Here is a 57,671-nt window from a genome sequence, read left to right as displayed (position 1 = left end):
GACTTTCTCCCCATTATATAGAGAGATAATCTTTTAAAGTCTTCAACGCAATCGTTGATAATATTGGATTATAGAATTATAATAGAAAAGACAATTCTTTTAAAAACTTGAACAAAAAATAAATTTCCACGAACACCTACTAAAACCAAATAGATGAATCTTATCTGTATCAAAAATACCGAAGTACCATAATAAAAGTGTGGTATAATTTCAAATCTTCAGTTAAAGCTCTTTATACAAAATGTATCCCTTCAACTTATCTTTATACGATTAACAACCTTTTGTAATTGATCCTTAAAGTTTCTAAAAATATCCTATTGTAGGGGCCAAACCCACATAAGCATTGGAACAGCAATAATAACGATCAACACCGCCAATGGAGCACCCAAACGTGGATAATCACTAAAACGATATCCTCCTGGTGCCATCACGAGCATATTACTTTGATGTCCAATAGGTGTAAGAAACTCACAGCCCGCACCAATTGCAACAGCCATCAAAAAAGCTTCAGGCTTATAATGTAGGGAATGAGCAAAACTTGACGCAATTGGTGCTACCATCATCACTGTTGCTGCATTATTCAAAAATGGCGTGACCAACATAGCTGTCACCAACATAAGTGCTAAGGCACCAGATGGCGGGAAAAATACTGCCAATTGGCTCAGCCATTGTCCAATGAGATCCGTACATCCTGTTTTCTCTAACGCTTCACTCACTGGAATAAGAGCCGCTAATAGTACTAATATTTGGCCATCTAATGCCTGATACAGATCACGCGCGGGCAAAACGCGAAAGATAACCATTGCAGCAGCAGCAGAAAAAAAAGAAAACGCAACGGGAACAATATGAAAAGCTGTAAAAATAATTGCTATAAATAAAACAGCTAAAGAGATGAAACCATGTCGTAAATTTCCAAACACAATATTTCGTTTTGCTAGGGGCAGGCATTTCAATTCTCTTAATAAATTTGGAATAACTGCATCCTGTCCTTGCAAAACAATCACATCGCCAAGATGGAAAATAATATCATCAAGTCTTCCCCGCACCCTTTCATGTTGACGACTTAATGCAAGCAAATTTACATTATAGTGATCAAATAGGGAAAACTCTTTCGCACTAATACCAATAAGAGGTGAATTATGGGTGATGACTGCTTCAATAATATCGATGTCACTGTCCTTATCACCTGCAGCAATAGTTCGCCCCTTAGAAAACTCTAAACGAGCAGAGTTCATCACGCTATCTAACCCTGTATGCGACCCTTCCAGCAAAATAATATCATTTTCAGACAAAACAAAATCTGGTAACGGTGAAATAGATACTTTGTTTCTGATGATTTGAATCACCATAACGTCACCACTTGATGGCTTAACCAAATCAACAATATTTTTCCCTATAATCGGTGAATTTATTGGAATACGCACTTCTGCAACATAATTACGAATATCAATGGCATCATCAAATGATACACCTGAACGCACACGTACAGGCAAAAGCCAATAAAAAAAGACTAAATATACAACACCAGCCGCCGCAATAACCGCACCAACTGGTGTAAAATCAAACATAGTAAAAGGTGTTCCTGCTAAACGTTCTTGCATCGCTGAAATAACAACATTGGGAGATGTTCCTATCTGTGTCATAAGCCCCCCCAACAAAGAACCAAAGGCCATGGGCATCAAAAAGACAGAAGGAGAAACCTGAGAACGACGTGCAAACTGAAAAGCTATCGGAAGCATAATAGCCAAAGCACCAATATTTTTAACAAACATTGATAATACAACAACAGAAAGAACTAAAAAGGCTAATTGAAGACGCACAGATTTCACGTCTGGCCATATCCGTTGAATAATAAATTCCATTATACCAGAGCGCGATACAGCCGTACTGACAACAAACACACTCCCCACGATAATAACAATATCATTACTAAAACCGCTAAAAGCTTCCTTCGGACTGACAAGACCAAGAGCACAAGCTATTAATAACGTACAAATAGCAACAAGATCATAACGAAATCGATCCCAAATAAAAACAACCATCATGAGACCAATGATCGAAAAAGCCATTATTTGATTTTCTGTCATAACACTCACCTCTCCCCATTAAATTATAATGCACAAAAACATATTTTTTATGTTTTAAATATTCCTATAAACAGCAGCAAGATAAAAACAGACATCGGAATATTTTAGGGTAATTTTAAAATGATAAAAAATATGATGCGCATAAACTTACCTCTCCTTATTATGCGTTATTATGCGTTATTTTCTATAAAGAGCTGAACTCAAAGAAAATTGATAAAAGTTGATAAAGCTATATTGCAAAAAAGATGAGAATAACTCTAATATAGAGAGTAGATAATTGTTGAAACTGGTACACGCTATATTTAAACCTTTGTCGTTGCTTAAAAGAATTTATCTTCACTCTCAATTCAAAGAGTGATAAAAAGGAAAGAAGAAAGAATGGTCAATCTTAATAGTGGGTATCAAAGTAACCTCAGATATTGGCTCACTTGCATTATTGGATTTGTTGCTATCTTGGCAATTATAATTGTTGGTGGATTTTATATCGCAAAACCCTATCTTGACAGTTTTGTAAAACAAGAAATAGCCCGTCGTGGCATAAAAGCCCGAACATCTGAAGTAAGCATTCTAGGTAGAGTCAATTTGAAGAATGTGACATTACCTGTTCCAGCTGGTACATCACTTAGAATTGGTGCCATTTCTGCCCGTCCTCCCCTTTCCTTTATTCCCGGAACTTTTACATTTTATAATGTTGATTTAAAGCATAATAATATTCATGTGCAAATTCCCCAAATTTCTCTTCGGAATGTATCCTTAAAAGAAAAAGATAGAACGATAACATCACGGCTTTTACAATCAATGATGCGTATTGAGCTTTCCTCAATTATTGCTCCCAATATACAACTTTCTATAGAAAATAAAAACAACCGAATAGAAACGGTTGAAGTCAAGAATTTCCAGCTTTCTGATTTTAAAAATGGCCATATCCGTTCAGTTAGTATTAAAAATATGGATCTTAAAACAGTTGCAGTAAATGGTGCCAAACAGATGCAGCTTATGGCTAAAAGTGATACAATAAAAGCCCATGATATCGACATCAACTATGCCTATTCTATCATTTTTGGAAAAAACAATGCTCTCAACCAAGGTAAAACCGTCACTGGCCCCATTTCTCTGAATAATGTAAGTGTCGATGTTTTAGAAGAAGCGGAAAAAAGCAGTTCTTTCTTCCTCGGACAGTTTAAAACATCTGGTTTAAAAATGAAGCCGCTTGAACAAGCTCCTGAAAAATTGATCAAAGCTTATCTTAATGCAAGAAAAGAGAATAATAAAATCGCTGAAAAAATAGCACAAAATGGTCTTCTTCTAAACATACTGCTCGCCATTACCTCAGCGGATGCCAAAATTGATAATATCACCGTTGATATACCGCAGTTGAAAGCAACACTCGAATCACTCCAATTTAAACCAACCTTGTGGAAACAACCTATCCCCAAAAAGCTTTTTCTTTCTCTCAATAACCTTTCTGTTTTACCTAAAAAAATGAATGAAAAAGACTTAGAGTTCTTCAAAAATCTGAACTTTGAGCGCTTTGACATTTCAGGAAAAATTGATATTTCTTACGATGAAAAAAAACGTATGCTCCTTCTTGATGCAATGTCTTTCAATATGAGAGACGTTGGATCTGGGAACATATCAGCTAAGGTTATTGATGTTGATGAAAAGCTTTTTTCTGGTCAGCAAAATGTAATGATTGCTGCTTCTCAAGACTTTGGCATCAATGAAATTGATGTGCAATATAGGGATGCAGGTTTCATTGAGAAGCTTTTTTCTTATCTTGCGCAAAATCTTAATGACAGCCAACATGATCTTAAAAAGGAACTCTATGACGATTTCTATCTAATGATGACGCAAACCCCAAAAATGCTGCTAAAAAATCATGACGAAGCAGAAAAAATTTCAAAATCCTTAGGGGAATTTGCTAAAAATCCACAAACATTGATTATTAAAATTAAAGCAAAAGACAATAAAGGTCTCGCAATAGTTGATCTCGAATCTGCTCTACAAAATGATCTATCTAAGGCTTTAAGCAAAGTACATCTCACTATTAAAAATGAAGCGTCGCGTTAAACATTTTGTGCTTTAAATATGATGATTTTGTCTATAAATTAAGAACTTTATTCCTCTTTTTGCTTTTATATGATACAGAAGCTATCATACAAAGTCATTTACACAGAGAATATAGAATCTAAAATTGTCGATGCTTGGAGTTGTTCATGTCTGATTTATCTTCAAATCGCCTGCCTAATCGCGCTTCTCGTGTCACCAATCAAGCGCTTTCTGCGATCGAGCGTTTTCTCCATATTGAAGCTCTTAGTGGTATTGTTCTTTTATTAGCTGCTGCTGCTGCACTTATTTTTGCCAATTCTAAATATGCTGCTTTCTATGAATCTTTTTGGCATACACCTCTTGGCTTTAATTTGGGTCATTTCACTCTTTCATGGGATTTACATTTCTGGGTTAATGATGCTCTTATGACTATTTTCTTTCTCGTCGCAGGAATGGAAATTCGACGCGAAATTCATGAAGGTGCTCTTGCCGATTTTAGACAAGCAATCTTACCAATTGTTGCCGCAATAGGAGGCGTTTGTGTTCCCGCAATTATTTACTTTATCTTCAACTTTAACGAGGGGCATATACGCGGTTGGGCTGTGCCAACAGCAACAGATATTGCCTTTGCTCTAGGTATTCTTGCTCTTCTTGGAAAAAAAATTCCTTCTAATCTTCATATTATTCTTCTATCATTAGCGATTATTGACGATATTATCGCTGTTCTTATTATTGCTTTTTTCTACTCAACAAACATTGATCCTAGCGGTTTAATGATTGCAGGAGCAGGTATTGCTTTGGTGCTATTTTTTCAGTGGATCGGACTTGCATCAGCATGGCTTTACATTTTACCTGGTGCAATCATCTGGTGGGGTTTAATGGTAACAGGTGTTCACCCATCACTTGCTGGTGTAATCTTAGGAATGATGACTCCCGTTCTTCCTACCCGTACTCTTGTGGCGCCACTCACCATGCTCAGTAACGCTATGCAAATTCTTCAAGAAAAAAATACAAAAACAGATCTGCATCATATTTCAACCGCATTGAAAAAAATGCGCAAAGGACAACGGGCCATGATTGCTCCAGTAACACGCGTTCAAAAAGCGTTGCATCCATGGGTTGCATATGGTATCATGCCGGTCTTTGCCTTCGCAAATGCAGGAGTAAGTTTTGCAAACTTTGATCTTTCTTCTGACAAATCATTCTTGATTGTTTTGGGTGTTGTCATTGGTCTTTTCGTTGGTAAGCCTCTTGGTATTATCACAGCCAGTTATATAGCTGTAAAATCAGGGCTATGCCGCCTACCCCCTCATATGACATGGACAGGTGTTTTACTCATTGGTTTTTTAGCAGGAATTGGCTTTACAATGTCTATCTTTGTTTCAATGCTCGCTTTTAAAGATATTATTCTGCTTGATGCTGCAAAAATTGGGGTCCTTTGTGGCTCTGGTTTATCTGCTCTTATCGGTCTGGGATATGGATTTATTTATATTAAGCGCAATAAAGGAATTTCTCATAGTTCCTAACAAACTAACTGAAAATACATTTTTATGCAAAACTCTTAAAAAGTGATTTTGCTCATTTGTTGGATTCGGACAATATTTAATGTGAAATCCGTTGTCTCACCTTATCTTTACACTTATGAAGGAGAAAACTAATATCATCATACTATTTACTAGCTTCTAATGTCGCAATACCTTTGACACTTAAGAAGATTCATAAGGAATATTTTTATTCCTTTCTTCAATAATCTTTTATTCATACACCAACTCCACTCGTGATATACACAGGAATGATTTAATTGTTTCAATATAAAAGGCTTCATGGTTTCAGAGAAGCTGCCTTTCGTCGGGGAAATTATTCACTATAAAGAAAAAATCAATTATTATAAATCAATATCTTATGTTTAATTATAAGAAACAGATAAGAATAAGCAAAATTTCGTAATCAGTTAAGTAATTCCATGGCTTATTTTTTCCCAATAAACCACCCTCCTCGTTACTGATTTTATTGCCGGTATTCTAAAAATTTTAATTTTTATCTTCTTAAAAGGCACATTATTTTTGGGTAAAATATTCGATTTATAATGATACTTTATCATTATAAATCTTGAATGGACTCCAAATATCGTAAGATTTGCTCATTTCAAATCTGTACATGATCAATCAATCAAGACTATTCCCTTACACATCACCAGCCAAGGAGGAATATGGAGTCACATTATTTGAAGAAAGAAATAAGAATGCTTCATATCAACACAAGAGCTGTTCAACACGAAAACTAAAAATAAAATGATGACGACCAACTGACACCTTTGATCTAAGTCAAGGAGATGGTCCCCAATAAATTTTACGTTACGCCATCCACAAGCGCCGTAATGGGCTTGGGGAGAAATATTTCTTTAAAACAAGCACGTAAATTGGCAATATAATAGCGTTTTGTTTTACGTGAAAGGCATATACGATTTAAATAACCCAATAAACAAAAACGTGAACCAATATGTAATATCCATTATTTAAAAGATATTGCTGTCAATGCCTTTGAAAGTTGTAAAGCAGAATTAAAAGGAAGTTGTAAAATGGAAGCTGGTTTTCATTTTTATGGCTTTATATTCTCCCTCAATTAGGTTTTATCTCCATTTCAGAGATTACCCCAACAAATATACGCAACATCCTTTTTCCTATCTGGCATACAAAAACAGGAGTTCCTTGTAGTCCCCTTATCGGTCTCAATATATATCATCAAACGTGCATCTGCGCTGACATTAGATATTGATACAGGGAACAAAAAACAAAAGATTTATTGGGAATAACAACGTCATAAAATCACTACTCGATTGACAATGGAGAGAAAAAATATCCTCGTTTTTTATCATAGACACATCGCTTGTCTCCCTCCATGAAAGAATTAAACTTGAAGCATGCTTCCATAGGGAGCGCTCTAGTTTGCGTAATTAAATCACGAGAAAAAAGAAAACCCTAATCATTTAGACTATTCTAAAACATATGATCAGTGGAAAAATAGAGCATATATATCGCTGCTCTCCCCTTTTCCCGCTCTTAGTTGATATTTATTTTCTTTTTGTTTACAGAGTTAGCTCTATATTTCTTGATACCATAAAATACTCTTTACAGATAATTTAAAAAACAATATTTCCAAGACTTTCAAATTATACAACGCCACATTAAATACAATAAGAGTAAAATAATATTGTCATTAAAATTTTTATATATTAATCAAGTAAAATTAACACACATTGTATAAAAGATTATAGAGAAAATTTAGTAAGCTACCTCATATTTAAAAATCTTATTCTACCAGCTGTAATCTCCAGTAGAATATTTGTTGCTGGTTGTTAACATAATACCGCATAAGTACAGATACCAAAAGTTGTAAAATCAAAGACATATGCATATCAAAAAAGCTCTTTACAAATAAAAAAATCGTAAACTATCTAAAAACTATAGACTATACTACCTAATATACTTTTTTATATGGAAAAGAACTTTTAAACCATCCCTATGTACTGGTTACTCAAATGTATTATCTTATCCCTAGTGGGGAAGTATATAATGAAATGGTATAGTGGAAGATTGATAGAAGAACCAATTATTCTGCCTGGATGCACAAAAGAAACAAGTTGAAGGAGTCACTCTACCTGCAAAACACTGCAAAACTGAGATATGTAGAAAAAATTTAAGTAATGAAATCATGAAAGCAACACGCTATAACATTATCATTTAATTTTGATCTATCGTTACATGATTTTATGAAAAGTGCTTCTGAAGAGCTATAAGCCGTAAACGCATAAGATACAGTAATTTTATAACTTATAGCGCAACATAAATATTGTCTATAGAGATATATTTTTTATCGCCTCATAATACGGAAAAAATTAAATTTACAAGATATACATAAAGCCATAAGCAATCATTTGAGACAAGCTAAATATCTCTAGAAAATACATCATCAATTCCATTTTTAGTAATTCCGTTACTAATCCAATGAGCTCTAATTTCTCTAAGATTTATAATACTAAATCTGTATTCACAAGGCTGTCCCTCATGTCACATGCATCCTTTGAATAAACGCAGTGCATTTATTCCTTATTCTATTAAAGCTTATTGTGAAGTCTTCTCTATCCCTCTCTATAAGCTTTAAAACGTTTATAGACGGCATATTTTATATCCCTTCTTAAACATTTTTTACACAAGCATCTTTCTCTTGTCATATATAAGCAACCATTTTTAAATTCATCATGAACAAGTTTAAAATGAGAGAGTTTTGCTGTATTAAATATTCTATTTAAGTTAAAAATATAAATTATCCTTAACAAAAATTATTAATATATATTAAAGCTTTATGTTATTGAAACTTTGTTGAAACTAAAAAATGCTTATCCCTTATCAAGTGCATAAACAGCATGTAATGTTCTAACCGCAAGTTCAGTGTAAGCACTATCGATCAAAATAGAAATTTTAATTTCTGAGGTCGTAATTGCTTGAATGTTAATACCCTTTTCAGCCAAAGCCTTAAATGCTGTAGCGGCAACACCTGCATGGCTACGCATTCCAATACCAATCACAGATACCTTGGCAAGATCACTTTCAAATTGGAGAACATCAAATCCAATTTCTTTGCGATTCTTCTCAAGTAGTGCAACGGCTTTTTCTACATCTGATGATGGTACAGTAAAAGTCATATCAGTTTTTGAGCCATCTTCAGAAATATTTTGCACAATCATATCAACATTAATGCGCTCTTCAGCCAAGGGACCAAAAATTGCTGCCGAAATCCCTGGACGATCGGCAAGCCGACGAAGGGAAATTTGCGCTTCATCCTTAGCAAAAGCAATACCAGTAACATTTTGTTGTTCCACGATTTCATCCTCATCGCAAATAAGTGTTCCAGAAGAACTCATTGGATCCTCCATGCCTAACGCATCAGGATCCTCAAAACTTGAACGCACAAAGGTACGAACCTTATGAACCATTGCCAATTCAACAGAACGAACCTGTAAAACCTTTGCACCAAGAGAAGCCATTTCCAGCATTTCTTCAAAAGCTACTTTTGGTAAACGACGCGCTTTCGGTTCTATACGTGGATCCGTTGTATAAACACCATCTACATCCGTATAAATATCACAGCGATCAGCTTGTACAGCCGCGGCTATAGCAACAGCACTTGTATCTGATCCCCCACGCCCTAAGGTAGAAATCCGGTTATCTGGAGCTAACCCTTGAAAACCAGCAATAACGGCAACCTGACCTTCCTGAAAACACTCGATTAAAAAAGATCCATCAATATCAGTAATACGTGCACGTCCATGCGCATTGTCTGTATGAATAGGAATTTGCCAACCAAGCCATGAACGTGCATTCACACCCATTTCTTGAAGTGTCAAAGCCAACAAACCTGAAGTAATCTGTTCACCAGAAGCAACCACAACATCATATTCACGAGCATCTCTATGCTTGGAGGAAGCATCACACGTCCACTGAACAAGCTCATTGGTTTTACCAGCCATCGCAGATACGACAACTGCAACCTCATTGCCTGCATCAATCTCTCTTTTGACATGCCGTGCAACATTATGAATACATTCAATATTTGCTACAGATGTTCCACCGAATTTCATGACAATGCGCGCCATTAATAACACTCTTACCTTTACATCTCTTATCTCAAACGGTAATGAGAATTAGATGCTGTATCAACTAACCATTTTCTCGACATAGCGAATATCTATCATTTGTGCAAGTTTCATTATGATTATATTAATTTCTCTTGACTTTGTATAAAATCTACAGGACTTGATCATTAAAAATAAAAGGCAGGCAACATGATAGATGAAACACAAACAACTATTGATCAAAGTGAAATTGATCATTTTTCACGTATTGCTACAGAATGGTGGAATCCACAAGGAAAATTTCGACCTCTTCACCAATTTAACCCAACGCGCCTTGCTTACATCAGAGAAAAAATCTGTTTAGAGTTTAATCGTGACCCTTGTTCATTTACGCCCTTTGATAATTTGAAAATTCTTGATATTGGCTGTGGAGGAGGCTTGTTATGTGAACCAATGGCACGTCTTGGCGCTATGGTCGTAGGCGTTGATGCTGCACAAACAAATATTGAAGTCGCAAAAACCCATGCAGCTCAAAATGATCTTTCCATTGATTACCGCACGATGACAGCAGAAGCTCTTGCCAATGAAGGAGAAAAGTTTGATATCATCCTTAATATGGAAGTTGTTGAACATGTCGCTGATGTTAATCTCTTCATAGAAGCTACAGCAAAAATGTTGAAACCACAAGGGTTAATGTTTGTCTCAACACTCAACCGCACGTGGAAATCATGGGGGCTTGCTATTGTAGGCGCTGAATATATTCTACGTTGGCTTCCTAAAGGAACACATGATTATAAAAAATTCCTAAAACCTCTAGAACTTAAAAATTTCTTATCAAAAAACGCCCTAACTATCATTGATGAGATAGGGATTACTTATAACCCATTAAACGACAGCTGGAATCGCTCAAAAGACATGAGCGTTAACTATCTCCTTCTCGCAAAACGGTCTTAAGGATATGTAATTTACAAATATTATACGCCTTGTAATAAAGAATTGAGCTTTCCCTCAGCCTCTAAAGCATAAAGATCATCACAACCGCCAACGTGATAATCACCTATAAAAATTTGTGGAAATGTATTACGTCCATTTGCACGCTGTACCATTTCTTGGCGAAGGGATGTGGAAGCATCAATATCTGTATACTTTACGCCTTTTTTATTAAGCAAATCACGTGCTTTTGTGCAATAAGGGCAGTTAGGGCGTGTATAAATTATTATCTCTTTCATAGTATTATCCTCCAATATTTTTTAATAATATTCACTTTAAATTCCTCTTACGAGGAGGGAAAAATAGAATCTTCTTTGAGAACACGCGAAAATGTTAGCACATCAACCTGTCGTGCACCTGCATATTTTAATGCAGCAGCTGCTGCTGTAACTGTTGCACCTGTTGTAAATACATCATCAATCAGCAAAACAGAACATCCTTTGAGATATTTTTTAACCTTATGCGAAACCTTAAAAGCATTTTTTACATTAAGTTTTCTCTCTCTCGAAGAAAGACTAACCTGCGGACGGGTATGCCGACAACGAACAAGCCAACTCGGTTTTAAAAGCTTTTTTTGTGATGCTGCAATATAACGCGCAAGCTCAGCAGATTGATTATAACGTCTCTCCCAAAAACGACGAAAATGCAATGGAATGGGAATAATAACATCACAATCATCAATAACCTCGCGTCCAGCAAACATCATCCAGTTGGCCATAAATGATGCCAATTCTATATGATCACCATATTTTAAGCGCGTTACTAAAGCTCGTGCAAGCCCTTTATGAACAATAGCAGAACGGACACGTGAAAAAGGATGAGAATTACGAAGCGCTTCACCACTGAGAAAACCATCCCCCATATCACAAACAAAGGGAGTCCCCATAACAGGACAATAAGGTTTAGTGATAAATTGAAGGTCTTTCCAACATTCGGAGCAAATCGTGCCATAAGTAGAAACATTTTGCTTACATCCAGGACAAATTGGTGGATAAAGCACCGTTTTCAAGCGTTCAATGAACTTACTTAGTATATCCCCACTACTTAACGCCGCTTCTCGAAAATACAACATTATAAATTTAGGCTTTTACAAGTTTCCCTCAGAACAAAAGTTCCTTTGTATTTCCTCAATTTATAATTTTAATTCCTTTAAAAATTCTTACCTTCTATAAATTTATTTTTCTTTTATATTATAAACTTGACAGAGCTTGCACAAATAATGAACCTTTTCAAAATATATTCTTTCATAGATCGAAAGTGTTCCACAATATGTCGCATCCTTTAATTTTTGATCATAACCGCATTGAACAATTCCGAAAACGTGCCTTTCAAAAAGCAAAAAAAGGATACGACTTTTTACTCTCTCACATGGCAGAAGATCTCTATAAACGTCTTAGCACTGTTGATCGCCTCTTTACATTAGCTCTCGATTTACACAGCCATACAGACCTTGCTGCGCAAGCTTTAATGAAATCTGGAAAAGTTTGTTCCATAGAACGTATTGAGACCAATACGCTTTATCAAAGCCATGATAAAAAATTTCATTTACGTCATCGGGAATTTCTTGATTTACCTCAAAGTTACTGTGACCTTATTGTTTCACTTCTTTCATTACAATTGACCAATGATACCCCTGGTGTTCTAAGCCAGATAAAAAACACCCTTAAACCAGATGGCTTATTTCTTGCTGTTATGGCAGGAGCTGGTACATTAAGAGAATTGCGCGAAAGCCTTCTGCAAGCTGAAAGTGAAATTTATGGTGGAGCAAGCCCTAGGATCTATCCTTTTGCCGACATTCGTGATGCAGGCGCTCTTTTACAGCGTGTTGGCTTTGCCCTGCCTGTAGCAGACGTTGAAGATATCACAATACGTTATAATACAATGTTTGACCTTATGCACGATCTTAAAGCTATGGGAATGCAAAATGCACTCATCAATCGTTCACGACGCCCTGTATCCAAACGTTTTTTTCTCCGCGCAGCTGAAATCTATGCACAACGATTTAGTGATCCTGATGGACGTATTCGTGCACATTTTTCTTTCATTTGGCTCTCTGGTTGGGCTCCTCATCCCAATCAACAAAAACCCTTACAACCTGGTTCAGCGCAAATATCTCTTACAGATGTTTTACAACCCCAAAAAACATAACCTAAAATCATTTTTTAAAAATACTTTTATCTGTTGTCTGTAACATTTGACTGGTGATCGTTCCAGCTATCATTGAATCGCTCACGTTTAGAGCGGTCCGTCCCATATCAATTAGCGGTTCGATAGAGATAAGTACAGCAACCAAAGTAACAGGAAGCCCCATAATTGGTAACACAATCAATGCAGCGAAAATAGCGCCTCCCCCCACACCAGCAACACCAATAGAACTCAATGTCACAACCCCAATAAGCGTAGCAATCCAAGTAGGATCAAGAGGGTTAATACCCATAGATGGTGCAATCATGGTCGCAAGCATCGCTGGATAAAGACCAGCACAACCATTTTGTCCAATTGTTGCCCCAAAAGAAGCTGCAAAACTCGCAATGGGTTGTGGTACACCTATCCACTGTGTTTGCGCTTCAATATTCAAAGGAATACTTGCAGCACTTGAACGACTGCTAAAAGCAAATGTTAAAACAGGTAAAACCTTTTTGAAAAAACGAAAGGGATTAACCCCAGAAATACCAAGCAATACACCATGAATTCCAAAAATTAAAATAATACCGACATAAGAGGCAATGACAAAAACCAGTAAATTTAAAATATCTGCAATACGCGATATTGCTCCTACTTTCGTCATAAGTGCAAAAATACCATAAGGCGTCAAAGCAATCACAATACGGACTAACCGCATAATCCAAGCTTGTCCCACTTGAATAAATAAAAGCGCTTTTTCTCCTTTTTCTGGCTCATCTTTCTTTAAAAGAAGAACCGCTGCACCTAAAAATGACGCAAAAATAACAACACTGATAATTGACGTACGTTTAGCTCCACTCAACTCAGCAAATGGATTTTTAGGAATCATAGACAAAATCATCTTTGGTATATTCATATCTCCAAGTTTAGAAATATGACCTTCAAGAATAGCAGAAACATTTTGCCCTTCATGCACTAAACCATCGGCTGTTAATCCAAAAAAATTAATCACAAGAACACCAACCAATGCTGAAAGAGCCGTTGTAAAAAGCAATATTGAAATTGTTATTATACTCATCTTTCCAACAGCATAAACAGAATGTAAATGAGCAACTGCTGAAACAATAGAGATAAAAACCAGTGGCATAACAATCATTTGCAACAATAAGATATAGCCCTCACCAACAATGTTAAACCATTCAACGGATTTCAATAAAGTGCTTTCACCCTCTCCATAAATAAACTGCAAAACACTTCCAAAAATCAAGCCAAGGATAAGCCCTAGCATAACACGTAGTGAAAGACTCCATTGCATTCTCTTACTTTGAGAAACAAACAATAAAAAAATAACAAATAGAAATAAATTGACGAAAAAATTAAATGTCATTGTCTATGCTCACTTACTATTGTTATGATTGACGTCAATAATCTGCATAATTCAAAATCAATGCATGATATTTAAAATTAACATAAAGCTTACCAGGCTTTTACAAAATCATTATTTTTTTAATTTATAGATTAAAAGAGAATTTTTTATCTACTAATAACTGTTTAAAGAAAATAAATAAAATTATTTTCCTATTCTTTAAATTTATGCTCTCATAAAATAGTTAAAAAAGAGAAATATAAACAACATTCATTGCATCTTAATACTGAACAATTCCAGCATATCTTATCCTATCAATATCCTTACCTCTCTCTTTTTCTATTTGAACTGAAGCGAGCTTTTCAAGAAAGGATGAATTAACAATCGAACATTCATGATTTTTCTAGAAAATACACCGACAAGCTACTTTTGCTAATTTTATGGACTGCACACTCAACAGCTTTGATCAGCATTTCAAATATAATTATTTTATTGAAAATACCTTTCATAGATTCTTTCTTTGCTTTCAATGAACGCTTTTTTATTTTTCGAAATTCTTTTTATAGTCATAAAAAAGACTTTGAAAGCCACAATGCCTATTGAAAGACAATACATTGATTTATAATAAATAATTTACTGTTTTGCATATTAAATGAGAGTCCCGAATAACGTAAGATTCTCTCATTTCAAACCTGTTTATGCTTGAATCAATCAAAATCATTTTCTTGCACGTCACAAGCAGGGCTGGCGTGTGGATAAAAAATGTATAAGATAAGGAGTAGAAATACCTCTTATGAAACGTCTTAATGCAAGAGCTGTCGCAACATTGGAGGGCGGAGCTTGGGCAGGAAATATGAATAATATGCTTGCTTTCTATAATAGCGCAGTAAAACGTTTTAACGATACATATCCATATGCTAATCGAACAACACGTGCACGTGCCGTAGATAATTTTATCACTTTAGATGTAAAAAAGATAAGTTGTATTTATAATGTTAAGCAAGAACTAATAAGAGGAAAGGTTTTTGAATTTGAAGAGACAAGCCTCACGCAAAGTCCGTATCGTCCTTTTACACGACAATGACTTTACTATAATCGTATCTTCAATAATGGAGTGTATCAGATACCACGTGTATTCCCTATGGGGCAAGCCGTAGAAAATAGAGTCATAGAAGCACGAAGCGGTTTTTCTGTGTTTATAGCTAAGAATTTACCTAATCTAGATGCAATAGATACAGGCCAATGCTTTCCACGGTATCTTTATAAAAACGTTGAATCTTCTATAACTGATCATGATGAGAAATAATTCCATTTGTTTACAAATTTAATAAAGGAAAGAAAAACATCTGGTTTACAAAGGCGTGATACCATCGCTGATGAAGAATTAGCGCATTTTTTAAGCTGTTTATCCTAATGAGACCATAACTAAAGATGATCTATTCTATTACGTTTACGAATTATTGCATTCAAAGATTACCGTACTCGCTATGCTCATAATTTATGCAAAGAATTGCCTCGTATTCCTTGTGTAAAAAGCGCTGAAGATTTCTGGATATTGTGACAACAGAGTGTGAATTTGATCACTTGCACATGAATTATGAAAGTGTGGAGCCTTATCTTGTGACCTTTAAAAAAAGGGTAATCCAAAACTGACTGACATCTCTAATCCCGAAAAGTTTTATTACGTGACAGAAATGAAATTCGCAAAAATTAAAAATAGTAAGGAAAAGGATAAATCTGCTTTATTTACAACAGCAATATCATCATGACAGACATCCCTCTTGAAGCTTATGAGTATATCGTTAATGGCAACCCCACTCTTGAATGGGTTATGGAGCGTCAATGTGTAAAGACAGATAAAAAGAGTGGCATTGTTAATGATGCCAATCGCTATGCTATTGGAACCATTAGTAACCCTGCTTATCCATTAGAGTTGTTTCAAAGGATCATACTATAAATTTAGAAACAATGAAAATTATTAAGAAACTACCAAAATTAGAAGTGTGAGAAACCGAATAGACTTATGAGGTTAACACACCTCATAAAGGTCTCTTGTGTATTGCTTTAAAACGGCAGTCTATAACTTTAATCATCTTATTAAGTTTATTACCTACAATCTAAAAGGATAGCTTATCATGCGTTATTCTAAAAAAGAAGCTTTGCACTTTTAAACACTGTTATTTGGATTGCTTTTAAAAGATTATATCGTAATCTAAAATGATAGCTTTATTGTTTTGAAAAACTCTGTTGAAAAAGAGCTTTATGTATTCATTTTACTTATAGATTTTGAAGGTGTCTAAAATCTTCAAAAACCTCAAAACTAATAACCATAATGGTCTTAATAGCATTTTTTATGACTAGAACCTATCTTTTGAAATGGCTTTAAAGAATCACATGCTTTTCATAAGATATATTTAATCACTCACTAAAATGATCTATTTTGTCGGTTCAATTTGCTGACAGAAAAATGACAAAAGTCTATTAAAAGGGAGTTTGCTGACCTCTATAATTATCAGTCTCTCTTTAGATGTTTTTATAAAAGGCAATAAAGCGCATTATCATCTTTATCATTTATCTTATGAAAATGAAAAATGGTGCCATGACTATAAAAATATAATAGCTATAGAGCATGCGTGAAAAAAGCAAGTTTTCATAATCACAATACAAATGAACGCGTTGGTTATAAAGAGCGCGGTGCCTATTAAAGTTGTTCAAATTAGAGCCCCTTATAAACAAAATCTACAAAAATCATTAAAACCATTTAGTAAAAAACTGATACGTTATAAAGCTAAAAATACGCATGATGAGAGCGTTTATAAATATTATTAATGTTATAGATAATAAATAACGCAATTGTTTAATAAATTACACAATATATCTTTAAAATACATAATAAAAAATAATCAAGTAATAAGCATATAAACAATATTTACACATAATATATTTAAAAAATATAAAATTGTAAAATATTTATTTACAATAAATACGTATCGTGTTACATAAATTCTAGATATATTAGTTTATATGTTACGAAAAAGCCTTTTCCATACCTTTAAAATACTGATTGTCTTTTATGCTTTTGTTAGTATATGAGTACTTTGTCGGGTGTAGCTATGCCATACAATACCCTTTTATGGGAAATGCAACGCCACTCGTAATCTACATATCATTCAATATAATTTGAAACACAATACCAACAAAAATATCACATATACCATTGATATAACCAAATTAAATGATATCAACCGTCGTAATAGCCCCTATTCAATACCGGCCTATTTATCGAAGATAAGGAGTTAAATCACTCATGAAACGTACCGTAACATTTATTGTTTTATCTTCTCTATTGATCATTTTGTTTGCTGTATTAATATCACTTGGATATACCAAAGTGAATGATCTGAATCCGTACAACGAACTTTATCAGTCATACCTCAAATAACAACTATAGAAATTCAGAATATCGCTACAAAAAGGTATAAGAATCCCCTTGAGATCTAGCTACTAAAAAATGGAAGAAGAAAAATTTAAAAGCGCACTAGATATGTTTAGCTAACAAAAAAGTTTTTGTTGCCCGACTCTGCAAAAACTGAAATTTTTTATTTTTATTCCATACTTTACTCTTGTAACAACAAAATAACACATATTGATATAATATAATCAAATACATGGAGTGAGAATAATAACTGTAAAGAAAAATATCTCAAATGCTGTTTTTCTCATGCATAAAAATTCAATTTATTAATATTTAATGATGTAATTAACACCTTAATTCTATATATTACAAGCTCTATTTCTATCTCTTTACATAATATATTTCTTTTTTATATAAAAATAAATTTGAGTTATACATACACAGATCTATCGGCATTTTTTTTACTGTCTTTTTAGCTTACTGAAAGATTGATATCGTAATTTTTGTATAATAAAATGCTCTTTCATATAAGCATCGTATATTGAATTATAATAACTGACTATTAAACGCAAATTATATTTTTTATCCCTTTTAAAAGTGAAAAATATTATTTTCAGACCTATTCATAAGTGGGATAAGCTATGTGAATAAAAAATGTTTGATAATAGGCTTAAGTATATCTTTTATGAGCTATCTTTAGCACAAAGGTAAAACATTAAGATTACGGAAATATCGTGATATTATTGGGTATAAAAATCACACTGCCCAAGAGATTTTTGTATTGTACCCTTTATGAGAAATGTTAAAAGAAAGGCAGGATATGCTCTCTAGAGCAAATGAGTGAATGAGCCACCACGGTGATATGCATTTTTTAAAAAGTAGGAAGTCTCTTTTCTTCAAATTTAATAGGCACATTCTAAAAATAAAGGTTCTACAGATTCATTCCAAATAGAATAGTAATAAGACAAAAATTTTTCAGCATCTGTTTGTCCCATTGCAACAACCTCTTCTAAAGGATTAAGAAAATTTGTTTCATCAAAACCATTCGTATCATACTGTTTGCGATTTTTTAAGCCTTTGCGGGCAATAGCAAGAGCTTGTCGTGCCAACTCTAAAAGAATAGTTTGACGAAAAGGAGTTTTTAACCCTTCTTTAGGAACGCGTTGGCGCACATCTAAAACTTCTTCAAAACACCAATCTTTTGTCAAAGCTTCTGCCTCATTAAGTGCTTCCCTATCATAAAGAAGCCCGACCCAAAAAGCCGACAACGCACAAATGCGCTTCCAAGAACCGCAATCAGCTCCTCTCATTTCTAAAAATCTTTTTAAGCGGACTTCAGGAAATAACGTTGATAAGTGATTAATCCAATCTCCCATGTTTGGAATTGAATTTGCAACTTGTCCTTTTAATGCTCCATTCATAAACTGACGAAATGTTATATGTGTACAATCATAATAACGACCATCACGCACAACAAAATACATTGGAACATCAAGAGCCCATTCAACATAATCAGCAAAACCAAAACGCTCAGAAAATATAAAGGGAAGAACGCCTGTCCTCTGATTATCCGTATTACGCCAAATTTCAGAACGCCACGACAAAAAGCCATTTGGGCGTCCTTCTGTAAAAGGTGAACTTGCAAATAATGCTGTTGCAATGGACTGTAACTTCATGGATACTTGCATTTTTCGCCGCATATCACTTTCAGATGAAAAATCAAGATTAACCTGAACTGTTGATGTGCGATACATCATATTAAGACCATTATGCCCCACTTTAGGCATATAATCAGTCATAATCTGATAACGTGATTTAGGCATTCGCGGCGTTTCAGCTAAAGTCCACTTTGGACTAGCTCCAAGACCTAGAAAACCTATACCCAATGGTTCTGCAGTTTTTTTGAGAAGAGTTAAATGCTCCATCAACTCGTGATATGTATGGCCTACTGATTTTAATGGTGCACCAGATAATTCAAATTGTCCTCCAGGTTCCAAAGAAATGGCTCCCTGATCAACTGATCCTACAAGCCCAATAATATTCTCTTCATCTAAAATAGGTTTCCATCCTAAGGCGCTTTGCATCCTCTCTAAAAGCGCTTGGATTCCCCTCTCTCCTTCATAAGGAACAGGGTGAAAACCATCTTTATAAAACGGAAACTTTTCATGTTCTGTACCAATACGCCAATCATCTTCTGCTTTATACCCCCCTTGGAAATAGCTAACCAAGGAATCTAAGTTATAAATTTCACTTTCATCAGTTATATCAAGCGCCATAACTTATAGTATCCTATCATTGGTATCATCATCTTAAATGAACTGTTTAGAATGATTTTACAGATTTCTCAATCCATTGCCCAATCCCCCACGGTAGCATTAAGAAGAGCCAAAGCAGCAACAGCGGCAGTGTCAGCGCGTAAAATACGCGGACCTAATGATATTGGAACCACAAAAGGATGTTTTTTTAAAAAGCTCCGCTCTTCTTCACTAAAGCCACCTTCTGGTCCAATAAGAATACCAGGTGTTGTAACGCCACGCTTTTTAAAAGAAGGTAATGGATTATGCGATTTATGCTCTTCATCACAAAAGAATAAAGGCTGTGTCTCATCCCACCGTACTAAAAGTTCTGCTAATGATAGAGCAGATACGCATTCAGGGAGAGATAAAATGCCACACTGTTCAGAAGCTTCAATAACATTGGCTTCCATACGCGCCATATTGATACGCGTAACCTGCGTATGATGCGTCATAACAGGCTGCAAAATCGATACCCCCATTTCAACAGCTTTCTGCACCATATAATCCAACCGAGCGTTTTTGAGTGGAGCAAAGCAATAGATAAGACTGGAATGCGTCGTTTGTAATCTTTCTTGATGGATAAGTTGAACCACAACAAATTTTTTCTTAACAATGATAAGTTTAGCAAGCCACTCACCATCCTGTCCATTAAAAAGTAAAATTTCTGCTCCTTCTTTCATACGCAGAACGTGCACAAGATAAGAAGCTTGTGCCCCCTCTATCTTTATTTCTTCATTCAAAGCCAATGTCTGTCGTATAAATAATCTTTTAAGTTTATAATTTATGCGCATAAAAATTTTGCCAATGCTCACTATCGTCATCGAGAAAATGAAGAAAAATATATAGCAAAAAGAAAAAATTATATCTATAGAACTATAATATATTAAAGAAATATAGAGTTTTTTTAGCTTTATGAGATAATAATAGGAACTTATAGATCCTTAAGTGATTCTACTTTCATAAAAGTTTAAATAATGCACCATTCATCTTTGCATTCAGTCATTGATGCATCCGTGGAGGAACAATATGTCTGCTAAAAAAGCTACAATTATTACGATTACAACCCTCTTAGCCTTTATTTTGATTACAGTGGGAATTGGTTCTGTTGGAGCAGATGGGAAGCATACAATTACCAAAGATGGCTATGGAATTTCTTCTGGGATTCAGTAAGAACTGGCCGACATCCCTCTTAAAAATTTAATGTTTTTTAGAAACTTTTATAAGATTTGCACCAATATTATGAATTTCTTGTATTTGAAAGATTTCATAAGAAGGATTTTTATTCCTCTCTTCAATCATTTATCTATATCAACCACACTTATGACGGAGAGGACGATTTTTACTGCTTCATCACGAACGGATTTAAAATGAGAGAATCTTCCGATAGTGGGGACTCTGATTTAAATCAAAAAAACAGCTTTAAGTTGTAAAAAAGACGAATTACCATTATAAGATAGAGTGTTATACAGATGAAAAACAATACTCAATCTGGGTCAATGTCTTTTGTAACCCAAAAGTTACCATGACTTTGTCCTTTAGAGTTTAAAGAAAATGTAAAAGGCCATGCAAGGCTATTAGCAAGACATTGGACATCTTTACATAAAGTTTCTGATCTATAATTTTTGCGTAGTTGTGCTTGTAATATCAATTCATTCTGCTTCCCTTGCGCAATAGCAGTTGTAACGGTTCCTTGAATGGATAAGCTCAAATCTGCTGTACGCATTAATGACTCTGTTACCTTCATCATACCTTCTGAAAAGCTTGTCTGAATATCCCAGTGATCAAATGTTGTTGAAAAAGTATCATTAGTCATTAAAAGAAATTGTTGTTTATTTAAAAGTCTTGTGTGTAATTCATTCAAATCATACCCTAAGAGCCGACCAGAAGACATCTTCAGTGTTAATTCACCCTGCGTTTTCGTAAAAATTTCTCGCCAAGAATCAGCAAGTGTTCGTACCGTTGCAGTAAAATTCGTTTTGCTTTGTATAAATGGAATAAATCCCAAGGTTTCTAAAGTCTGCTGCATATCAATAGAAGCACCTGAAATATTTCCTCCAATACGCACTTTCTGTCCAGCTGGCGTAACTTCAATATTACTTTGCACGGATCCACCAAAAATATTCGCATGTCCAAGATCAAAAATACCATGCCCATTTTTTATTTGTATTGCAGCAGCTAAATTTGTGAGTGAAATATTTCCTATTTTAGCTTGTGGCGCAGAAAGTCGTATATCCACGCCAATACGATCAAAAATTGTCATATCAAAGAAGGCATTTTTCTTTTTACCTGAAAAAAACATTGAACCCAAGAGGCTAAGGTCTAGGTTATCAAAAGCTAAAGAGCCCATGACATTTGGTACATAATCTTGAAAATCGAGTTTTAAAGCTCCTCGCGCATTGGCTTTCCCCATCGTAAATGTAACATTGTTCATTTGGATATGCATTGGCTGAGCTAAAAAATGAGATTCCCATACAATGGGTACTTTTAATTTATGTCCCCAAAACTGATTTCCACCAACCCAAGACAATGTCTGATTCCATCCCGGAGAACGCATTGCTACTTTTCCGTCAAAAATATAATATTCAGATAACCTAGCCTTCCCTGTAAAAGTTATTCCCCCACGTACAGAATTGAGACTTGCCCTAATATGACTTTTGCCTCCTGCAAGAAGCAGCAATGCTTGAGAAGCATCAATTGATAACTTTGTAAATTCTCCGCGCCAACGTGCATCTGCACGTAACCGTACTTCCTGAGTCGATTCCGGCCAATCTAAAGTCGCATTTAATCCTGTTATTTTTTCTGCCATCCCCGAAAAACTATCGTGATATACAAGAATACCATTTTTAATGACAATCCGTCCAAAAGGTTGTTTGAAAAGGTGCTCTATCTCTGGATGTTCAGGATTATGTTTTAATATTTCACGCGTATTGCGTATTGCCAACCCTAATGCACCTTGTGAGCGAGAAAACCGATCAAAAAAATCTGCTATTGTTTTAACAGGCTTTTCCATAACAAATTGAGGACGCATAATCCGCGTCTCTGAAAAAGAAACATGTCCCAAAAGAAGATCGACGACAGAAAGATCAACTTCTATTGATTCAGCTTCCATTAATGGCGCAACATCATCCATTTTTGATGTTAAAGTAATGCCAGAAAGAAACGCTTTAGGATAAGGAAAAAGATGTAACCTAGGTGGATCACGCAATTGCACATTGTAACCGGTCCATGCACTCAAATCCTGCGCTAAACGAATACGAATCGCATCTCTAGAGATAAGATAAGGTAAAACGAGAACCCCCACTCCAAATAAAAAGATAATTGTAATAAAAATTCCGCTCAAAAATTTTATTATCCTGATGCGCACAATATCCCTCTATATTTATCCCCCTATAACAGATTAAAAATAAACTTAAATGATCATAAAAAGTTTTTATAACCCTATAATTCACTATATCCACTTTGTATCTTCATTATTTTTGTTCTTTATCCAAAATTTATTCAAACAGCAATGTTGCTGCTTCTTTATAAAGCAATTATTTAAAAGTCTTCAAAATTATAAATCTACAACATTATAAAACCATTCTTACTGTTCTCATATGAATATTGCTATAAAACTCTATCGTATTATTAGAAAATGTTTTACAAAAAAACAAACAGCCTTACCGAAAGGATCTCTGAATGAATAATATTATCGATGGAAAAAAACTTGCTGAAGAGATTATTGCGAAAGTTAAGGCCGAAACAACAAAGCTTCGCCATCACTATAATATACAACCTAGTATCGCTGTTATTATCGTTGGAGATGATCCCGCAAGTCAAGTATATGTCGCCTCAAAAAATAAAAAAGCCGAAGAATGTGGGTTTCTTTCAATCAAACATGTCGTTTCCAAAGACACGCAAGAAAAAGAACTCCTTCAACTTATTGCAACATTAAATTCTGATCCAAAAATTCATGGTATTTTGGTACAGCTGCCTCTCCCTGCTCATATGAATACAAATCGCATAACACAAGCCGTTGCTTTCCAAAAAGATGTTGATGGTTTTCATTATATTAATGTAGGAAAACTCGCGGCAAATGCACTTGAAGATGCTATTATTCCCTGCACACCAGCTGGTGCCATGATGATGATTGAACAACACTGTGGGCAAGATTTATCTGGACTTGATGCTGTCGTTGTTGGACGCTCTAATATTGTTGGAAAACCTATGGCTGCCCTTTTAACAGCAGCCAATGCCACTGTGACAATTGCCCATAGTCGTACCCGTGACCTTGATGATGTGTGTCGAAGCGCTGATATTCTAGTAGCAGCTGTAGGCCGCCCACAAATGATTAAAAAAGACTGGATAAAAAATGGTGCAATTGTTATTGATGTCGGTATTAACCGCGTTGCTGCACCAGAAAAAGGTGTAGGAAAAACACGTCTTATTGGTGATGTCGATTTTGAAAACGTAAAAGAAAAAGCTGCTGCGATCACCCCTGTTCCAGGAGGCGTTGGACCAATGACGATTGCCATGCTTATGGTTAATACACTCAAAGCCGCTGCACGATCACACAATCTGCCTATACCAAAATTCTGAGAATTGTAACAATTCCTTGTATATGGTTTTATTATACATGGTTAAGCTTGTTTATTTTTGCATTTTTCATGTCATAAAAACAGATGCCCCTTGATCTGCACGATTAACGGATTGACGAAAAACATGAAAAAGTTCGCGTCCAACACCATGTTCGTTTTTTGAAAGATCAGGAGGTATGATTTTTCGCGCGTTAAATTTTGCTAAATCCTCCAAAAGAGTTAATTTACCCTCATGAGCATCAAGAAAAACAATATCACCATCCTGCAAACGTGCAATGGGGCCATTATCCATTGCTTCCGGTGTCACATGGATGGCAGCAGGAATTTTTCCTGACGCCCCTGACATACGCCCATCGGTTATCAATGCTACCTTTTGACCGCGATCTTGTAAAACGCCTAAAATGGTCGTTAATTTATGAAGCTCTGGCATACCGTTGGCTTTTGGTCCTTGATAGCGAATGACCACGATAAAATCTTTATCATACAACACTCCAGCTTTAAAAGATTTTTGTAGTTCCTCTTGATCATTAAAAACAAAGACTGGCGCTTTAATCTGCCAATACTCTGGTTTAACAGAGGAAACTTTTATAATAGCTGTTCCCAAATCTCCCGATAAAACACGAAGACCACCGTCAGGCTGAAATGGCTTTCTCCACCCTGCTAACACCTTATGATCACCACTTTCCTTGAGAGCCGCTTCACGCACCACATGACCATCAGCAGAAAGCTTTGCTTCAATTGCATAAGCATTGAGACCTTTACCAAAAACCGTAGAAACATCTTCATGTACTAAACCTGCCTCGATAAGCTCGCGAATAATAAATCCCATCCCCCCAGCAGCATAAAAATGATTGATATCCGCTAAACCGTTAGGATAAATGCGCGCTAAAAGAGGCACAGCGGATGAAATTTCTGCAATATCATGCCATGTCAATTTAATACCGCAAACAGCAGCTATAGCAATCAAATGAATCGTATGATTGGTAGAACCTCCTGTTGCATTTAATCCTACAATGGCATTTACAAAAGAACGCTCATCAATGATCATACCAAGTGGCCTATAATGATCACCAAGATCTGTCATTTCAAGTACACGTTTCGTAGCTTCTTTTGTTAAAGCATCACGCAACGGTGTATTCGCATTAACAAAAGAAGCTCCCGGCATATGAAGCCCCATCATCTCTAGTATCACCTGATTAGAGTTAGCGGTTCCATAAAATGTACATGTTCCTGGTCCATGATAAGAACGTGCTTCTGATGCTAGAAGTGTTTGGCGATCTATTTTATTTTCCGCGTAAAGTTGACGTATCTTCGCTTTTTCATCATTACCTTGACCACTTGTCATAGGACCAGCTGGTATAAAAATTCCTGGTAAATGACCAAATGTTAGTGCACCAATCAATAAACCTGGTACAATTTTATCACACACCCCAAGATACAATGCTGCATCAAAGACATCGTGTGATAAGCTTATAGCTGTCGCCATTGCAATTACTTCACGCGAAAAAAGGGAAAGCTCCATCCCCGCATTTCCCTGCGTAACGCCATCGCACATCGCGGGAACACCACCTGCAACCTGAGCAACACCACCAACCATACGGGCCGACTCTTTAATTAAGTGAGGAAATTTTTCAAAAGGTTGATGAGCTGAAAGTAAATCGTTATATGCCGTGATAATGCCAATATTCCCAACGATATTTCCCTTCAAACGCTCTTTATCTATTGCACCACAAGCAGCAAAACCATGAGCCTGATTGGCACATCCTAAAAAACTTCGTTTGGGGCGATGCACTTGTGCTTTCGCAATACGATCTAAGTAAATTTCTCGTGTTGATCGAGAACGTTCATAAACCTTTCGTGTAACTGTGGCAATTGTCTTGGAAAGTGTCATATTCCCCTCCCTCTTTCATTGTTGCTTCCCCTCATTAATTGAGAGAGATTACGTTTTTATTCACCTTGTCTCTCATATTCTAATTCACTTATTTCATTATCTGCAGGCGACCAATAAACCTGCACAAGATGAATGGAATTACGCAAAATTGCCCGAATAGGCATTTCTATTTCAGATCCATCTTGACAAGCTTCTTCAAAACAATCGCGTTTCTGAAAACCTTCGAAATGGAGAATAATACAACGAGATTGCATAATAACTGGCAAAGTTAGTGAGAGTCTTGGCTCAACAGCACTCTTAGCATGAAGGGGTAAAACAAGTGCTTGTGTTCGCAGATCAAGCGCTTGCTTTAAACGATCAGCATCAGGAAAAAAAGAAGCCGTATGTCCATCAACCCCCATTCCTAAAACAACAACATCAAAGGGTTTAGGCAAAGTATTAATACGACTCGCCGCTGAAAAAGCAGCAAGTTCAGCAGTAATTGCTTTATGATAAAGCCCTACAAAACGCGCTTTTTCGGCAAAATTTTGTAACAAATGACACCGTACCATATGTTCATTTGAACGTTCATCGTGTGTAGGAACAAAACGTTCATCGACCAAAGTGATAATGATATTTTGCCAATCAATATCCGCTTTTGACAAATAATGAAAAAACAATTCTGGTGTTTTACCACCAGACACCGCTAAAACTGCTCTCTTGCGCTCAAGAACAGATACACTAAGCTCTGCGGCTACTCGATCTGCCAAGGACAAGGCTAAAGCCTGAGGGGTTTCAAAATCTAAACGGTCAATATTCATTCTATACATACTTATTACTCTAAACTAAATTGTTCCATATACGCCCATCACGTTCCATGAGGCTCATCGAAGCAGACGGCCCCCACGAACCAGCGCTATAACTGTGAAAAGGCTGTTTTATTGCTTCCCATCCTTCAATGATTGGATCAATCCAATGCCAAGCAGCCTCAACTTCATCACGACGCATAAACAGTGTTTGATCTCCACGAATAACATCCATTAATAAACGTTCATAAGCATCAGGATTACGTTCAGAAAATGCGGAAGCAAAACTCATGTCTAATGGAATGTGACGAAACCGCATACCGCCATAACTTGGATCCTTAATCATCAACCATTGTTTTACACCCTCATCAGGTTGGAGACGAATCACAAGCCGATTAGAAAAAATCTCATCTAAATCCACATTAAAAATATTATGAGGAATAGGTTTAAAAACCACAACAATTTCAGACATTCGCGTGAACATGCGCTTACCTGTTCGTAAATAAAAAGGCGTATTAGCCCAACGCCAGTTATCAATCTTAACCTTAAGCGCTACAAATGTTTCACTCTTACTCACTCTTCCCAGATCATCGAAATAAGACTCTACAGATATACCATTTGATAGACCAGAAAGATACTGCCCACGTACAGTATGCTGTCCTACATTATGTACATCAAGCGGTGTTAAAGAATGTAAAATTTTAAGTTTTTCATCGCGCACAGCATTAGCACTGTTGGTAAATGGTATTTCCATCGCAACCAAACAAAGTAATTGCAGCATATGGTTTTGAACCATATCCCGTAGAGCACCAGTGCTTTCATAATATTCTGTACGCCCCTCTAACCCTAAAGATTCAGCAACGGTTATTTGAACATGATCAATATAGTTGGAGTTCCATAGCGGTTCATAAAGTGTATTAACAAACCGCAATGCCATTAAATTTTGAACAGTTTCCTTCCCAAGATAATGATCAATACGAAAGATCTGCTCTTCATTAAAGACGCTTGCAAATGCATCATTAAGTGAAACAGCTGTTTTTACATCGCAACCAATTGGTTTTTCAATGATAATCCGTGTTTGTGGTGTCACCAAATCATTTTTTCCCAACTTCATCGCAATATCAGCAAAAAGTGACGAACTAACAGCCAAATAAAAAGCTCGAATATTCGCTGAATCTTGTGACAGAAGGAGAGCTAAATCCTCCCACCCTCGATTTGAGGAAACATCAACAGAAACATAGTTTAAACGTGCAAGAAAACGATTGAGTTCTGTTGAATTGAGATCTTTTGGATGGATATGTTTTTCTAAAGAAGTGCGGACAAAATTTTGATATTCTTCATGACTTAAGGGAGTGCGGGAAGCCCCAATAATACGTGTTGGCTCACTGAATTGACCAACACACTGACAATGATACAAAGCCGGCAAAAGCTTGCGCGACGCCAAATCACCATTGCCACCAAAAACAATACAATCAAAAGAAGAAACTGGAATAATTTTATGCACCATGAACTTGTTTATTTTTCTATTCGATTATGAAATCCCATATCACTTATAAAAGCTTCGCTCATTAAAGCAAACAGATACTAAAGAAGCCATTAATTTGCTTCATTTCAAGCAATGTTTCCATCAAAAACGATCCATTAAAGAAAACCAACGCATTGCTAAAAATATAAGCGGATAACGCAAAACTCTTCCCCCCGGAAAGGATGAAATCTTCAAGTCTTGGAAATAGGAAAAACGTTCATATTTTCCAGTCAACCATTCTGCGTATAATTTTCCCATGAAAGGAGCCAGCATAACGCCATGCCCCGAATAACCACCACAATAAGTCATCCTTGAGAAAAGTTGCCGAACATAGGGCATGCGCTCAACTGTGATGGCAACCGTTGCTCCCCAACAATGGCTTAAATTTATAGAGTGTAATTGAGGATAAATTTCAGCAATTTGCCGTTTTATACGTTCATCTAAATTTACAGGATGCTTATTATCATAACTTTCTACACCACCAAATAAGAGACGATTATCAATACTTTTGCGAAAATAGCGAACCATAAAACGGGAATCATCAACAGATTCCCCGCCTGCGAGAATTGAACTATGCTTTGGTAATGGAGCCGTTGCTCCAATATAAGAACGAATAGAAACAATGTTTTTTTCAATAAAGTGCTCCAAACCAAGTTTATACCCATTTGTTGCAAGTAAAACATGCTCTGCTGTTACACTGCCTTTTTCTGTTATCACTTTCCAACGGGCTCCCTTGCGCCTTACGGTCGTTACTTGTGACTTCTCATAAAGCTTAGCACCAGCATCTTTAGCTTTTTTTGCCAATCCAATAATCAATTTTAAGGGATTTATATGGCCGGTATCCGCATCATAAATACCACCACAATAAAAAGATGATCCAAGTCGTCTAGATGTTTCAGCCCTATCCATAAAAGTAAGCGCGTGATAGCCATAACGCTGCATCACCTCAATATGCCGTTGATAAGAGAGAAGCTCACGCCTTTTATGTGTCACAGAAAGCTGTCCTTCTATCAAATCACACGGACAATTAGGCATCGCGCATAAAGATAAAGTATCTCTTTTAGCTTCTTCTGCTAAATCAAACAGAGCCTTACTTCGCTCAAAACCATACTTTTTTTCTAATGTTTCCACCCATTGCCGTTGCCCTGTTCCCAGCTGCCCCCCATTGCGCCCTGAAGCACCATCACCAAAACGTGATGCTTCAAATAAAACAACATCTACTCCAGCCTTGACTAAATGATAAGCAGCCGACAGACCCGTAAATCCGCCTCCAATAATAACCACATCACACTGTCTGTTTTCACAAAAAGAAGGATAAGAAGGACGTTCTCTTAAAGTATCTTCATACCAAGAAATTCCTGGAGAAATTGAATGATAATCAATCATTGTCATAAAATTTAAACATTCAGCAGGAGATATTCACGCTCCCACGGACTAATTACTTCCATGAAAGTTTCAAACTCTTGTCGTTTGATTGCAGCATAAGTACTGACAAACACATCTCCTAAAATAGCACGTATCGCTGTATCTTGTTCAAACAAATTGACTGCCTCAATGAGTCCACGCGGTAACTCAATATTATCAGCGTTTACATTATTTGTCGCTGGCTCATCCGGCTCAATTTTTTGTTGCAAACCAATAAGACCACACGCTAAAGAAGCTGCAAGGGCTAAATAAGGATTCGCATCTGATGAAGGAAGTCTGTTCTCAACACGCCGCGCTTGAGGAACAGAACGGGGAACTCGAAAAGCTGTAGTACGATTATCATATCCCCATCGCAAATTAACAGGAGCCGAATTATCAGGGACAAGACGTCGATAAGAATTAACATAAGGCGCAAGCATCACAAGTACCCCTGGCATATGTTTTTGCAATCCACCAATAAAATGGCGAAAACAGATACTTTCTTCACCATTTTCCTGTGTAAAAATATTCATACCGGTTTTCTTATCAACAACCGATTGGTGAATATGCATAGCAGAACTCGGCTGCCCTTGAATAGGTTTTGCCATAAAAGTTGCATACATATTATGTTTTAGAGCTGCTTCACGAATTGTTCGTTTGAACATAAAAACTTGATCCGCTAATTCAATAGGATCACCATGACGTAAATTGATTTCAAACTGTCCTGCTCCTTCTTCATGAATGAGGGTATCTATTTCCAATCCTTGTGCCTCTGAAAAATGATAAATATCATCAATCAAATCATCAAATTCATTCACACCGGCAATGGAATACCCCTGTCCACCACCAATTGAACGCCCAGAACGACCAACCGGTGGAACTAACGGATAATCAGGATCGGGATTTTTTTGTACCAAATAAAACTCAATTTCTGGTGAAACAACAGGGCTTAAACCCATTTTTGTGTAAAAATGAACTACCGTTCGTAAAACATTGCGTGGTGTGTAATCCACAACATGACCATTTTGATACACAAGATCACAAATCACCTGTGCTGTGGGAGCCTCTTCCCATGGAACAATGCTTAACGTAGAAAGATCAGGCTCAAGGCGTAAATCACCATCTGCTTTAGGATATTCAAAACCATGACCATCTTCAGGATAATCCCCTGAAATTGTTGCCATAAAAACTGCTGAAGGCAATGCCAATGATGTTTCTGATGTAAATTTTTTAGAAAGCATCATCTTTCCCCGTGGTACCCCTGCTTGATCAGGCGTAATACATTCAATATCCTCTACCTTACGGAAAGCAAGCCATTGTGAAACTTGTTCCCAATTGTGCACACCACGTAAACTTTTGAGAAAACTAGAAGCAGGCTTAGAACCCTTACTTTTTATTTGTTTACCATTTTTCACAGCCATAACACACCAACTTTAAAAACAATCAAGTTCTATTCTTATTGTATCAGCCCCTGCATAAACGACACGAAAAAAATTTATCAACTGATATTTTTAAAGAATACTAAAAGACTCATCAAGGTAAAAGAACCTTACGCTCAACAAGCTATCCTATCAACCATAGTGAAAAAATTGATATTGCACGCAATACATCGGTGCGAACCTTCTCCTTCTATAAAACAGCGAGAAATACCATAGTGGACGTAACCTAATTCCGATTCAAATAATCACACATAAGCAAACATTATGTAAGTCATAGGCAAGGCCCTATTCAACTGTATCTTCACTCTCAAACCTCTTCGTCTTTTATTAACTTTTTATCAGTATAAAGCCAGGCCAAATTAAGCGGGATAATTAAACACATACAAAGCAAGGTGAAACAAAAAGCTGCTTCTATACAAACATTGTTCGCCAACCAACCAACCAGCACAAGCGCTAAAATACCAAAAATACGTGCAAGAAAACTAACAATGGATAAAACCGTATTTGCATTCTTTTGTTGAATATGTTTAAAAATTCTGCTTCAAACTGCGTCATAGGGACAGAAAAAAAACTGTGAAATACGGTGAATAAAATAATGGGGGCCCAACTGTTTGCAACGAGAAGCAGAGCAAGCATAACAACAGCACTCAGGACAAGTGAGCACAAAGTTATCGCCATAGGAGCATATTTTTGCATAAGATATTTAATTACAAAGCGATTAAATAAGTATTTTACGAGGGTATTCGTCATTGACCGTCACGGCATCGCAGAACGCTGTGGAAGTCGGATATCCCCCGCTCTTTATTTGCATATTCCCTTTTGCGAAACCATCTGTTCCTTCTGTCCCTTTCAGAAAGGGGCCTACAAGCACGTTAAGCAAATCGAATCTTATATGTCAGCGCTTACCACAGAGATCAGAACCAAAGGAAATTTCATTCGCTCGCTTAGAGGGCCCATCCGCAGCATCTATATAGGGGGCGGCACACCGTCGCTTTTGTCTGCAGATAATATCCGACACATCGGAAAAGTATTGCATGGCGAATTTGAGCTCTCTTCCTTAACCGAGTTTACACTGGAAAGCGAACCGAAGAGCGTCACACGTGATAAACTTTATGCTGCCCGTGAGATCGGCGTTAACCGGATCAGCTTCGGTATACAGAGTTTCATTGAGCGTTTCCGATCATTGTTTAACCTCACCTCAACACGTGAACAAATCAACAATACCGTGGCTTGGTCACAAGAGATCATTGGACATGTCGGTTTCGACCTACTATATGGCATGCACAGCCAGCAAGCCGAAGAACTATTATACGATTTGAAGCAAGCTAGCGAGCTTCATCCTGAAACCATCAACCTCTATGCAATCAACAATCTGGCTATCACGTCGCAACTGCATAAGTCTTACGCACAAAAAGGGCTAAAGCCATCCAGCCTACAGCATCGACAGATGCTTCGCTTATTTAGCGACATCGTTATGCGCAGCTGCGGCTATGCGCCGTGTAATGGACATTCCTATATCAAAATTGCCAATAACACTCCTCTAACGCTCGCTAAAACGAGTTCAGCTAATTATTTCCGCTATCACAAATATTTGCATGGTTATCATGACGATTATGTGGTTGGATTCGGAGCGTCAGCACTGTCGATTCTCGGCTCACTCGTCACACGAGCCAATCCCAGTCGAAGCGGATACATTACCGACATACAACTTAAAGGCAAATCCAAAGTATACTACAATTGGGTATCAGCGGAGCAACAAGCCTCCAAGGCTTTGTGTATGAGGCTACCTTATAACGGTTATGCCAAAAAAGAAAGAATTGACTGGACCGCACTCCCCTCTTTCGTTTACAATAACCTACAACAGCTCATAGGTGCAGGTCTCATCGCAGAAAATGATAACGATCTCCAACTGACTCAGCGTGGTTGGCAATGGTATTCCAACCTTATGTATTTTCTTCTACCTCATGCAGATAGGAATATCTTGGACGGCTATGTCGCAAATATGCTGAATACAAACGCCGTACTTGATGGACCAGCGGAAACCTGTGTGGCATCTTAAGGAGAAAAGAATGTTCACTCTTTTTGCCAATAAGAACATACGCTATTTTTGCCTAACCGTTAGTCTGCTCGCCTTACTCAGCGGTGCTTTGCGCACTGCCATCCCGCTATTAGCAAGACAATCTGGATATGGCGTAGTCGGAGTAAGTTGGGCGCAAGGTCTCTTCTCATTAGCGTGGCCAATTTTCGGCATCCTTGCAGGCATTTTACTTGATCGCTGCGACAAAATAAAACTTGCCACCTCGGCTCTCCTCATCTTCATGCTACTGCATATTGTACTGTTCGTACTGCTCATGATACAGATTGCTCCAGCCGAACAAATTTTCTTCTATGCAACTATTGCTGGATTCATCGTCGTTTCTGCCGAAGCTTATATAATGACGATTCCACCACTTATCATGGAGGGAGAGCGATTGATGACCTTCTACTCAATTGTCTTGTTTTTAGATTTCGGGGTCTCCTATTTTCTTGCCCCTGTCATAACAAGCAGCATTTTAGCGCATAGCACACTGCTATTTCTTGGCCTGTTAATCGTGCTTTTTATCACATTGATTTTTACCGCTCGCCGTGCTGTTCCGACATCGCCAACACCTGATAAAGAAAACATCACTTTTCGTTATATCATTGCCGGCTTTCGTTTCATTTTTTCAAATCGGCATCTTACCTCCCTTACATTACTCACATTCTTTCTATCGGTGGTATTTGGAGCATTCCTAACCTCGTTCATCTTCTTCGTTACCGACGGTCGGTATCTGGGCCTACATAGCAGCCAATATGGCGTGATGTTTGCAGCCTACGCGCTTGGTACAATGGCAGGTGCCCTATTTGCGCCACGTATACGCTATGCACCGGTGCGCCTAGCTGTTCTCACTGACGGTTTAGGAACGGTTATCTTGCTGCTGATTCCAGCCTTTTCAAAAAGTGCTGTCGTCGTATGGGGCGTCACCTTTATCGCTGGCGTTGGAGCAAGCTTATGGTTTATTGGTGTTACCGCCTTCAGGCAGCGCCTCACACCAAAGCAACTTCTCGGGCGAGCTAATTCTGCTTTTCGGGTGATCGGCTATGCTGGAATGCCGGTCGGAAGCTTTTTGGTCGGCGTCCTTGGTTCTTTTATATCATTGCAGTTTGCTGCCGCCTTTATCGCTGGACTACTATTGTTGGCTATCGCGATAACGCTTCCATTTCTTTGGCAGGCTGATCATATAAACACACCCAACCCTGCCACAAGGTAACAGCTGCCTTTAAAAAAAGACACGGTCAAAAAAGGCACATATACCCTATTACGCAATCGATTGATCTGTTCTTTGGACGAGGAAATTATCACTGTAATGGCTGATAGAGCCAGCGGCACTAATGGAAGCAGCCAAACAAGCGTTAAAGGCAAAATAGCCCCTTTACGTTGCATTAGGCGATGATCTCAACGCCTATATGAAGAATGCAGAGAGCTTATAGCGTAGGGAGAGCAATTCTTAACTAAAAACTCCACCCTAGCAATGCCCACTTATACTCCAATTAATCCGTCACCCGCTGGACATCAAATGCCTCACCCCTTTACTGCTCCTCAAAATACATTTTGCTGCACTTACGCGCCGTATTCTTCCTTTGTAATTAAAAGAGCAGCCCTCCTTTCCTAATTTAGGATCTCTGCCTACACAACGCAGCAACAGATGCGACCATATATGCAATCACGCCTTAGGACCTGCATAGTAGAAAGCTTAGTTCGAGAGATTCATAAAGCCTATATCCCAATAAATTTGCCACCCAATCCACCTTTTAAAATGGCGGCTTTATATAAACCGTTAGAGCAAGCTATGAAATCCTTAGGTGTATTAGAAATAATTGGCGTTTTTTACCTCAAACCAATGTTGATTGACTTTTACTCGTGCATATACGCAAGCGGTGCTACTCTTTTCTCAGATAGAAAGGACATAATCGTTACCATCTGACCTATTATTGTTTGAAAATAAAGAAAAAGTATCAGTGTGACTGATGATATTGAAGAGCTATCTCATTATGTGGCTGTACTTAATTACGACATTGGGAAGCTAGACACGCAATCACCCATTTCTGCGCGCCTTCTGCATAATATTCATAAGATTTTATTACGCGGTAAACGCGGTACGTCCAAAAGCCTTGGCGAATTTTGCAAAGCACAAAATTAGCTTGGCGGTACGCAACTAAAGACAGCGTCATTCGTGCCGCCCACTCCTACCACAGCCCCCCACTCTCTCTACCACCATCCCCCGCTTAGAATCGCGCCCACTTCATCACTGGTGCCTCGTTAAACACCACACTAGTATCAAGGGCGGTTAAATGCGCCTTGCCGCATTTAATCTTCAGCATTTCTTTAAGGCGCAAATCAAACTCGCTATTCGTTCCTTTTGTTTACAGTACAAAATAAAGCTTTTGCGCGCCATCTCACTCTAAAACACGCCAAAATCCGGCGTGTAAGAGCCTATGAGCATCACGATTTTAAAACTTCTTGGCAGTTTAAAAAACAATCTTACATCAGAGTCATTATCGAGATTTTGCGCAAACTCTTTCTCAATACGGCTCTCACAAATCACATGATCATAAACACTTTTCTCATTGACCACCGCCGGCCCTATGATCACCTTTTCCGACCTAATTTTACAGATGTGGGATCAATCTTATTGTGATGCGCACATCCAGAGATTATTCTATCATCTGCATTAGAACCAAAAGCATGAATAACACGCGGCGGCTTCGGTAAGAAGGCCAACCCCGCTTCAACCTTACACAAAAATGCATGTGCAAGCGTATGCCCCCCATAATATGCAATATTTCAAGCTCGTTCATAGGGGGGACCCTTTTAAAAATTGTGCCTATGGCTTATAATAATCTCCAAAATATACATTTAGCCCTTGTCTAAAATAACTCAATTTTGGATTGATGAGAACGAAAACGCGCTACGATAATCACGTCATTCAGCCCTCATGACCAGGCACAAGGGAGCCAACATTCCTGCACCACCAACGACTAAATAACGGTATTTCCTATCATTTTTGATCATATCCTCCACCCTTATTGTTTAAAAATCTATACATTTTATCAGCAAGATGTGCGCATCAAACATGTACATTTACACTGCTAAGTCTCCATGTACTAACTGCATTCTCAGACGCAAAATCACCTTTAGCCGAAGCAACTTGATATTGCAGAGCTTGTCCATAAAGCGTATGCACAACTGGTACCAAATAGTAGCGCATTTTTTGCTGTACTGCCATGAGAGAGAAGACCAACAGCTTTATCCAAGATAAGCATCACAATCTAAATTATCAAAAGCGTTCTTCAAAATCTCTGAATAAGATCTGTGATAAACAGGATTTGCAAGAACAACACCGTTAGCGGCTGCGATTGTTTTAACAAATGCATGCACTTCAGCACCGCTGATTGTAATGTAATGACTTATAAAAACAATAACTTTTTTAAATAACTCTTCAACCGCGTATAAATATAAGCACGCTTTTTCTAGTCATTTTTTTACGGTATTAAACTGTTCTAATCTACCGAACTTACTCTTAAATTGAAGCCGAATGATTTTAATAAATCCATATTATTTTAAAAATTCAATAAAGACTATTGAGGCTACAATCAAGGCACTTCTTTTCAATATTAAGCAAGTTTTGTAACCTATATTGTTATCTCCATAGAAGTAAAACGTCCTCTATGGACGGTGAGTTAGCTATGCCTTCACAGCTAGCGCTTTACAAGCGCTTTTGTAACACTCACTTCGCCCCAAACATAGGATTGCGTTTTATTAAATACCCCACGCGCATATAATTAAAGATAGAAACGATTAAGCTTGCGCCAATCATGCCAAGCCAGTAGCCAATAAAGCCATATTCAAAAAAATGCGCCATGAACGTCCCCCCAAATATGCCTATCCCCCAATAGCTTATTGCTACAACAATTGTTGACCAAAACGTATCAAGCAAGTCCACAAGTATGCCATTGAGCATAGCTCTTAAAGTGCCAAAAGCAAAAGACAATAAGATGAACGGAAGCAACTCCCAAGAGAAAATAACAACGCGTTCTGAAGAAATATTAAAGATGGTTATAAGGATAAATTCATAAGAGAGATAAACAAACACTGATAAAAATAAGACATAAGCTACAGCAAGAACTGTGACACTCATACGCAACTGTTTTAGAGCCATATTATTCCTATCTGCTCTATACCACGCTGCTATTGTCGTAGCTGCGCTGGAAATCCCCAAAGCTACCACAGAAATAAGCATATCGAGACGCATCCCAATCGTATGTGCGGACAAAGCTTTGACCCCATAAGCCGTAATCATAAATGCAATGACAGAAGGAAAGCCCTCCGCAATAAGAATACGTATACCAATGGGAAGCCCTACTCGCAGCAATTTTATTATTCGTGAAAGCTCTAACTTTGGTCTCAAATAATTCAAGTGAAAGGAATGAAAAGCAGAATTGCGAGCCAGAATTATTGCCGCTGCCATAACAATCAAAATACGGATCAAACTGCTCGCAATTCCAGCACCAAAGACACCTAATCCGCTTACAGAACCTATACCAAAAATAAGCGGCCAAGAGAGAAGAAAATTCACCAGGATAGCCGCAAGCATAACCCATGTTAAGGGCTTTGGATTACCAATTGCTGACAGTAATCCGCGGCTATTCACATAAAGATAAAAAAACACCACCCCTATAGTAGCACCACTATTATATTCCTGCGCTATATTGGCAATAGTCCTATCTTGGCCGAGAAGACACAAAATATTCCGCGTGTTGAGTAAAATGATCGCACTCATCATTCCAATCAAAAGGGAAAGCCATATTCCTTGATCAAACCATGCCTTCAATGCATATCTATCTTGTCTGCAAAGCTTTCTGCAAGTTTTTGTGCAACCGCGGTAATAATACCTAGCCCCAACAACATAACAAAACTAAACATACTCAGAGCCAACATTGTACCACTCAAGGCTTGAACGCCTAAATGCGCCACAAGCGCTGCATCTGTGAAGGAAATCATCATCTAAGATGATAAACCCAACAGCCAGTGGCATGCCAAGAGATAGCAATTGCTTCATCACAACAAACATTGTGAAATCCCCTTCCATATTGAAGGGGGTATTAAGCTCGGATCTTTAAAACAAAACGCATTGATTTTTTCCGTAAAGTCTTTCCGTCGCAAATCTTGTGTAAAGGATGCATAATGAGAACTCATTAAACTAAGAAGAGGTGCCCAGTTCTTAAAGGAGAAGCGCAATGCGCCTTTATTCGTTTTTTGGACTTCATGTCATGCATTTTTTTGTACAACATTATGCTCCCAAGCAGCTACAGTTTTTGATACAACATCCTTAGCAAGCGTTTGTTCGTCTTGCACATCCATTTTCAGTATTTTCAATAAAACTTTTTGGTACGGTTGGTGGGATTTGAACCTACGACCTCTGGTGCCACAAACCAGCGCTCTAACCAACTGAGCTACAACCGCATAAAAAGCAAATGTATCATAACTGTTCACGATTTTGTAAACATTTATTCTTCGCTTATGTGACATAAGGAAGATCAACAAAGTTTGCAAGCCCCTTTAAAAAAATCTCGCAATTTTTTGTGAAGAAAAAAGCGTTTTTTACAAAGGAAATTTTGCCCAATGCTCAAGACTATGATCCCGATAGTCCTTTATGTTATCAACACCGTCTTGTTGCATCATCTGCAAGATCTCTTGCAGAATAGTTATGGCAAGATTTGGACCTTCATAAACCATCCCGCTATATAATTGAATTAAATCTGCACCAGCTTTTACTTTTTCCAAAGCGGTTTGTGCATCCTTTACACCGCCAACGCCAATAATTGCAATCTCCTTCCCTAATTTTTTACGCATTTTTGCAAGCACAATAGTAGAACGCTCAAAAAGTGGACGTCCAGAAAGCCCACCCTCTTCATTACTGAGGTGACTATTGCTAAGACCTTGGCGTGCAAGAGTTGTATTAGAAACAATCAGTCCATTAAAATCAGAAAGTTTTATTTCTTCAGCAACATCATCTAATTCTTTCTCTGATAAATCGGGGGCAATTTTTAAAAAAATAGGAATGGAGAATCCATGCTTGTTCTCTTGCTCATTTCGCGCTTGCGAAACTGCACTCAACAAAAGATGCAAACTGTCACGGGCCTGTAAATCACGTAAACCTGGTGTATTAGGAGAAGAAATATTAACCGTAAAATAATCAGCAACATCATAAAAATGAGCAATACCAACAGTATAATCATCAATCTTATCGACCGTATCCTTATTGGCTCCAATGTTGACTCCTACAACACCAGTTTTTTTACGCGCACGCAATCTGTTGTAAACAACTTGATGTCCATCATTATTAAAGCCCATTCTATTAATAATCGCTTCATCTTCTTTTAAACGAAAAAGCCGTGGTTTAGGATTTCCAATCTGAGGCTTTGGTGTCACTGTCCCAATTTCAGTAAAACCAAATCCTAAACGAAAAATACCATCCACAACCTCTGCATTTTTATCAAATCCCGCTGCGAGACCAATAAAATTTTCAAACGCAAGCCCAGCAACAGTTACACACAAACGTTTATCGATAACCTTTTGACAGCCATTTAATCCACTTTTCAGCCCGAGAATCGCTAAACAGTGTGCTTGCTCTGGATCCAACATAAATAAGGCAGAACGGCCAATACAACGAAAAAAACTCATCAATCCTTCTCCACAACATAAAAATGATCCATCGCACCTCACCTATACCTTTTAACACAAAAGATCACCAATCAAAGAGAGCATATTATCCAAATAATATTCCCCTTCTAGAAGAAAATTCATTACACAATAGCCATACATGTTTATTTGATGTATACTGTGTAAAAAATTTTTATTCTTAAAAAAACGTTTCTCTTTTTCGACATTTTTTAAAGATTAAAATGTGAATCCTAATCTTATAGAATGCAGCATGAATTGAAACATCAATGGCTCTTCACCATAACCATGATTTTGTGACACCTCATGCAGGAAAGCTTATAATTCTCTTAAAAATGCACGCAAATTATCTCTATTCCCACAGTTCCTTTGTATAATATTGTTTTCAATAGAAACAGAGCTTGCTCTATAAAGCTATTTTTCCTAGCATTTATAGAATACATAGTTCATAAAATTATCTAAATTCATACTATTGTTGCGCTATTTATTAGCAACAGGGTATTCAATCATTTGTACTCTATTGATAAAATTTTGAAGAAACTGCATTGTTTTCTTTGCCATTTCTGATGCGCTAAATACAATTTAGCATCTATAAGTGCTCTGTCTAACATATATTTTAAGTAATGACAGTTGATCATTGAACTCCCACCTATCATACCAACGATTTCCAAACCAAAATGATCTTGCAAACCCTAGAGCTCTGCTATTTATAAACTAATACAATCTTCCAGTAGATGAAATGTGTTTCTTCCATCAGAATTATCGCCATTTTAGCTCATGCACCCCAGTAAAAATAGCTTTTAGATAAGCCATAATGCCCTCCTAATTGCTATTATCGCTTACTGAATTAAGAGGAATTAAATTATAAGTTTTCTCCTGCCTCATCTATCTATTTCTTCCATCAGTGCTGAAATATATTTTTTATTTCCAAATTCTCTTTTTATAACAATACGTTATACCGATATATGCACTTCATCTGAGAAGCGTCCTGATAGCTCAACTTTCAACGCTGCTCATTTTGTGGTATTCTGTAAAAATCTTTCTTTTTAATGTTATCATAAAAATCTTGAGGCAATTATATAAATTAAGCTACGGTTTTCTACTTTCTGTTGAAAAAAGCAGATATAGTTTTTATCAAAAAAGCTTTTCTCTCAGAAATATTCTATGTACATTCAAATAGAGCCCTAATGCTCTTTATTAAACCTTATAAAGTTCTTTGAAAATAATATTAATATTGTAATATAATCCTAAAAATAAAATCTGCCCTTTCCTTTTTCATCAAAAGCGGTAAGTAAATTACCGTATATCGCTTACATAAAGGGGAAAACGCAATGCTTAAAGAATTCAAAGAATTTGCCCTAAAAGGTAATATGATTGATCTTGCTATCGGTGTGATTATAGGGGGCGCTTTTGGTAGCTTGGTCAACTCAATTGTCAATGATATTTTTATGCCAATCATTGGACTGATTACAGGTGGAATTGATTTTTCTAATATGTTTATTCAACTTGCTGGCGAAAAACAAGCAACATTGAGTGCCGCCAAAGCAGCCGGAGCAACCATTAGCTATGGACACTTTATTACTTTACTTATCAATTTTCTCATTATTGCTTGGGTTCTTTTTTTATTCGTTAAAGCTATGAATAAAATCCGTAGAAAAGAAGAAGAAAGCCCCAAAAAAACGTCTTCAGAAGAACAACTTTTAACAGAAATTAGAGATCTTTTGGCTAAGAAAAGATAATTTTATGCAAGATTTACATCATGGAACACGAGGAAAAAACATTTCCACAGTTGTTCCATGATTGGGTTTTGAGAACAATAAAAATTGTCCCCCTCTTTCTTCCACCATTGCTTTACACATTGGGAGTCCTAAACCTGTTCCTATAAAAGCGCTATCTCCAGATCGCCCATCTTTGCGCTCTACTTGACCATAAGGTTTCAGTGCCTGTGCAATCTCTTCTTCGTTCATCCCTATACCATTGTCACTCACTGAAATTTTTACACGTTCTTTTCTATAAGAAACGTGAACAATAATCTGTCCACCCAAAGGTGTAAAACGAATAGCATTGGAAAGAAGATTCCATATAATCTGGCGAAACACTTGTTGTGATACAGGAATAAATGGAACGTGAGGTGGAGCAACAATGCGCATGATAATGCCGTTCTGATTGGCTTGAGTTTCAAGAAAAGCTATCGTCGCACGTAAACAAGATATCACATCAAATGTTTCAGAAATAATGGAAGAATCAATCTGGTTATTGGAGCCAGAATAATTTATCTTCGAGCACTCTAGTAATTGATTAATCAGCAATAATATATGTTTTCCAGAGGAAATAATATCGCGTAAATATCCACGATAGCGCTCATTTTCTATCGAACCAAAACGGCCTTCTCTCATAATTTCTGCAAAACCAATAAGAGCATTCAAAGGTGTTCGTATTTCATGAACAACCCCAACAATTTTATCCTCTTCTGCTTTTTTTTCTCCTGATGGAACTGTTTGTGTCCTATCACGCAACATAACAGCATAATTGCCTTGCTGTGCCAAAAATACAATCGTTATCAAAACGGTTATATTTTTATGATTTTTCGTCATTAAATCAGCTGTTTCTCTGCGATTTAAAACCTGATTTTTCCCCTCCACACGGATTGATTTAAAATATTTTTCAACGAAAAATCGGCTTTGCAAAGTAAATAATGAAGAGAGTGGCTGTCCTCGTAGTTCATTTATTTCATAACCCATTAATGCTAAGGCTGCCCTACTTGCTGATTGAATAAAGCCCTCTTCATCCAACCATAAAACACCATCTGTTGCTGTATCCAACAATGATAAAACTGCTGCGGGCTCTTTTACGAGAGCTTGTTCTATAGCATTTACCGGCAATGTTTGTGTATATGGTAACTGAATAGCTGTTTCTTCAACTAAATTTTTTTCTTTTACCGATGAATTCAATTCATCACGCAATTTCTCTGCAATTTCATGAAAAGCTGAGCGTTCTATCTCCGTAAGACATGGCATTTCTGTTTTCAGCTTTTCATCTCTTTTTTCTTGGACTTTTTTTCGTATTTTTAAAACACCAAAGCCACGAAACCCCTTAAGCTGCTTTTTAACATCAAAAATTGGCAAAGCCGACAACTCAACATCAAGCCATTGTAAGCAACCATCAACAGGCCATTGAACAATCTCTTTACTCCAAGGCATAGCAGCTTCAATAAAATGACTGAGAACCAGATATCGATCATCATTAAATTGATGAGCAAGCTCATGAAAGCTACATCCTAAAATAGAGGAAGAGAGAGGACCAACAACTTCAGCTAGCTCTTTTGAGACTTCACAAAATAAACCATTATGATCGATTTCCCACGTAAAAGGCCGAGGCAAAAGCTCTGGTGTAAAACGAAAAGCTTCTTGCTGACATTTTAATTCATTTGTATTTAACTTCAATTCATCTGCTTTTAATGGCATAACTAAAACTAAAAAGTGTTGGATTTACTCTCAAATGAATAATGCTAATTTGTTTACAATTACCTGTTCTGGTTAAAATAACTTGATATCTCATATCAATTGTCTGTAGCAAAATTTTGACTGTTTCATCAACAAAACAAGAATAAAAAGAATCCTCCGACTCCTGTTGCTTATTCACCCATTATTGTAACAAATCTTGTTACAATAATGGTAACATCTCCCTCGCATAAATAGTACTCAAAAAGAATACACTTATTTTACGCATTCATGTGCCTGTTTTAAAAAGATATCTCCCAAGCTCCCCAAGCTTATTTTACGACGGCATCCGTAAATGGTATAATGTAAAGTCCCCCATAACAGATAGCAAGGCATTGCACATTACATTTTTATGCTTATAAAATAGCTGGTTAGAACCATCATTATACTAATTTTACCCCCTAATGTTGTTACCAATAGTTCTTGGCATTTGAAGGCATTCATAAGCGGCATTTTTATTTCTTTTTTTAACTTTTTTACCCCTACATTATTATGATACGCAAGAAAATGGTTTTAATTGTTTCAACAGAAACAGATTTGAAATGAGAAAATCTTACGATATTTGAAAATTTCATTCAATATTTATTGAAATAAATTATCATTATAAATCAATATATTGCATTATAAAAATAGAAATGAAATTTCTTTTTCAAGTTTCTCGTAAGAACACCTTTCTTGGCCAATAATATCAAATAATAACAAATTTAGCACAGTGCTTTAAAGCACCCAATGCAACAAAACTTGCATATTGGATACTCTTCTTATGATGCTCTCCATAATCCCCAAAAAACCTTTCTTTCATCAGAACCGCTATAGAAGAGAAAACAAAAAATATACCACTGCATTATTTAACCAAAGAATTTTTCTGCAATCAGAAAAGAGAACAAAAATTATCTGTTCTCATATAAAGATTTGTTTACTTTCTTTACATTCTAGATCATCTAGAAATTTTAAAAATATCTCCCCTTTTGGTATCAGCAGTTAAAAGATCGCTTTTGCTTTATTACTCTCTACTCAATTTTTTAATATTATTATAAATAATAAATACATGGTCACATCTGCTTTGAAAAAATAAAACAAGCATTCGCTATTTAAATAATAACTGTCAAACATTTTAAAAATCGCACATTTTAATGTGCTTTTTTATTTCCCTGCATTGAGTAAAATTTCACGTTTTCCCACATGATTAGCGGCTCCAACAATGCCTTTTTCTTCCATCCGCTCAACAAGAGAAGCTGCTTTATTATAGCCGATTGAAAGTCGGCGCTGAATATAAGATGTTGAACATTTTTTATCACGCATAACAATCTTTACAGCTTGATTATAAAGCTCCTCTCCCTCTTCATCAAAATTTTCTCCCTCAGAAACTTCAACCGTTGAATCGGCAGAAGCATCCTCTTTGTTATCGTCTTCATTATCCGTGACGGTTGCTAAATAATCAGGTTTTCCTTGCAGTTTAAGATGTGCAACAATGGATTCAACTTCTTCATCAGAGACAAACGGTCCATGAACGCGTACAATACGTCCCCCACCTGCCATATGAAGCATATCTCCTTGACCTAAAAGCGTTTCAGCACCTTGTTCACCTAGGATCGTACGACTGTCAATTTTTGATGTCACTTGAAAGGAAATGCGGGTAGGAAAGTTCGCTTTAATTGTCCCTGTGATAACATCAACAGAAGGGCGCTGCGTTGCCATAATAAGATGAATACCAGCCGCACGCGCCATTTGTGCTAAGCGCTGAATGGCATTCTCTATTTCTTTCCCTGCCACCATCATGAGATCAGCCATCTCATCAACAATCACAACAATATAAGGAAGCTGCGTAAGATCCATAGCTTCTTCATGATAAAGCATTTCTCCTGTTTCCTTATCAAAACCCGACTGTACAGTACACATGATCGTTTCACCTTTTTGAGCCGCAAGTGCAACGCGTGCATTAAAACCATCGATATTACGTACACCTAACTTAGCCATTTTGCGATAACGCTCTTCCATTTCACGAACCGCCCATTTTAAAGCTGTTACCGCTTTTTTAGGATCTGTTACAACAGGTGTTAAAAGATGTGGAATGCCATCATAAACAGAGAGCTCTAGCATTTTAGGATCAACCATGATCAAACGACACTGTTTTGGTGTCATACGATAAAGAATCGACAAAATCATTGTATTAATTGCTACAGACTTGCCTGATCCTGTTGTTCCTGCAACCAACAAATGAGGCATTTTTGCTAATTCTACAATGACCGGCTCACCACTAATCCCTTTCCCCAAAGCAAGAGCAAGTTTAAATTCGCTTTCACGAAAAGAACGTGTTTGAATTAATTCCCGTAGATAAACGGTTTCACGAACCGCATTAGGTAACTCAATCCCAATAACATTCCGTCCAGGAATAACAGCAACGCGTGTAGAAATAGCAGACATAGAACGCGCAATATCATCAGAAAGATTAATAACGCGCGATGACTTTACACCCGCAGCAGGCTCAAATTCATACATTGTAACCACTGGCCCTGGATGTACATGGATAACTTCACCCTTAATGCCAAAATCTTCCAAAACACTTTCCAAAAAACCAGCACCGCGTTCCAATGTTTCCTGAGGAATCATCGTATCTTCATGAAAAACAGGTTCCTGTAATAAATTGATCGGAGGAAACTCATAAACATCACTGTCAATAGATTGAATATTTTGCATAAAAGCAGAATCATAATTGCTTAATGGCACGCGGGTAGATTGCAATATTTTCGTTTTACCATTTGCTTGCATCACAGACAAATCTTTTAAATTTGGTGTAACATTCTTTGTTATGCAATCGACAATATTATTGGTTTTTTTCGTCTCTATACTAGCCTCAGAATCGCTTAGTGCCTCAGTATTGTTTAACGCCCTTGCATTACTTAACATATGAGCGGAATCTTCAACAGAAAGCTTAGAATGACATTCTTTAGTAATATCATTATTCGTATGCATTAAATCAGAAATTTGCTCAACGCCTCGCATCCTTTCCGCTGGAGATTCCGATGTAATTGAATCATAGAGTTGCGGAAAACGGTATTCGAGAACACGGTAAAGAGCAGTTATTGACTCATCAAAGACAGAAGGGATATCAGATGTAATTTCATTTGTCGTGTCAATCGATGTTTGATCCCCTTTTGAAGTTTGAGTATCCATATGTTCAAAGATCAAAGATATGCATTCAAAAAATGCATCATCGGAAAGATGCCAAGCAGGATTCATTTTTTGTAGCACATTTTCTACTTGTAATTTATGCTCTTGTTTACCCTCCTCAAGTGGGATATTTTCTGATGGTATACGAGTAACTTGTCGTGACAACTGCTTCAAAACTGTTGAATGACAAACCGACGTTTTATTTTCTATTGATTGAGGATTAATGACTTTTTTTGTCGATGAAACGCTTGTTTTTTTCTTGTTACAACGTACAATATCTGTATCTGTAATTTTTTTTTGATCTTGCTTCGTAAAAATTTTAAACTGCTTTGCAAAAACTGGATCTGTTTCTATACGACGACGCAAAATCTCAACTTCTGGGGTTCGCGTGAAACGGACATTTTTTCCGAGGGTAAATGCCTTTTTCCATACTTCCGGATAAGGAAATATCTCAGTAATCTTAACAGATAAATCTTCTCTTGATGCACCTTTCGTATCATCATCAGAAAAAGAAGGCGTAGAAATAGATTTTGTTTTCGAATTATGCATGGCACCCAACAAATTTATAGCAATGAGAAAAATAACCTTTTCAAAAAGAATTCGTAGAAACTATCATACGAAGGTTAATAACCTTTTGCTGATGGTTACTTTTTAATGAAAAAAATAATGCCATAATGCATATTCATAATCTCCCTTCTGCATATTTACGATATAAATTGTTTCGTTTATGATGTCATAAAGCTCGTATTTCATTTGTTTTGAAGAAAACTTCATGATAAAAAAGCTTCAGGAAAATTGTCTATAACTCTCTTTCTCTCCCATTTCATAAAAGCAATTAGTCCCAATAATACAAATAGGTATATAAGCATTGCTCTGTTGAATTCTCCATGCTCAATTATCATGATACAATCTAATTTCTCGCGTTTTTATAAGATTACCCTTGTTATCCTCGTTTAAAACGGCTTAGACTAAGATAATCATAATTAAATAAACACAAATAGAAAAAAGGGAGTGAGTTATGTTTAATAAACGGAAATTTTATATCAATGGTCTATGGAATGACCCAAGCACTCCTCACGATTTTGACGTCATTAATCCATCAACAGAAGAGGCTTGTGCTGTCATTAGCCTTGGAAGTACAGAAGATGCCGATAAAGCAATTAACGCAGCTAAAGAAGCGTTTCAAAAATGGAAAACAACGTCACCAAGTGAGCGTCTTGGGTTCGTTGAAAAAATTCTAAATATCTATGAAAAACGTTCTAAAGACATGGCAAAAACCATTTCAATGGAAATGGGAGCACCGATTGATATGGCACTTAATGCGCAAACCGCAACTGGCAGTTCCCACATTCGCAATTTTATCGAAGCTTATAAAGAGTTCTCGTTCCAAGAAACTTTAATAAAGGGAAATGAGCAAGCAATTCTTCACTACGACCCTATCGGCGTCGTAGGACTAATTACGCCATGGAATTGGCCCATGAATCAAGTAACTCTTAAAGTTATCCCTGCTCTCTTGGCTGGCTGTACCATGGTATTAAAGCCCTCTGAAATTGCGCCTCTTTCTGCTATGCTTTTTGCTGAATTTTTAGATGAAGCCGCTCTCCCTGCCGGTGTTTTTAATTTAATCAATGGTGATGGTGAAACTGTCGGCTCTTACCTCTCAGCACATCCAGATCTAGAAATGATTAGCTTTACTGGTTCAACTAGAGCAGGAAAAGATATTTCTAAAAATGCTAGCGCTACTTTAAAAAGAGTCTGTCTAGAACTTGGGGGAAAAGGAGCGAATATTATCTTTTCTGATGCCGACTCAGATGCTATTCAACGTGGTGCGCGACATTGCTTTTATAATAGTGGACAAAGCTGTAATGCACCGACTCGTATGCTTGTGGAACAAAGCATCTATGACAAAGCCATAAAAATAGCTAAAGATATTGCAGAAACAACAAAAGTAGGACCAAATTGCCAAGAAGGAAATCATATTGGTCCCGTCGTTTCAAAAAAACAATATGATAAAATTCAAGATCTTATCCAATCGGGAATTGATGATGGTGCAACTCTTGTTGCAGGCGGAACTGGTTTACCAAGAGGAATTGAACGCGGTTATTATGTCCGTCCAACAGTCTTTGCTGATGTAAAACCTCATATGCGTATTTTCAAAGAAGAAATCTTTGGTCCAGTTCTCTCGATTCTTGCTTTTAATACAGAAGAAGAAGCTGTCGCTTTAACGAATGACACTGAGTATGGTCTTACAAACTATATTCAATCACAAGATCGCAACAAATGTCGTCGTATTGCGGCACAAGTACGCTCTGGTATGGTAGAAGTTAACGGACATGGATTACCCAGTGGAAGCTATTTTGGAGGTGTAAAATTTTCTGGACGCGCCCGTGAAGGGGGACATTGGGGAATTAAAGAATTTCTCGATAGTAAAGCAATTTCGTACTGGTAAAATCTTATTAAAAACTTAATAGGAGTCGTATGGTAATACAAAAAATGACGGATGAAGGTGCTCTTGGGCAACGTCTTGATCAGTGGCTAGCAAAACAATATCATAATGTGTTCTCACGTTCGCGTTTGCAAACCCTCATCCGTGAAGGCTATCTTCAAATTGATGGTCAATTCATAAAAGAACCAAAAACAAAATTAAGACCTAAGCAAATAATTGAATTGGCAATGCCTGACCTTCGTGATGCAGAACCTAGTGGTGAAGCTATTGCATTGGACATCCTTTTTGAAGATGATCATATCATTGTTATTAACAAACCAGCAGGTCTTGTTGTGCATCCTGGCAATGGAAATTGGACCGGTACGTTGGTTAATGCCCTTATCTATCACTGCGGTAATAGTTTATCTGGTATAGGTGGTGTTAAACGCCCCGGCATTGTCCATCGTCTCGATAAAAATACAAGTGGTGTTATGGTTGTTGCAAAAAATGATCTGGCTCATAAAAGTCTCAGTGCTCAATTTTCTGATCATGGACGTACCTGTGCATTAGATCGACGCTATCATGCCTTGATTTGGGGGACACCTCACCGCAATGTTTGGACAATTGATGCATCACTTGGCCGTTCGCCCCACAACCGAACAAAGCAAGCTGTTATCCATAAGCAAAACCCTTATGCTCGTCATGCTGTTACACATTTTTCTTTGCTAGAAAAATATGGCTCTCATGCAGACTCAACATCTTTTGCTAGCCTTCTGGAATGTCGCTTGGAAACTGGACGCACCCATCAAATCCGTGTTCATATGGCTCATATTGGGCATCCACTCATAGGCGATATAGTTTATGGAAACGCTTTTAAAACAAAATCAAACGCATTCAACCCCACTATTAGAAATGCAATCGATCAATTCAACAGACAGGCACTTCATGCCGCAAGTCTCACTTTTGAACACCCTTCTACCGGTAAAGTTATGTCGTTTTCCGCACCACTACCTCAAGATATGGCTAAACTTATTAAGCATTTAAAAAAAATGAATTGAAACTTTTCTCCTTCTCAAGATTTCACAATAAAATATCTTTTTTTGAACAAAATTGAAAAATATGCTAAAGTAAACGTACACAGGTATTACTATCTGAAACATAGAATTTGCCTTATCAGGGAATTCAGACAAAAGGAGGGTGCTATTATGGCCCATATGAATTTGTTATCAGTAACCACAGGCGATGGCGGATTAAACCGTTATTTGGAAGAAGTGCGTCGTTTTCCAATGCTTGATCCAAAAGAAGAATATATGTTAGCTCAACGTTACCGTGAGCATAATGATTTAAAAGCAGCGCATAGGCTGGTAACCAGTCATTTGCGTCTCGTAGCTAAAATCGCGATGGGATATCGCGGCTATGGACTTCCCATTGGGGAAGTCATTTCAGAAGGCAATGTTGGACTCATGCAAGCTGTTAAGCGTTTTGAGCCAGAACGTGGTTTTCGTCTTGCAACCTATGCAATATGGTGGATTAAAGCATCAATCCAAGAGTATGTGTTGCGGTCTTGGAGTTTGGTGAAGATGGGGACAACAGCTAATCAAAAGCGCTTGTTTTTTAACCTTCGTAAATTAAAAAGTAAACTTCAAGCACTTGATAACGGTGATCTCAATGCAGAACAAGTAAAAGAAATTGCAACTCAGTTGAATGTCTCAGAAGATGAAGTTATATCAATGAACCGCCGACTTGGTGGTGACACTTCGCTCAACGCACCCCTTCGTACAAAAGAAGGGGAAAACAGCGAGTTGCAAGATTGGTTGGTGGATGAATCTAACGATCAAGAACAAGTTTTAATTGAAAAAAGTGAATTGGAGAATCGTCGTTCCATGCTTATAAATGCCATGGACAATCTCAATGAACGTGAAAAACGTATATTCAAAGCACGTCGTTTAAACGATATACCATTAACTCTAGAAGAACTCTCTGGTGAATTTAACATTAGTCGAGAACGAGTAAGGCAAATTGAAATGCGTGCATTTGAAAAAGTGCAAAATTCTATCAGAGATTCTGCTTTATCTCAAAGTCAAGTATAAAACTCTAAAATTAGGTATGAAGCCAATTGTTTGCGCATTTTTAAAGTAGAAATGAGAAAAGCATATATTGGCTTTGTACTTGTAAATTAGTCTGTAGAATTCCTTTGAGTTATAGTGTATAGTTTTATTGAGCGTGTTTAATATAACTAATAAAAATCGATATCGAAAAATAACCTTTTGTTTTATTTACATCTATGTTTTATTTTTCTGACCAAGAACTGTTAACTTATCTTGTTGTGCAAGCCATTGTCCAATAACTTTATTGAAAATAGACTCACCTGTTGGTCCTTTCGCAAAGGTTAATTCATTTATACGTCCGTTTTTATCCGTTAACACTAAACGCATCCAATCTAATTCTCGCATCAATTGCAGATTTCGATCAAGAAATGGATGATTACCACTCAATGCAACAAGAAAAAAATCATCATTAATTTTTGTAGAAATAGTTCTTACTAAAGGCTGCCCTATAGATTGTTCACTTGCTTTAAAGGTTAATGCTTGAACACTGCTTATAGCTTTACCTGAGAATTTATCAGAAAGAATAAAAATAAGATCCATAATATATGCAGCAGGAAATGACCGATCGGTATTGCGACGTAAAATTAACCGTAATGATAGCCCTTCATCGGGAATTGTTATATCACCTTGTATGGCTGTTTCTTCTGGAGCCCCCTTCACATAAGACTCCTTTATAAGCGTCCAGCGAACACTTCCGGTTGCTATCTTTTCTGCATCATAATTTGTACGTGCTTGATAAAAAACAGCTTCCCCTAATTTATCAAGCGATTGCAAATTGCTGGAAACAACGGTTGAGATTCCTTCTTTATCCGAAGAATCTGTCGCTTGTTTTAAACCGACATCAATTTCACTTCCATCCTCTAATAAACGTTGTGTTAACTTTCTCTTAACTGAAAGTGTCTTTGGCACTTCGTGAGAAACTTGAAGATTTTCTCCTAACACCTGATGATCATTTGATACAAATACACGCCCACCAATAAAAAAAATACCAATAGTTAAAACAGCAAAACTAACAACAGAAACAGCACTTATCACAATACGCCTTTGCACCAATGATTTATTAGCACGACGTAAAGCCTGAGAAAAAATATGCGAAACAATATGAGGATTATCTTCTTGCGACGAAGAAATCTTTACCACACAGCTATTAACATGCTGAGAAGATACATCAGCCTCCATATTAACAGGCTCTGCATCTGGTATATCTGATACCCAAGGCTCATCAAATAACTTGCTATCCTTTGGATGTGTAACAAAATCCTGCTTTCTTTTTATGTCTACCACTGAAAATTCATTATTCTTTGGTAATATAGTTTTTTTTGTATATTTCTTATCTTCATTTATATTTGTGGGATTCCACCCAATAACTGAAGAAAGCAGCTTCTTTTCAACTGCTAAATATTCTTCTTCAACACTTGCAATAGCACTATGAAGAATCTTTCTTTGTTCATCTGCTATTGCTTGTGGTATTTTTGCTGTTACAAATTGATATTCTAGTGTTTTGATAGCCCGTTTATAAATCCGCTTACGCACTTGTAGTGTAACATTATTTTGTGCATTAATTGCCTTTTTTAAGATTCCAACGAAATCTACCATTTCCTCTATAATCTCTCTTAAACTAAGCAAAGAAACCCTAGCACTCAGGCTAAAACAGCTTTATTTTAAGCTCATAAATTTATTATCATTTATATTGGTACAACTATCGTCATAATGTAAAATGAATATGAAAAATAAACAATGTCATTTTACACCTTTCTTTCACATACTCTTAAAAACTCTTTTTGTTAAAAGATATAGAAATGAACAAAAGATCTATATGGAAATCTAAAAATAATAATCAATTTGCAAAAGGATCTGTGATAAGAATAGTATCTTCGCGTTCTGGACTCGTAGATAGTAAAGCCACTTTTGTGTTAATCAGTTCTTCAATATAGCGTATATATTTAACAGCCTGCATCGGTAAATCTTCCCACCTCAATGCATGGGCTGTTTTTTCCTTCCAACCTTCTAATGTTTCATAAATAGGCTTCACACGGGCTTGGGCTCCCATAGAAGAAGGTAAATAATCAATCCTTCTACCATCAAGCTCATAACCAATACAAACTTTTATTTCATCCAAACCATCCAAAACATCAAGTTTTGTCAATGCTATACCTTGAACACCGCAAACTACTACCATCTGACGGACTAAGACAGCATCAAACCAACCACATCGACGCTTTCGACCCGTTACAACACCAAATTCATGCCCACGCACTCCCAGAAATTCACCAATATCATTTATCTGCTCTGTAGGAAAAGGCCCTTCTCCAACACGTGTGGTATACGCTTTTGCAATACCCAAAACATAATGAATTGCACTAGGTCCCATCCCTGAACCTGTACATGCCTGCCCAGCAACTGTATTCGATGATGTTACGTAAGGATAAGTTCCAAAATCATTATCGAGTAAAGCGCCTTGCGCCCCTTCAAAAAGAATGTGTTTCCCTCCTCGATAACCTTCATCTAAAAGACGCCACGTACAATCCATAAAGGGCAAAACTTTATCCGCAACTTGCATCAATTCATCATAAAGCGCTTGAGAATCAATCTCTGCAACACCCATCCCACGACGCAAAGCATTATGATGCCTCAAAAGCCGCTCAATCTTAGCCATAAGTGTATCTTTTTCTGCTAAATCCATCACTCGGATAGCACGACGTCCCACCTTATCTTCATAAGCCGGTCCAATACCACGTTTTGTTGTACCAATCTTTAAACCAGATAAACCGCTTTCTCGAATTGCATCAAGATCACGATGCAAAGAAAGAATCAAAGGAGCATTTTCAGCAATACGTAAAATTTCTGGTGTGATTTTTACACCCTGATCACATAGTTTTTTTAATTCTGCAACAAAATGATGAGGATCAACTACAACACCATTCCCAATAATTGATAACTTGCCACGCACTAAACCAGACGGTAAAAGTGATAATTTATAACTAACTCCATCAATAACCAATGTGTGGCCAGCATTATGCCCCCCCTGATATCTCACCACGATATCTGCTCGCTCAGACAACCAATCTACAATTTTACCTTTGCCTTCATCACCCCATTGTGTACCGACAACAACTACATTGGCCATAACTTTCTCCGTCGTGTTTGGTCAAAAAACCAGCATTCAAAAACAAACACTTCTTTATAACGAAACCTTAGAGCAAGTGCGACTCCTCATTTCAGATTTTTCTCAATCTTCAAGTGATTAAATTTTCAAATTTATGATAATAAAGATAAGCAAATACCAAAATATTTTATGTCATTTTTGCTACAAAAAGTAAAAAAATTAGAGATTTTAATTTGTGCATATCCAACACCTGACAAAGCACTCTTTCCTCCTCTTAATCTTTTACAATTCATGTAATATTTAGAAGCTGTTTGTCTGATACAAGAATACGAAAGACCATCATAATCTCTCGTATCCTTTTTCTGTTTAGAAACACATTGTGAAAAACACCAGTAATTATTTAAAGCTGTGCTTTTTCAACTTGGAACGCCCACTCAAGCCATTGTGTTAAAATTTCAAGATCGGAAGCCTCAATTGTTATACCCGCCCAAATTCGAAGCCCCGGAGGAGCATCGCGATACGAACCAATATCATAAGCAACTCCTTCCTCATCAAGAAGTTTCACAACCGCTTTTATGAAAGATACTCGCTTTTCCGTATCCAAAGCAGTAATCACTGGATCCACAATATCTAAACAAATAGCGGTGTTAGAACGCACTTCAGGATCTTTTGCCAAATATTCTAACCATGGTGTTTTGCGAACAAAAGCATCGAGTACAGAAAAATTTTTCTCCACCCGTGCTCTTAATGCCGCTGCACCTCCTAGAGATCTTGCCCACTTCAATCCATCAAGAAAATCCTCAACACAAAGCATAGAAGGTGTATTGATTATCTTTCCTTTAAAAATATCTTCGTTCAATTTTCCATTTTTTGTCATATAGAAAAGTTGAGGCATAGGCCAAGCTGGAACATGATTCTCAAGCCTCTCAACAGCACGAGGACTTAAAATCACCATACCATGCGCAGCCTCACCTCCCAAAACTTTCTGCCATGAAAAAGTAACAACATCTAATTTTGAAAAATCAAGATATTGCGCAAAAGCTGCAGATGTTGCATCACAAATGGTCAATCCAGCCCGCTTATGGGGAATGAAATCTGCATTAGGAATACACACACCAGAAGTTGTCCCATTCCATGTAAAAACAACATCACGATCAAAGTCAAGTTGTGTTAAATCTGGTATTTCACCATAAGGAGCTTCAAAACGGCGCACATCAGAAAGCTTTAATTGCTCGACAACATCTTTATTCCACCCAAATCCAAAACTTTCCCACGCCGCCATATCAATGCCACGCTCACCTAATAAAGACCATAGAGCAGCCTCAACAGCACCGGTATCTGAACCTGGCATAATTCCTATACGATGATCAGAAGGAACCTCAAGAATCTCACGAGTTAAATTAATAACTTCAGCAAGTTTTAATTCTGCTTCTCTAGATCTATGCGAACGTCCAACTAATGCATTTTTAAGAACATCAAGACTCCAACCAGGCCGTTTGCTACAAGGACCTGAAGAAAAATTAGTATTATTGGGACGACTGCTTGGTTTTTGTAACATTATCATTATTTCTCCCCTTTTAGATGTCTTTCTTTCTTTATAAAGAAAAACAAATTATTATAAAGACTAATCAATAATCTTTTTAGAAAAAAGTCAAAAATATTTTCTATTATTTCGTATGCTTAAAATTCACGGAAACTTTATAAAAAAATCTTTCTTAATCATGCTTCTCGATTGATTATTTTATTTTTTTGTATCATCACCACGATAAGACAGCATTCTCCAAACAATACATTAACGCGTCCAATATACCTATCAAATTTATTTTATGATAAAGATTCATTGATACCTCTCTAGAATAGGGAGATAAACTTATTAAAAAATCAATTATTTTTCTCTTGATGACTGGACAGAGAAAATTTTAATGTTATAACCGCAAACGCTTTATGTTTTTTATGAAGCATGCCCAGATAGCTCAGTTGGTAGAGCAGCGGACTGAAAATCCGCGTGTCCGTGGTTCGAATCCGCGTCTGGGCACCGTTTTATTTTTCCCTTATTTAGTATTTTGTTTTTATTATATTTTAAAAACATGAGGGATTCGTAAATAAAGGTTAGGTAATAGGATTTTGTGACATGCCTCTCAATTATTGCGAATCAGTTTTTTTTAAGGGTATAATCAACTTCTTACTTAAATAAATCTGAATGCGTACCTGTCCTATCAAAATGGACGCGTTTTTCATCAACTATATAAATTAATAACCAATCGAGTTCTATATGAAGATCTCGACAAGGCTTTTAATTTCCTTGTAATGTATGATCATTTAAAATAGATAAAAATTGCTTCTTATGAATTAGACGTTGCATAACTTCTGTGAGCTTTCGCATATCTTTTCCACGCTTTTTTACTCGTTTTACATCCTTTTTAAACTTTCCTGAATAACTCATTGAAAGCATAATCAGATATCCAGTTGCTTAATCAAATCAGCAATATTTTCAGCATAAAAAACATCTTCATTGCTATCGGTTTTATGAAAAATTTCAAGCGTTTCTTTATTGAGTATCTTATTATTTTCAACGTACACACGAATAAGATCACGTAAAATGTGAGATGCTGGACGGTGTTTTATTTCAGCTATAGCCATAAATGCGCTTTTTAGATTTATATCTACTTTAGCTGCTATAAGTCACTTTTTTCACTCATAATATTTCCTCTTTAAGAATTTTAATGATTCTACATTATTTAGCTTAGTTAAACATAGTGTAACTTATCATTAATATTATTTTTTTTCTTAAAGAAAAAGTTTTTCAACTTTTTGTTAGCCACTTTTTGAGGTGTGAGAAGATACTTTCTAGAGTATCCATAAAGCGAGCAAAACCGATAATAAACATAAAGATAATGAAGGCAATCAATTTCATAATGCGTGACATCATCTTTAAGCCTTGGTAGGTCTCTATCATCTCGTGAAGAAGCTGTTGTTCTTTTTCTGTAAGACCTTTATCTTTGCTGCTTCGTTTCTTGAC

Annotated in this window: 38 protein-coding genes, 2 tRNA genes and 2 pseudogenes; 14 read left to right on the top strand and 28 right to left on the bottom strand. The window is 36.8% G+C overall.

Going from position 1 to position 57,671, the window contains the following annotated elements; all coding sequences use genetic code 11:
• Positions 1 to 314: 314 nt before the first annotated feature.
• A complete protein-coding gene (locus ACFIKR_RS05085; RefSeq protein ID WP_375659089.1) occupies positions 315 to 2,087 on the bottom strand; it encodes an SLC13 family permease in 1,773 nt (590 codons plus the stop codon).
• Positions 2,088 to 2,465: 378 nt separating this feature from the next.
• On the opposite strand from ACFIKR_RS05085, the gene ACFIKR_RS05080 reads away from it, so the two are divergent.
• Together ACFIKR_RS05080 and nhaA are read left to right on the top strand one after the other, a co-directional pair.
• A complete protein-coding gene (locus ACFIKR_RS05080; protein ID WP_375659088.1) occupies positions 2,466 to 4,157 on the top strand; it encodes a hypothetical protein in 1,692 nt (563 codons plus the stop codon).
• 146 nt (positions 4,158 to 4,303) lie between these two features.
• Positions 4,304 to 5,662: a Na+/H+ antiporter NhaA gene (nhaA, locus tag ACFIKR_RS05075; protein WP_375635794.1), complete on the top strand. Its 1,359-nt coding sequence runs from the start codon at positions 4,304 to 4,306 to the stop codon at positions 5,660 to 5,662.
• Positions 5,663 to 8,532: 2,870 nt separating this feature from the next.
• On the opposite strand, the gene ACFIKR_RS05070 is transcribed toward nhaA, so the two are convergent.
• Positions 8,533 to 9,789 (bottom strand): aspartate kinase, encoded by a 1,257-nt coding sequence (locus ACFIKR_RS05070; RefSeq protein WP_375659087.1) that lies wholly within the window; start codon positions 9,787 to 9,789, stop codon positions 8,533 to 8,535.
• 189 nt (positions 9,790 to 9,978) lie between these two features.
• Here ACFIKR_RS05070 and ubiG point away from each other — a divergent pair, with 189 nt between their 5' ends.
• Positions 9,979 to 10,722: a bifunctional 2-polyprenyl-6-hydroxyphenol methylase/3-demethylubiquinol 3-O-methyltransferase UbiG gene (gene ubiG / locus ACFIKR_RS05065; protein WP_375652833.1), complete on the top strand. Its 744-nt coding sequence runs from the start codon at positions 9,979 to 9,981 to the stop codon at positions 10,720 to 10,722.
• Between the two features lie 20 nt (positions 10,723 to 10,742).
• Here the strand turns inward: ubiG and grxC are convergent, their stop codons facing one another.
• Both grxC and ACFIKR_RS05055 read right to left on the bottom strand, forming a co-directional pair.
• Positions 10,743 to 10,997 (bottom strand): glutaredoxin 3, encoded by a 255-nt coding sequence (grxC, locus tag ACFIKR_RS05060; protein WP_273787883.1) that lies wholly within the window; start codon positions 10,995 to 10,997, stop codon positions 10,743 to 10,745.
• A 47-nt stretch (positions 10,998 to 11,044) separates the two neighbouring features.
• Positions 11,045 to 11,830 (bottom strand): ComF family protein, encoded by a 786-nt coding sequence (locus tag ACFIKR_RS05055; protein ID WP_012754790.1) that lies wholly within the window; start codon positions 11,828 to 11,830, stop codon positions 11,045 to 11,047.
• 197 nt (positions 11,831 to 12,027) lie between these two features.
• On the opposite strand from ACFIKR_RS05055, the gene ACFIKR_RS05050 reads away from it, so the two are divergent.
• Positions 12,028 to 12,906 carry a methyltransferase gene (locus ACFIKR_RS05050; RefSeq protein ID WP_375659086.1) on the top strand — a complete coding sequence of 293 codons (879 nt, stop codon included), beginning with the start codon at positions 12,028 to 12,030 and terminating at the stop codon, positions 12,904 to 12,906.
• Positions 12,907 to 12,913: 7 nt separating this feature from the next.
• Here the strand turns inward: ACFIKR_RS05050 and ACFIKR_RS05045 are convergent, their stop codons facing one another.
• Positions 12,914 to 14,269 (bottom strand): L-cystine transporter, encoded by a 1,356-nt coding sequence (locus ACFIKR_RS05045; RefSeq protein ID WP_012754788.1) that lies wholly within the window; start codon positions 14,267 to 14,269, stop codon positions 12,914 to 12,916.
• An 823-nt stretch (positions 14,270 to 15,092) separates the two neighbouring features.
• Between ACFIKR_RS05045 and ACFIKR_RS05040 the strand changes: the two are divergent.
• Positions 15,093 to 16,255: pseudogene (locus tag ACFIKR_RS05040) on the top strand (type ISP restriction/modification enzyme); the annotation flags it as partial.
• A 2,310-nt stretch (positions 16,256 to 18,565) separates the two neighbouring features.
• On the opposite strand, the gene ACFIKR_RS05035 reads toward ACFIKR_RS05040, so the two are convergent.
• Together ACFIKR_RS05035 and ACFIKR_RS05030 are read right to left on the bottom strand one after the other, a co-directional pair.
• A complete protein-coding gene (locus ACFIKR_RS05035; RefSeq protein WP_375659085.1) occupies positions 18,566 to 19,939 on the bottom strand; it encodes a glutamate--cysteine ligase in 1,374 nt (457 codons plus the stop codon).
• Positions 19,940 to 20,007: 68 nt separating this feature from the next.
• A complete protein-coding gene (locus ACFIKR_RS05030) occupies positions 20,008 to 20,751 on the bottom strand; it encodes a 16S rRNA (uracil(1498)-N(3))-methyltransferase (protein WP_375659084.1) in 744 nt (247 codons plus the stop codon).
• A 235-nt stretch (positions 20,752 to 20,986) separates the two neighbouring features.
• Here ACFIKR_RS05030 and ACFIKR_RS05025 point away from each other — a divergent pair, with 235 nt between their 5' ends.
• Positions 20,987 to 21,130: a hypothetical protein gene (locus ACFIKR_RS05025; RefSeq protein ID WP_012754785.1), complete on the top strand. Its 144-nt coding sequence runs from the start codon at positions 20,987 to 20,989 to the stop codon at positions 21,128 to 21,130.
• Positions 21,131 to 21,443: 313 nt separating this feature from the next.
• Here the strand turns inward: ACFIKR_RS05025 and ACFIKR_RS05020 are convergent, their stop codons facing one another.
• The gene (locus tag ACFIKR_RS05020; protein WP_375659083.1) at positions 21,444 to 23,324 is read right to left on the bottom strand and encodes an AsmA family protein; all 1,881 of its coding nucleotides are present in this window, start codon (positions 23,322 to 23,324) and stop codon (positions 21,444 to 21,446) included.
• 314 nt (positions 23,325 to 23,638) lie between these two features.
• Here ACFIKR_RS05020 and folD point away from each other — a divergent pair, with 314 nt between their 5' ends.
• Positions 23,639 to 24,538, top strand: a complete 900-nt coding sequence (gene folD, locus ACFIKR_RS05015) for a bifunctional methylenetetrahydrofolate dehydrogenase/methenyltetrahydrofolate cyclohydrolase FolD (RefSeq protein ID WP_375659082.1) — start codon at positions 23,639 to 23,641, stop codon at positions 24,536 to 24,538.
• Positions 24,539 to 24,604: 66 nt separating this feature from the next.
• Here the strand turns inward: folD and edd are convergent, their stop codons facing one another.
• The 5 genes from edd to ACFIKR_RS04990 all read right to left on the bottom strand — a co-directional run bounded on the left by edd (position 24,605) and on the right by ACFIKR_RS04990 (position 31,563).
• The gene (gene edd, locus ACFIKR_RS05010; RefSeq protein WP_375659081.1) at positions 24,605 to 26,428 is read right to left on the bottom strand and encodes a phosphogluconate dehydratase; all 1,824 of its coding nucleotides are present in this window, start codon (positions 26,426 to 26,428) and stop codon (positions 24,605 to 24,607) included.
• 56 nt (positions 26,429 to 26,484) lie between these two features.
• Positions 26,485 to 27,237, bottom strand: coding sequence for a 6-phosphogluconolactonase (pgl, locus tag ACFIKR_RS05005; RefSeq protein ID WP_375659080.1), 753 nt, complete (start codon positions 27,235 to 27,237; stop codon positions 26,485 to 26,487).
• A 10-nt stretch (positions 27,238 to 27,247) separates the two neighbouring features.
• Positions 27,248 to 28,720: a glucose-6-phosphate dehydrogenase gene (gene zwf, locus ACFIKR_RS05000; RefSeq protein WP_375659079.1), complete on the bottom strand. Its 1,473-nt coding sequence runs from the start codon at positions 28,718 to 28,720 to the stop codon at positions 27,248 to 27,250.
• A 120-nt stretch (positions 28,721 to 28,840) separates the two neighbouring features.
• Positions 28,841 to 30,124 carry an NAD(P)/FAD-dependent oxidoreductase gene (locus ACFIKR_RS04995; protein WP_375659134.1) on the bottom strand — a complete coding sequence of 428 codons (1,284 nt, stop codon included), beginning with the start codon at positions 30,122 to 30,124 and terminating at the stop codon, positions 28,841 to 28,843.
• Between the two features lie 11 nt (positions 30,125 to 30,135).
• On the bottom strand, positions 30,136 to 31,563 hold the full coding sequence (locus tag ACFIKR_RS04990) for a glutamine synthetase family protein (RefSeq protein WP_375659078.1): 1,428 nt from the start codon (positions 31,561 to 31,563) through the stop codon (positions 30,136 to 30,138).
• A 613-nt stretch (positions 31,564 to 32,176) separates the two neighbouring features.
• Here ACFIKR_RS04990 and ACFIKR_RS04985 point away from each other — a divergent pair.
• Positions 32,177 to 33,640 carry a coproporphyrinogen-III oxidase family protein gene (locus ACFIKR_RS04985; protein ID WP_375659077.1) on the top strand — a complete coding sequence of 488 codons (1,464 nt, stop codon included), beginning with the start codon at positions 32,177 to 32,179 and terminating at the stop codon, positions 33,638 to 33,640.
• A gap of 10 nt (positions 33,641 to 33,650) precedes the next feature.
• Entirely contained in the window at positions 33,651 to 34,871 is a 1,221-nt protein-coding gene (locus tag ACFIKR_RS04980; protein WP_375659076.1) for an MFS transporter, read from the top strand.
• Positions 34,872 to 36,062: 1,191 nt separating this feature from the next.
• On the opposite strand, the gene ACFIKR_RS04975 is transcribed toward ACFIKR_RS04980, so the two are convergent.
• The 7 genes from ACFIKR_RS04975 to ACFIKR_RS04945 all read right to left on the bottom strand — a co-directional run bounded on the left by ACFIKR_RS04975 (position 36,063) and on the right by ACFIKR_RS04945 (position 40,345).
• Entirely contained in the window at positions 36,063 to 36,206 is a 144-nt protein-coding gene (locus ACFIKR_RS04975) for a hypothetical protein (RefSeq protein WP_375659133.1), read from the bottom strand.
• Positions 36,207 to 36,728: 522 nt separating this feature from the next.
• Positions 36,729 to 36,887 (bottom strand): hypothetical protein, encoded by a 159-nt coding sequence (locus ACFIKR_RS04970; protein ID WP_375659075.1) that lies wholly within the window; start codon positions 36,885 to 36,887, stop codon positions 36,729 to 36,731.
• Between the two features lie 20 nt (positions 36,888 to 36,907).
• Complete coding sequence (locus ACFIKR_RS04965) at positions 36,908 to 37,039, bottom strand: NADPH-dependent FMN reductase (protein WP_375659074.1); 132 nt, start codon at positions 37,037 to 37,039, stop codon at positions 36,908 to 36,910.
• 349 nt (positions 37,040 to 37,388) lie between these two features.
• Positions 37,389 to 38,492 carry an MATE family efflux transporter gene (locus ACFIKR_RS04960; RefSeq protein ID WP_375659073.1) on the bottom strand — a complete coding sequence of 368 codons (1,104 nt, stop codon included), beginning with the start codon at positions 38,490 to 38,492 and terminating at the stop codon, positions 37,389 to 37,391.
• The gene (locus tag ACFIKR_RS04955; protein WP_375659072.1) at positions 38,489 to 38,665 is read right to left on the bottom strand and encodes a hypothetical protein; all 177 of its coding nucleotides are present in this window, start codon (positions 38,663 to 38,665) and stop codon (positions 38,489 to 38,491) included. The genes ACFIKR_RS04960 and ACFIKR_RS04955 overlap by 4 nt, the downstream gene beginning before the upstream one ends.
• A gap of 382 nt (positions 38,666 to 39,047) precedes the next feature.
• Positions 39,048 to 39,124 (bottom strand) — tRNA-His (locus tag ACFIKR_RS04950).
• A 138-nt stretch (positions 39,125 to 39,262) separates the two neighbouring features.
• On the bottom strand, positions 39,263 to 40,345 hold the full coding sequence (locus tag ACFIKR_RS04945) for a quinone-dependent dihydroorotate dehydrogenase (RefSeq protein WP_375659071.1): 1,083 nt from the start codon (positions 40,343 to 40,345) through the stop codon (positions 39,263 to 39,265).
• A gap of 1,328 nt (positions 40,346 to 41,673) precedes the next feature.
• Here ACFIKR_RS04945 and mscL point away from each other — a divergent pair.
• Complete coding sequence (gene mscL, locus ACFIKR_RS04940; protein WP_375659070.1) at positions 41,674 to 42,081, top strand: large conductance mechanosensitive channel protein MscL; 408 nt, start codon at positions 41,674 to 41,676, stop codon at positions 42,079 to 42,081.
• A gap of 18 nt (positions 42,082 to 42,099) precedes the next feature.
• On the opposite strand, the gene ACFIKR_RS04935 is transcribed toward mscL, so the two are convergent.
• Positions 42,100 to 43,806: an ATP-binding protein gene (locus ACFIKR_RS04935; RefSeq protein ID WP_375659069.1), complete on the bottom strand. Its 1,707-nt coding sequence runs from the start codon at positions 43,804 to 43,806 to the stop codon at positions 42,100 to 42,102.
• A gap of 1,179 nt (positions 43,807 to 44,985) precedes the next feature.
• A complete protein-coding gene (locus tag ACFIKR_RS04930; RefSeq protein ID WP_375659068.1) occupies positions 44,986 to 47,562 on the bottom strand; it encodes a DNA translocase FtsK in 2,577 nt (858 codons plus the stop codon).
• A 469-nt stretch (positions 47,563 to 48,031) separates the two neighbouring features.
• Between ACFIKR_RS04930 and ACFIKR_RS04925 the strand changes: the two genes are divergently transcribed.
• From ACFIKR_RS04925 to rpoH, 3 genes are all read left to right on the top strand, one after another.
• Positions 48,032 to 49,462 (top strand): aldehyde dehydrogenase family protein, encoded by a 1,431-nt coding sequence (locus ACFIKR_RS04925; RefSeq protein WP_375659067.1) that lies wholly within the window; start codon positions 48,032 to 48,034, stop codon positions 49,460 to 49,462.
• A 29-nt stretch (positions 49,463 to 49,491) separates the two neighbouring features.
• Positions 49,492 to 50,496: an RluA family pseudouridine synthase gene (locus ACFIKR_RS04920; protein ID WP_375659066.1), complete on the top strand. Its 1,005-nt coding sequence runs from the start codon at positions 49,492 to 49,494 to the stop codon at positions 50,494 to 50,496.
• A gap of 147 nt (positions 50,497 to 50,643) precedes the next feature.
• The gene (rpoH, locus tag ACFIKR_RS04915) at positions 50,644 to 51,528 is read left to right on the top strand and encodes an RNA polymerase sigma factor RpoH (protein WP_375659065.1); all 885 of its coding nucleotides are present in this window, start codon (positions 50,644 to 50,646) and stop codon (positions 51,526 to 51,528) included.
• 192 nt (positions 51,529 to 51,720) lie between these two features.
• On the opposite strand, the gene ACFIKR_RS04910 is transcribed toward rpoH, so the two are convergent.
• From ACFIKR_RS04910 to ACFIKR_RS04900, 3 genes are all read right to left on the bottom strand, one after another.
• Positions 51,721 to 53,142: a hypothetical protein gene (locus ACFIKR_RS04910; protein ID WP_375659064.1), complete on the bottom strand. Its 1,422-nt coding sequence runs from the start codon at positions 53,140 to 53,142 to the stop codon at positions 51,721 to 51,723.
• Positions 53,143 to 53,383: 241 nt separating this feature from the next.
• On the bottom strand, positions 53,384 to 54,673 hold the full coding sequence (locus tag ACFIKR_RS04905) for an adenylosuccinate synthase (protein WP_375659063.1): 1,290 nt from the start codon (positions 54,671 to 54,673) through the stop codon (positions 53,384 to 53,386).
• Positions 54,674 to 55,052: 379 nt separating this feature from the next.
• Entirely contained in the window at positions 55,053 to 56,216 is a 1,164-nt protein-coding gene (locus ACFIKR_RS04900) for a phosphoserine transaminase (protein WP_375659062.1), read from the bottom strand.
• 398 nt (positions 56,217 to 56,614) lie between these two features.
• On the opposite strand from ACFIKR_RS04900, the gene ACFIKR_RS04895 reads away from it, so the two are divergent.
• Positions 56,615 to 56,687: transfer RNA gene (locus ACFIKR_RS04895), tRNA-Phe, on the top strand.
• A gap of 147 nt (positions 56,688 to 56,834) precedes the next feature.
• Here ACFIKR_RS04895 and ACFIKR_RS04890 read toward each other — a convergent pair.
• The 3 genes and pseudogenes from ACFIKR_RS04890 to ACFIKR_RS04880 all read right to left on the bottom strand — a co-directional run.
• Positions 56,835 to 57,095 (bottom strand): annotated as a pseudogene (locus ACFIKR_RS04890) (type II toxin-antitoxin system YafQ family toxin).
• Between the two features lie 11 nt (positions 57,096 to 57,106).
• A complete protein-coding gene (locus tag ACFIKR_RS04885; protein WP_375659061.1) occupies positions 57,107 to 57,292 on the bottom strand; it encodes a hypothetical protein in 186 nt (61 codons plus the stop codon).
• Between the two features lie 163 nt (positions 57,293 to 57,455).
• A partial coding sequence (locus tag ACFIKR_RS04880; protein ID WP_375659060.1) for a hypothetical protein occupies positions 57,456 to 57,671 on the bottom strand: 216 nt, incomplete at its 5' end.

The sequence above is a fragment of the Bartonella sp. MR30HLJHH genome (genome assembly GCF_042194195.1).
Lineage (GTDB): Bacteria > Pseudomonadota > Alphaproteobacteria > Rhizobiales > Rhizobiaceae > Bartonella > Bartonella grahamii.
This window is presented reverse-complemented; position numbering and strand designations above follow the sequence as displayed.

Bases quoted from the DNA above. Each gene is read 5' to 3' on its own strand.
- rpoH (WP_375659065.1), top strand. From the start codon at position 50,644: ATGGCCCATATGAATTTGTTATCAGTAACCACAGGCGATGGCGGATTA.
- ACFIKR_RS04910 (WP_375659064.1), bottom strand. From the start codon at position 53,142: ATGGTAGATTTCGTTGGAATCTTAAAAAAGGCAATTAATGCACAAAAT.
- edd (WP_375659081.1), bottom strand. From the start codon at position 26,428: ATGACACTTTCCAAGACAATTGCCACAGTTACACGAAAGGTTTATGAA.
- grxC (WP_273787883.1), bottom strand. From the start codon at position 10,997: ATGAAAGAGATAATAATTTATACACGCCCTAACTGCCCTTATTGCACA.
- ACFIKR_RS04995 (WP_375659134.1), bottom strand. From the start codon at position 30,124: ATGATTGATTATCATTCAATTTCTCCAGGAATTTCTTGGTATGAAGAT.
- ACFIKR_RS05080 (WP_375659088.1), top strand. From the start codon at position 2,466: ATGGTCAATCTTAATAGTGGGTATCAAAGTAACCTCAGATATTGGCTC.
- ACFIKR_RS05035 (WP_375659085.1), bottom strand. From the start codon at position 19,939: ATGGCGCTTGATATAACTGATGAAAGTGAAATTTATAACTTAGATTCC.
- zwf (WP_375659079.1), bottom strand. From the start codon at position 28,720: ATGGTGCATAAAATTATTCCAGTTTCTTCTTTTGATTGTATTGTTTTT.
- pgl (WP_375659080.1), bottom strand. From the start codon at position 27,237: ATGTATAGAATGAATATTGACCGTTTAGATTTTGAAACCCCTCAGGCT.
- ACFIKR_RS04990 (WP_375659078.1), bottom strand. From the start codon at position 31,563: ATGGCTGTGAAAAATGGTAAACAAATAAAAAGTAAGGGTTCTAAGCCT.
- ACFIKR_RS05025 (WP_012754785.1), top strand. From the start codon at position 20,987: ATGTCTGCTAAAAAAGCTACAATTATTACGATTACAACCCTCTTAGCC.
- ACFIKR_RS04925 (WP_375659067.1), top strand. From the start codon at position 48,032: ATGTTTAATAAACGGAAATTTTATATCAATGGTCTATGGAATGACCCA.
- mscL (WP_375659070.1), top strand. From the start codon at position 41,674: ATGCTTAAAGAATTCAAAGAATTTGCCCTAAAAGGTAATATGATTGAT.
- ACFIKR_RS04945 (WP_375659071.1), bottom strand. From the start codon at position 40,345: ATGAGTTTTTTTCGTTGTATTGGCCGTTCTGCCTTATTTATGTTGGAT.
- ACFIKR_RS04920 (WP_375659066.1), top strand. From the start codon at position 49,492: ATGGTAATACAAAAAATGACGGATGAAGGTGCTCTTGGGCAACGTCTT.
- ACFIKR_RS05055 (WP_012754790.1), bottom strand. From the start codon at position 11,830: ATGTTGTATTTTCGAGAAGCGGCGTTAAGTAGTGGGGATATACTAAGT.
- ACFIKR_RS04885 (WP_375659061.1), bottom strand. From the start codon at position 57,292: ATGGCTATAGCTGAAATAAAACACCGTCCAGCATCTCACATTTTACGT.
- ACFIKR_RS04935 (WP_375659069.1), bottom strand. From the start codon at position 43,806: ATGCCATTAAAAGCAGATGAATTGAAGTTAAATACAAATGAATTAAAA.
- ACFIKR_RS05030 (WP_375659084.1), bottom strand. From the start codon at position 20,751: ATGCGCATAAATTATAAACTTAAAAGATTATTTATACGACAGACATTG.
- ACFIKR_RS04930 (WP_375659068.1), bottom strand. From the start codon at position 47,562: ATGCATAATTCGAAAACAAAATCTATTTCTACGCCTTCTTTTTCTGAT.
- ACFIKR_RS05085 (WP_375659089.1), bottom strand. From the start codon at position 2,087: ATGACAGAAAATCAAATAATGGCTTTTTCGATCATTGGTCTCATGATG.
- ACFIKR_RS04980 (WP_375659076.1), top strand. From the start codon at position 33,651: ATGTTCACTCTTTTTGCCAATAAGAACATACGCTATTTTTGCCTAACC.
- ACFIKR_RS05070 (WP_375659087.1), bottom strand. From the start codon at position 9,789: ATGGCGCGCATTGTCATGAAATTCGGTGGAACATCTGTAGCAAATATT.
- ACFIKR_RS04985 (WP_375659077.1), top strand. From the start codon at position 32,177: ATGGGGGCCCAACTGTTTGCAACGAGAAGCAGAGCAAGCATAACAACA.
- ACFIKR_RS04955 (WP_375659072.1), bottom strand. From the start codon at position 38,665: ATGATGATTTCCTTCACAGATGCAGCGCTTGTGGCGCATTTAGGCGTT.
- ACFIKR_RS05045 (WP_012754788.1), bottom strand. From the start codon at position 14,269: ATGACATTTAATTTTTTCGTCAATTTATTTCTATTTGTTATTTTTTTA.
- ACFIKR_RS04905 (WP_375659063.1), bottom strand. From the start codon at position 54,673: ATGGCCAATGTAGTTGTTGTCGGTACACAATGGGGTGATGAAGGCAAA.
- ACFIKR_RS05050 (WP_375659086.1), top strand. From the start codon at position 12,028: ATGTCGCATCCTTTAATTTTTGATCATAACCGCATTGAACAATTCCGA.
- ACFIKR_RS04900 (WP_375659062.1), bottom strand. From the start codon at position 56,216: ATGATAATGTTACAAAAACCAAGCAGTCGTCCCAATAATACTAATTTT.
- ubiG (WP_375652833.1), top strand. From the start codon at position 9,979: ATGATAGATGAAACACAAACAACTATTGATCAAAGTGAAATTGATCAT.
- ACFIKR_RS04970 (WP_375659075.1), bottom strand. From the start codon at position 36,887: ATGGCAGTACAGCAAAAAATGCGCTACTATTTGGTACCAGTTGTGCAT.
- nhaA (WP_375635794.1), top strand. From the start codon at position 4,304: ATGTCTGATTTATCTTCAAATCGCCTGCCTAATCGCGCTTCTCGTGTC.
- folD (WP_375659082.1), top strand. From the start codon at position 23,639: ATGAATAATATTATCGATGGAAAAAAACTTGCTGAAGAGATTATTGCG.